The 56,660-nt window shown below is 72.7% G+C and carries 49 protein-coding genes and 1 tRNA gene (2 of these 50 only partly in view); 29 read left to right on the top strand and 21 right to left on the bottom strand.

Translation table 11 applies throughout. The annotated features are described in order from the left end of the window. Window positions 1–1,332: the 3' portion of a pyruvate, phosphate dikinase gene (ppdK, locus tag ABZ815_RS04635; RefSeq protein WP_357693942.1), read on the top strand. It extends 1,305 nt beyond the left edge of the window; 1,332 of the gene's 2,637 nt are visible here — the last part of the coding sequence; its start codon lies off the left edge, out of view; it ends in the stop codon at window positions 1,330–1,332. A gap of 291 nt (window positions 1,333–1,623) precedes the next feature. After that, a complete protein-coding gene (locus ABZ815_RS04630) occupies window positions 1,624–2,094 on the top strand; it encodes a GNAT family N-acetyltransferase (RefSeq protein ID WP_357693939.1) in 471 nt (156 codons plus the stop codon). On the opposite strand, the gene ABZ815_RS04625 is transcribed toward ABZ815_RS04630, so the two are convergent. Continuing rightward, window positions 2,091–3,581: a M48 family metallopeptidase gene (locus ABZ815_RS04625; protein WP_357693937.1), complete on the bottom strand. Its 1,491-nt coding sequence runs from the start codon at window positions 3,579–3,581 to the stop codon at window positions 2,091–2,093. The genes ABZ815_RS04630 and ABZ815_RS04625 overlap by 4 nt on opposite strands. A gap of 80 nt (window positions 3,582–3,661) precedes the next feature. Between ABZ815_RS04625 and ABZ815_RS04620 the strand changes: the two genes are divergently transcribed. After that, window positions 3,662–4,882: a deoxyguanosinetriphosphate triphosphohydrolase gene (locus tag ABZ815_RS04620; protein ID WP_357693935.1), complete on the top strand. Its 1,221-nt coding sequence runs from the start codon at window positions 3,662–3,664 to the stop codon at window positions 4,880–4,882. Window positions 4,883–4,931: 49 nt separating this feature from the next. Here the strand turns inward: ABZ815_RS04620 and ABZ815_RS04615 are convergent, their stop codons facing one another. Continuing rightward, window positions 4,932–5,792, bottom strand: coding sequence for a M23 family metallopeptidase (locus tag ABZ815_RS04615; RefSeq protein ID WP_357693933.1), 861 nt, complete (start codon window positions 5,790–5,792; stop codon window positions 4,932–4,934). A gap of 237 nt (window positions 5,793–6,029) precedes the next feature. On the opposite strand from ABZ815_RS04615, the gene dnaG reads away from it, so the two are divergent. After that, window positions 6,030–7,871 (top strand): DNA primase, encoded by a 1,842-nt coding sequence (dnaG, locus tag ABZ815_RS04610; protein ID WP_357693931.1) that lies wholly within the window; start codon window positions 6,030–6,032, stop codon window positions 7,869–7,871. Window positions 7,872–8,192: 321 nt separating this feature from the next. Further along, window positions 8,193–9,329 (top strand): RNA polymerase sigma factor RpoD, encoded by a 1,137-nt coding sequence (gene rpoD / locus ABZ815_RS04605; protein WP_357694643.1) that lies wholly within the window; start codon window positions 8,193–8,195, stop codon window positions 9,327–9,329. 63 nt (window positions 9,330–9,392) lie between these two features. On the opposite strand, the gene ABZ815_RS04600 is transcribed toward rpoD, so the two are convergent. The 7 genes from ABZ815_RS04600 to ABZ815_RS04570 are packed head-to-tail and all read right to left on the bottom strand — an operon-like array spanning window position 9,393 to window position 17,683. Beyond that, window positions 9,393–10,199 carry a transporter substrate-binding domain-containing protein gene (locus ABZ815_RS04600; RefSeq protein WP_357693930.1) on the bottom strand — a complete coding sequence of 269 codons (807 nt, stop codon included), beginning with the start codon at window positions 10,197–10,199 and terminating at the stop codon, window positions 9,393–9,395. Next, entirely contained in the window at window positions 10,196–11,572 is a 1,377-nt protein-coding gene (locus tag ABZ815_RS04595) for a hypothetical protein (protein WP_357693927.1), read from the bottom strand. Before ABZ815_RS04595 ends, ABZ815_RS04600 begins: the two co-directional genes overlap by 4 nt. Continuing rightward, the gene (locus ABZ815_RS04590; protein WP_357693925.1) at window positions 11,569–12,207 is read right to left on the bottom strand and encodes an FHA domain-containing protein; all 639 of its coding nucleotides are present in this window, start codon (window positions 12,205–12,207) and stop codon (window positions 11,569–11,571) included. The genes ABZ815_RS04595 and ABZ815_RS04590 overlap by 4 nt, the downstream gene beginning before the upstream one ends. Beyond that, entirely contained in the window at window positions 12,207–13,493 is a 1,287-nt protein-coding gene (locus ABZ815_RS04585) for a VWA domain-containing protein (RefSeq protein WP_357693923.1), read from the bottom strand. Before ABZ815_RS04585 ends, ABZ815_RS04590 begins: the two co-directional genes overlap by 1 nt. Further along, on the bottom strand, window positions 13,486–14,307 hold the full coding sequence (locus ABZ815_RS04580) for a protein phosphatase 2C domain-containing protein (protein WP_357693920.1): 822 nt from the start codon (window positions 14,305–14,307) through the stop codon (window positions 13,486–13,488). Before ABZ815_RS04580 ends, ABZ815_RS04585 begins: the two co-directional genes overlap by 8 nt. Before the next feature lie 32 nt (window positions 14,308–14,339). Then, window positions 14,340–16,520 (bottom strand): tetratricopeptide repeat protein, encoded by a 2,181-nt coding sequence (locus tag ABZ815_RS04575; RefSeq protein WP_357693918.1) that lies wholly within the window; start codon window positions 16,518–16,520, stop codon window positions 14,340–14,342. Beyond that, complete coding sequence (locus ABZ815_RS04570) at window positions 16,517–17,683, bottom strand: hypothetical protein (protein WP_357693915.1); 1,167 nt, start codon at window positions 17,681–17,683, stop codon at window positions 16,517–16,519. Before ABZ815_RS04570 ends, ABZ815_RS04575 begins: the two co-directional genes overlap by 4 nt. A 178-nt stretch (window positions 17,684–17,861) precedes the next feature. Here ABZ815_RS04570 and ABZ815_RS04565 point away from each other — a divergent pair, with 178 nt between their 5' ends. From ABZ815_RS04565 to ABZ815_RS04555, 3 genes are read left to right on the top strand one after another with little or no spacing between them, the layout of a single operon-like run. Next, the gene (locus ABZ815_RS04565; RefSeq protein WP_357693913.1) at window positions 17,862–18,020 is read left to right on the top strand and encodes a hypothetical protein; all 159 of its coding nucleotides are present in this window, start codon (window positions 17,862–17,864) and stop codon (window positions 18,018–18,020) included. A 32-nt stretch (window positions 18,021–18,052) separates the two neighbouring features. Continuing rightward, a complete protein-coding gene (locus ABZ815_RS04560) occupies window positions 18,053–19,327 on the top strand; it encodes a hypothetical protein (protein WP_357693910.1) in 1,275 nt (424 codons plus the stop codon). Beyond that, entirely contained in the window at window positions 19,324–19,797 is a 474-nt protein-coding gene (locus ABZ815_RS04555; protein WP_357693908.1) for a hypothetical protein, read from the top strand. The genes ABZ815_RS04560 and ABZ815_RS04555 overlap by 4 nt, the downstream gene beginning before the upstream one ends. Before the next feature lie 43 nt (window positions 19,798–19,840). Here ABZ815_RS04555 and ABZ815_RS04550 read toward each other — a convergent pair whose 3' ends face one another. Continuing rightward, window positions 19,841–20,158 (bottom strand): YtxH domain-containing protein, encoded by a 318-nt coding sequence (locus tag ABZ815_RS04550; protein ID WP_357693906.1) that lies wholly within the window; start codon window positions 20,156–20,158, stop codon window positions 19,841–19,843. A gap of 126 nt (window positions 20,159–20,284) precedes the next feature. Here ABZ815_RS04550 and ABZ815_RS04545 point away from each other — a divergent pair. Next, window positions 20,285–20,359, top strand: a tRNA-Asn gene (locus ABZ815_RS04545). A 117-nt stretch (window positions 20,360–20,476) separates the two neighbouring features. Here ABZ815_RS04545 and ABZ815_RS04540 read toward each other — a convergent pair. Further along, on the bottom strand, window positions 20,477–20,653 hold the full coding sequence (locus ABZ815_RS04540; protein WP_357693903.1) for a hypothetical protein: 177 nt from the start codon (window positions 20,651–20,653) through the stop codon (window positions 20,477–20,479). A gap of 306 nt (window positions 20,654–20,959) precedes the next feature. Between ABZ815_RS04540 and ABZ815_RS04535 the strand changes: the two genes are divergently transcribed. The 4 genes from ABZ815_RS04535 to ABZ815_RS04520 all read left to right on the top strand — a co-directional run bounded on the left by ABZ815_RS04535 (window position 20,960) and on the right by ABZ815_RS04520 (window position 25,970). Continuing rightward, window positions 20,960–22,057 carry a nitric oxide synthase oxygenase gene (locus tag ABZ815_RS04535; protein WP_357693901.1) on the top strand — a complete coding sequence of 366 codons (1,098 nt, stop codon included), beginning with the start codon at window positions 20,960–20,962 and terminating at the stop codon, window positions 22,055–22,057. 41 nt (window positions 22,058–22,098) lie between these two features. Continuing rightward, on the top strand, window positions 22,099–22,872 hold the full coding sequence (locus tag ABZ815_RS04530) for an enoyl-CoA hydratase-related protein (RefSeq protein WP_357693899.1): 774 nt from the start codon (window positions 22,099–22,101) through the stop codon (window positions 22,870–22,872). A 141-nt stretch (window positions 22,873–23,013) separates the two neighbouring features. Next, window positions 23,014–24,051, top strand: coding sequence for an NAD(P)-dependent alcohol dehydrogenase (locus ABZ815_RS04525; protein WP_357693897.1), 1,038 nt, complete (start codon window positions 23,014–23,016; stop codon window positions 24,049–24,051). An 89-nt stretch (window positions 24,052–24,140) separates the two neighbouring features. Next, the gene (locus tag ABZ815_RS04520; protein ID WP_357693894.1) at window positions 24,141–25,970 is read left to right on the top strand and encodes a glycoside hydrolase family 15 protein; all 1,830 of its coding nucleotides are present in this window, start codon (window positions 24,141–24,143) and stop codon (window positions 25,968–25,970) included. Window positions 25,971–25,975: 5 nt separating this feature from the next. Here ABZ815_RS04520 and galK read toward each other — a convergent pair whose 3' ends face one another. Beyond that, window positions 25,976–27,088 carry a galactokinase gene (gene galK, locus ABZ815_RS04515; protein WP_357693892.1) on the bottom strand — a complete coding sequence of 371 codons (1,113 nt, stop codon included), beginning with the start codon at window positions 27,086–27,088 and terminating at the stop codon, window positions 25,976–25,978. Between the two features lie 43 nt (window positions 27,089–27,131). On the opposite strand from galK, the gene ABZ815_RS04510 reads away from it, so the two are divergent. Continuing rightward, window positions 27,132–27,968 carry a 1-aminocyclopropane-1-carboxylate deaminase/D-cysteine desulfhydrase gene (locus ABZ815_RS04510; protein ID WP_357693889.1) on the top strand — a complete coding sequence of 279 codons (837 nt, stop codon included), beginning with the start codon at window positions 27,132–27,134 and terminating at the stop codon, window positions 27,966–27,968. On the opposite strand, the gene ABZ815_RS04505 is transcribed toward ABZ815_RS04510, so the two are convergent. The 3 genes from ABZ815_RS04505 to ABZ815_RS04495 form a co-directional block, all read right to left on the bottom strand. Then, a complete protein-coding gene (locus ABZ815_RS04505) occupies window positions 27,902–28,573 on the bottom strand; it encodes a DUF6766 family protein (protein ID WP_357693887.1) in 672 nt (223 codons plus the stop codon). The two genes, ABZ815_RS04510 and ABZ815_RS04505, sit on opposite strands and share 67 nt — an antisense overlap. Window positions 28,574–28,652: 79 nt before the next feature. Next, a complete protein-coding gene (locus ABZ815_RS04500; protein WP_357693885.1) occupies window positions 28,653–29,033 on the bottom strand; it encodes a hypothetical protein in 381 nt (126 codons plus the stop codon). A 50-nt stretch (window positions 29,034–29,083) separates the two neighbouring features. Next, a complete protein-coding gene (locus ABZ815_RS04495; RefSeq protein WP_357693883.1) occupies window positions 29,084–29,629 on the bottom strand; it encodes a hypothetical protein in 546 nt (181 codons plus the stop codon). 114 nt (window positions 29,630–29,743) lie between these two features. On the opposite strand from ABZ815_RS04495, the gene ABZ815_RS04490 reads away from it, so the two are divergent. The 4 genes from ABZ815_RS04490 (at window position 29,744) to ABZ815_RS04475 (ending at window position 34,091) form a co-directional block, all read left to right on the top strand. Beyond that, a complete protein-coding gene (locus ABZ815_RS04490) occupies window positions 29,744–30,475 on the top strand; it encodes a helix-turn-helix domain-containing protein (RefSeq protein ID WP_357693881.1) in 732 nt (243 codons plus the stop codon). Then, window positions 30,472–32,949 carry a PEP/pyruvate-binding domain-containing protein gene (locus ABZ815_RS04485; protein ID WP_357693879.1) on the top strand — a complete coding sequence of 826 codons (2,478 nt, stop codon included), beginning with the start codon at window positions 30,472–30,474 and terminating at the stop codon, window positions 32,947–32,949. The genes ABZ815_RS04490 and ABZ815_RS04485 overlap by 4 nt, the downstream gene beginning before the upstream one ends. Window positions 32,950–33,049: 100 nt before the next feature. Further along, complete coding sequence (locus ABZ815_RS04480) at window positions 33,050–33,199, top strand: hypothetical protein (RefSeq protein ID WP_357693877.1); 150 nt, start codon at window positions 33,050–33,052, stop codon at window positions 33,197–33,199. Further along, window positions 33,186–34,091: a phosphotransferase gene (locus ABZ815_RS04475; protein WP_357693875.1), complete on the top strand. Its 906-nt coding sequence runs from the start codon at window positions 33,186–33,188 to the stop codon at window positions 34,089–34,091. The genes ABZ815_RS04480 and ABZ815_RS04475 overlap by 14 nt, the downstream gene beginning before the upstream one ends. Window positions 34,092–34,117: 26 nt before the next feature. Here the strand turns inward: ABZ815_RS04475 and ABZ815_RS04470 are convergent, their stop codons facing one another. Both ABZ815_RS04470 and ABZ815_RS04465 read right to left on the bottom strand, forming a co-directional pair. Further along, on the bottom strand, window positions 34,118–36,100 hold the full coding sequence (locus ABZ815_RS04470; protein ID WP_357693873.1) for an amino acid transporter: 1,983 nt from the start codon (window positions 36,098–36,100) through the stop codon (window positions 34,118–34,120). Window positions 36,101–36,186: 86 nt separating this feature from the next. Next, the gene (locus ABZ815_RS04465) at window positions 36,187–36,843 is read right to left on the bottom strand and encodes a helix-turn-helix domain-containing protein (protein WP_357693871.1); all 657 of its coding nucleotides are present in this window, start codon (window positions 36,841–36,843) and stop codon (window positions 36,187–36,189) included. Between the two features lie 59 nt (window positions 36,844–36,902). Between ABZ815_RS04465 and ABZ815_RS04460 the strand changes: the two genes are divergently transcribed. Then, window positions 36,903–37,871 (top strand): NAD(P)-dependent alcohol dehydrogenase, encoded by a 969-nt coding sequence (locus ABZ815_RS04460; RefSeq protein WP_357693869.1) that lies wholly within the window; start codon window positions 36,903–36,905, stop codon window positions 37,869–37,871. 60 nt (window positions 37,872–37,931) lie between these two features. Here the strand turns inward: ABZ815_RS04460 and ABZ815_RS04455 are convergent, their stop codons facing one another. Beyond that, window positions 37,932–38,936, bottom strand: a complete 1,005-nt coding sequence (locus ABZ815_RS04455; protein WP_357693867.1) for a PP2C family protein-serine/threonine phosphatase — start codon at window positions 38,934–38,936, stop codon at window positions 37,932–37,934. A gap of 138 nt (window positions 38,937–39,074) precedes the next feature. On the opposite strand from ABZ815_RS04455, the gene ABZ815_RS04450 reads away from it, so the two are divergent. The 5 genes from ABZ815_RS04450 (at window position 39,075) to ABZ815_RS04430 (ending at window position 46,101) form a co-directional block, all read left to right on the top strand. Continuing rightward, window positions 39,075–41,192, top strand: a complete 2,118-nt coding sequence (locus ABZ815_RS04450) for an ATPase (RefSeq protein WP_357693865.1) — start codon at window positions 39,075–39,077, stop codon at window positions 41,190–41,192. A 131-nt stretch (window positions 41,193–41,323) separates the two neighbouring features. Then, window positions 41,324–42,538 (top strand): cytochrome P450, encoded by a 1,215-nt coding sequence (locus ABZ815_RS04445; protein WP_357693863.1) that lies wholly within the window; start codon window positions 41,324–41,326, stop codon window positions 42,536–42,538. A 267-nt stretch (window positions 42,539–42,805) separates the two neighbouring features. Next, on the top strand, window positions 42,806–43,750 hold the full coding sequence (locus tag ABZ815_RS04440; RefSeq protein WP_357693861.1) for an alcohol dehydrogenase catalytic domain-containing protein: 945 nt from the start codon (window positions 42,806–42,808) through the stop codon (window positions 43,748–43,750). Window positions 43,751–43,753: 3 nt separating this feature from the next. Further along, window positions 43,754–45,046 carry an alpha-galactosidase gene (melA, locus tag ABZ815_RS04435; RefSeq protein WP_357693860.1) on the top strand — a complete coding sequence of 431 codons (1,293 nt, stop codon included), beginning with the start codon at window positions 43,754–43,756 and terminating at the stop codon, window positions 45,044–45,046. Window positions 45,047–45,048: 2 nt separating this feature from the next. Further along, a complete protein-coding gene (locus ABZ815_RS04430) occupies window positions 45,049–46,101 on the top strand; it encodes an amidohydrolase family protein (RefSeq protein WP_357693858.1) in 1,053 nt (350 codons plus the stop codon). Window positions 46,102–46,161: 60 nt separating this feature from the next. On the opposite strand, the gene ABZ815_RS04425 is transcribed toward ABZ815_RS04430, so the two are convergent. Next, a complete protein-coding gene (locus ABZ815_RS04425; protein WP_357693856.1) occupies window positions 46,162–47,046 on the bottom strand; it encodes a sigma-70 family RNA polymerase sigma factor in 885 nt (294 codons plus the stop codon). Window positions 47,047–47,248: 202 nt separating this feature from the next. Between ABZ815_RS04425 and ABZ815_RS04420 the strand changes: the two genes are divergently transcribed. Then, window positions 47,249–48,556: an FAD-binding oxidoreductase gene (locus ABZ815_RS04420; RefSeq protein WP_357693854.1), complete on the top strand. Its 1,308-nt coding sequence runs from the start codon at window positions 47,249–47,251 to the stop codon at window positions 48,554–48,556. Here the strand turns inward: ABZ815_RS04420 and ABZ815_RS04415 are convergent, their stop codons facing one another. Continuing rightward, the gene (locus tag ABZ815_RS04415) at window positions 48,557–49,828 is read right to left on the bottom strand and encodes a C39 family peptidase (protein ID WP_357693852.1); all 1,272 of its coding nucleotides are present in this window, start codon (window positions 49,826–49,828) and stop codon (window positions 48,557–48,559) included. A gap of 254 nt (window positions 49,829–50,082) precedes the next feature. On the opposite strand from ABZ815_RS04415, the gene ABZ815_RS04410 reads away from it, so the two are divergent. Both ABZ815_RS04410 and ABZ815_RS04405 read left to right on the top strand, forming a co-directional pair. After that, window positions 50,083–51,069, top strand: coding sequence for a polysaccharide deacetylase family protein (locus ABZ815_RS04410; RefSeq protein WP_357693850.1), 987 nt, complete (start codon window positions 50,083–50,085; stop codon window positions 51,067–51,069). 72 nt (window positions 51,070–51,141) lie between these two features. Further along, complete coding sequence (locus ABZ815_RS04405; RefSeq protein WP_357693848.1) at window positions 51,142–51,603, top strand: GNAT family N-acetyltransferase; 462 nt, start codon at window positions 51,142–51,144, stop codon at window positions 51,601–51,603. Window positions 51,604–51,628: 25 nt separating this feature from the next. Here ABZ815_RS04405 and ABZ815_RS04400 read toward each other — a convergent pair whose 3' ends face one another. After that, window positions 51,629–52,075, bottom strand: coding sequence for an Lrp/AsnC family transcriptional regulator (locus ABZ815_RS04400; protein WP_357693846.1), 447 nt, complete (start codon window positions 52,073–52,075; stop codon window positions 51,629–51,631). A gap of 93 nt (window positions 52,076–52,168) precedes the next feature. Here ABZ815_RS04400 and ABZ815_RS04395 point away from each other — a divergent pair, with 93 nt between their 5' ends. Both ABZ815_RS04395 and ABZ815_RS04390 read left to right on the top strand, forming a co-directional pair. Then, a complete protein-coding gene (locus ABZ815_RS04395; RefSeq protein WP_357693844.1) occupies window positions 52,169–55,654 on the top strand; it encodes an indolepyruvate ferredoxin oxidoreductase family protein in 3,486 nt (1,161 codons plus the stop codon). Beyond that, window positions 55,651–56,660, top strand: partial view of an acyl-CoA dehydrogenase family protein gene (locus tag ABZ815_RS04390; protein ID WP_357693842.1) — the 5' portion only. The gene runs 124 nt beyond the window's last position; the window shows 1,010 of its 1,134 coding nt (coding positions 1–1,010); the start codon lies at window positions 55,651–55,653; its stop codon lies beyond the right edge, outside the window. Before ABZ815_RS04395 ends, ABZ815_RS04390 begins: the two co-directional genes overlap by 4 nt.

Below are 56,660 nucleotides of genomic sequence, written 5' to 3'. Positions count from 1 at the left end.
GCCAAGGGCATCCTGACCAGCCGCGGTGGCAAGACCTCGCACGCGGCCGTGGTCGCCCGCGGCATGGGCAAGACGTGCGTGTGCGGCGCCGAGGAGCTGGACGTCTCCACCGGCGAGCGCAGGTTCACCGCGCCCGGCGGCGAGGTCGTCTCCGAGGGGGACGTGATCTCCATCGACGGCACCACCGGCGAGGTCTACCTCGGCGAGGTCCCGGTCGTGGACTCGGCGGTGGTCGAGTACTTCGAGGGCGCGCAGCCGGACGACGACCTGGTCAGGGCCGTGGACCGGATCATGGCCCACGCCGACTCCGTCCGGCGGCTGCGGGTGCGCGCCAACGCCGACACCCCCGAGGACGCCGCGCGGGCCCGCCGCTTCGGCGCCCAGGGCATCGGCCTGTGCCGCACCGAGCACATGTTCCTCGGCGAGCGCCGCCGGCTCGTGGAGGACCTCGTCCTGGCCGACGGCGACGAGGAGCGGCAGGCCGCGCTCGACGCCCTCGAACCCCTCCAGAAGGCCGACTTCATCGGCATCTTCAAGGCCATGGGCGGCGACCCCGTCACCATCCGGCTCATCGACCCGCCCCTGCACGAGTTCCTGCCCGACCTCGTGGACCTGGCGGTCAAGGTGGCCACCTCGCCCGACGTGACCGACAAGGACCGCAGGCTGCTGGCCGCCGTCAAGCGGCTGCACGAGCAGAACCCGATGCTGGGCCTGCGCGGTGTGCGCCTCGGCCTGGTGATCCCCGGGCTGTTCGCCATGCAGGTGCGGGCGATCGCCCAGGCCGCGGCCGAGGTCCCGGGCGCGCGTCCGGAGATCATGATCCCGCTGGTGGCGGCCGTCCAGGAGCTGGAGTCCGTACGCGAGGAGGCGGCCGGGATCCTCGCGGAGACCGGCGTCGAGGCGCTGATCGGCACGATGATCGAGGTGCCGAGGGCGGCGCTGACGGCGGGCCAGATCGCCGAGGCCGCCGAGTTCTTCTCCTTCGGCACGAACGACCTGACCCAGATGACCTGGGGCTTCAGCCGCGACGACGTGGAGGCCGCGTTCTTCTCGCGCTACCTGGAGCTCGGCATCTTCGGCGTCAGCCCGTTCGAGACCCTCGACCGCGACGGCGTCGGCCGGCTGGTCAGGATCGCCGTCGAGGAGGGCCGCGCCGCCCGTCCCGACCTGCACGTGGGCATCTGCGGCGAGCACGGCGGCGACCCCGACTCGGTGCACTTCTGCCACGAGGTCGGCCTCGACTACGTCTCCTGCTCCCCGTTCCGCATCCCGGTGGCCCGGCTGGAGGCCGGTCGCGCCGCCCTGGCCGACACCGACTCCGACACCCGCTGACCCGCCCGGCGGCCGGGCCCGGCCCCGGCCGCCTCCCGCGCGCTACCCGCGCCGCCGGTTGGCCAGCACCACGGCGGTGAACACCACGAGCCCGATCAGGAGGAAGAAGAGCACGAAGCCGATGATGATCTCCGGGACGCCTAGGTTCACGACGGGTTCCCTCCCTGCCGGCGCTCCCTGGAGGAGCGCTCCTCGGGACGGATCCTAGGAACGGCCGGTTGAGGATCTGTTGACTTCTTGTCGACAGACCCGGAGATCACCTCAAAACCGGTCATTGCGATACTTTCCGCCATGGAAAATCTCGTGGACTGGGAGCTGCGCACCGCCGGGCCGGACGAGGTCGAGGCGATCGCGGAACTGCGGGCGACGGTGATGCGCCCCGACCTGGAGCGGCTGGGCCGCTACGACGAGCACCGGGTGCGTCAGCGGTTCCGGGACTCCTTCTCTCCCGGCCACACCTCCGTCATCCTGGCCGGCGGCGCCTTCGCGGGCTGCGTCACCCTGCGCCCCGCCGAGGACGGCCGCTGGCTGGAGCACTTCTACCTCGACCCCGCCCTCCAGGGACGCGGGCTCGGCTCGGCCGTCCTGCGGACGCTGCTGGACCGCGCGGACGCCGAGGGCGCGCCCGTACGCCTGATCGTGCTGCGGGGCAGCGCCGCCCAGCGGCTCTACGAACGGCACGGCTTCACCGTCGAGGGCGAGGACCAGGTGGACGTCCTCATGGTCCGACGGCCGGCCGCGAGCCTTCCCACGCCCGGCTAGCGGGGCAGGGCCTCCTCCAGGGGCACGTAGTCGTGCCGCATCCCGTGGTCGCCCAGCCACTTCCGCAGCCCGGCCACCGCCTCCGGATCGCCGGCGACCCTGGCCGCGTACTCGGCCAGGGCCACCTCCTCGCCGTCGTCGTACAGCAGCCGGGCGGGGCCCGACCAGGACAGCGTCCACCTGGCCTCGCCGAGCTGGATCAGCACCGCCTCCAGCGCCTGCCCCAGCACCCCGGCGAGCAGCGTCTCGGACGGCTTCCAGCCCAGCTCGCGCAGCTGCCCGGCCAGCTCGGCCCCCCGGCCCCTGGCGATCGCCTCGAAGGCCGCGTCGAGGTAGGGGCGCGTGGCCCCCATTACCCGCTGCCCCGCCACCGCCAGGTCGCGCAGGGCCTCGGCGTTGCGCCCGGCGTACATGCCCTGGGCCACCAGCTCGTCCCACGGCACCGGACGGAGCCCGGCCAGCGCCTCCGGCGTCCACATCGACCGCTCCACCGCCTCGGCCGCCACGTCGGGGTCGCGCAGCAGCGTCAGCGCCGGACGCGGATCGGGGACGTGCTCCGGCTCCGGCAGGTTCGCGATGGCGGCCAGGCGGTCGGCCAGGCTGGGATGGGAGTCGTACGGCGAGACGTCCTCGGGCCGCTCGCCGAGTCGGGCGATCTCGGCCTGCCGGCCGGGGTCGTTCATCAGCGCGTGGAAGCCGCCGAACACCGAGGCGGGCCGGGAGCCGCCCACACCGGTCAGCGACAGGTAGTCGCCGACGTACAGGTCCCAGCCCAGGGCGGTGTCGTGGATCTTGCGGAGCGCGCCCGACATGGCCTGTCGCCCGCCGATCGCCACCGCGAACTCGTCGGCCTCCAGCTCCTGCCGGCGCGACACGGCCTGGGAGACCCGCAGGTAGAGCTTGGCGTACCCGGCGAAGAGCCGTTGGATGAGCGGATGGTTGCCGAGCCCCTGCACGGTCGCGATCAGCGAGACCCGCCCCCGGTAGACCGGCGCGCCCAGCCGCGTGTGGGCCCCGCTGTAGTGCCCCAGCTCGTGCCCGAGCACGGCGCGCAGCTCGTCGACGGTGAGGGTCTGCAGCAGCGGCAGGCCGATGAACATCCGCCGCCGCGTCGCGCGCAAACCCAGGAACCGGGTGTCCTCCGAGACCGCCGCGTTCACCTCGGGGACCAGCCGGATCTCGTCGGGCGGCGCGGTGCGCACCCGCCGGGACAGGTCCTCCACCACCTGCCAGAGCGCGGGCTCGTGCTCGCGCCCCACCTGCACGCCCGGCTGCTCGCCCCCCTGGCGGCGGCCGACCATGAACAGCGCCCGCACCAGCGCGCCCGCCGCCAGCGTGAGCACGATCGCGGCCTTCAGCGCCGTGGCGTGGAAGTCCACCAGCAGCAGGACGTCGAAGAACACGGCGGCCGCCAGGATGATGCCGACCAGCACGTAGAAGCCGGCGAGCAGACTGAAGGCCAGCACCGCTCGGAACGCTGTCGTCATGGGGGAGGGCTCCCGGGGAAGGGGTTCTCGCGAGGCTTGACACTAGCGGAGACGGGAAACTGGATAAAATCACTGCAGAAATGTCGTACTACGACGAGCACGACCAGGAACGATGGGTCCCGGAACCACCCGGCAACCCCGGACGAGGCGCGTTCGAACGCGACCGCGCCCGCGTCCTGCACAGCGCCGCGCTGCGCAGGCTGGCGGCCAAGACGCAGGTCGTGGGCCCCGGCGAGACGCTCGGCGGCGGCCAGCACATCCCGCGCACCCGGCTGACGCACTCGCTCGAATGCGCCCAGGTCGGCAGGGAGATGGGCGCCACGCTCGGCGTCGACCCCGACCTGGTCGAGACCGCGTGCCTGGCCCACGACCTCGGCCATCCGCCGTTCGGGCACAACGGGGAGGTGGCGCTCAACGCGCTGGCCACCTCGTGCGGCGGCTTCGAGGGCAACGCCCAGAGCCTGCGCCTGCTCACCAGGCTGGAGGCCAAGGTCCTCACCGAAGACGGCCGCAGCGCCGGGCTCAACCTCACCAGGGCCGCCCTCGACGCCGCCGTCAAATACCCCTGGACGTGCGAGAAGTCCCCGAAGTTCGGCGTCTACCACGACGACCTGCCGGTCTTCGAGTGGATCAGGGACGGCGCCCCGGAAGGCCGGGTGAGCTTCGAGGCCCAGATCATGGACTGGGCCGACGACGTGGCCTACTCCGTCCACGACCTGGAGGACGCGCTCCACTCCGGCCACGTCACGCCCGAGGCGCTCCAGTCGCCCGTCGAGCGCGGCGCGGTGGCCCGCATCACCCGCACCTGGTACGCGCCCGGCGCCGACCTCAACGAGCTGGAGGAGGTCTTCGCCAAGCTGATCGCCGACCCGCTGTGGCCGCGCCGCTTCGAGGCGACGCTCGCCGACCTGGCCGGCCTCAAGGCGCTCACCAGCGGCCTGATCGGCCGGTTCTGCCGCTCGGCCCAGACGGCCACCAAGGAGGTCCACGGCGCCCGCCACCGCGCCGACCTCGTCGTGCCGCGCGCCACGCTGATGGAGTGCGCCCTGCTCAAGGGCGTCACCGCCCACTACGTGATGACCACCGAGGGCCACCACGCCAACCAGGCCAGGCAGCGGGAGCTGATCACCGAGCTGGCCTCGCTGATCACGCTCGGCGCCCCCGGCACGCTCGAACCCGCCTTCCGGCCCGCCTTCCTGGAGGCCCCCGACGACGCGGCCCGGGTGCGGGTCGTGATCGACCAGATCGCCTCCCTCACCGACACCTCGGCCGTGGCCTGGCACCGCCGCCTGTCGACGTGACGGCACCCCGCCGTGCCGGGGATCCAGGAGCTGATCAGGCCGGGCGTCGTCACTGACCGAAGGGGGTCGACGTCGGCTCCGTCGTGACCGGATCGTCGTCCTTGGTGTCGTCGGTCCGCGGCTTCCTGGGCTTCTTGCTGGCCTGGGGCACCTTCTTGGACTTGCACTGGACCGCGCAGCGCGGCGTCTCGCCGAGCCTGCCGCGCAGCCCCAGCGTCTCCTTGCGCGGGGAGAGCGTGCGGTTGCCGGACCGCCAGGCGTCCAGGTAGTCCCACGGCTCGACCATGCCCCGGCGGACCCACCAGTAGGCCGGGCCGGTCTTCCAGGAGATCGCGAAGTAGAGGTTGGAGCCGGTGTCGCGGGCGTTGCCGGACCTGCCCACCCGGCCGAGCAGCTGCCCGGCCTTGACGCGCACCCCTGGCCGGACGCCGGCGGCGACGGAGTCGAGGTGACCGCCGAGGTAGCGCACGCCGTCGTCGCCGATGATCGTGACGAACCTGCCCTCGCGGTCGGCGCCCTTGTCGGTGGAGGGCGTCCACCGGTTCTTGACGTTGACCTCGTCCACGACGCCGCCCACGGGAGCGACGAACGAGCAGCCCTGCGCGGCCCAGATCGTCGTCTTGGGCAGCACGAGCAGGGCGCGCTGGTAGGTGCTGGCGCAGCCCTTGACCGGGAACGCGTAGGTGAACTTCGACAGCTTGGGCGGCGGCACCTTGACCGGGTCGTCGCCCTTGGGCGGCTGCTCGGCGCCCTGGTCGGACGGGCCGGGTGAGGGGATGGTGGCGGTGACCGCCGGCGTGGGGGTGGGCGTGCTCGTGGCCGGGGCCGTGGAGGGCGACTGGGCGCTGACGCCCGCCACCCCGGTCGCCTGGGCGCAGGCGCCGGTGAGCAGCACGGCGGCGACAGCCACCCACCGTGCGATATGCCCGGAACGCATAGTTTTCCTCACCCGTGTCACCGTTTCCACCGACAACCCTCACCTTTGTAGCCGACCACGGGACTCCGCATCACCAGTTTCCCGCTTTAGCAACCCAGAGGTGACGCGCGTCTTCCCCGGCCGTCCACCGCCCGTGCCTCGCCGTTCACCGGCCGCGGCACAGCCCGCGGGGGGGCGGAACCGTCGGTCGGGCGGAATAGACTCACCGGCGTGGCTGGCCGGATCCGTGATGTCGACATCGCGCTCGTACGTGAGCGTTCACCCATCGCCGACGTGATCGGCGAACACATCCAGTTGCGCAACGCCGGAGGGGGCAACCTCAAGGGCCTGTGCCCCTTCCACGACGAGAAGAGCCCGTCCTTCAACGTCACCCCCGAGCGCGGAATGTACTTCTGCTTCGGCTGCGGCGAAGGCGGCGACGTGATCACGTTCGTCGAGAAGATCGAGCACCTGCCGTTCGGCGAGGCGGTCGAGCGGCTGGCCCAGCGGGCCGGCATCCAGCTCCAGTACGAGCAGGGCGGCTACGTCCCCAAGCGCGACCACGGCGAGCGGGCCCGGCTGATCGAGGCCCACCGGGTGGCCGCCGAGTTCTACGCCGAGAAGCTGTTCGGGCCCGACGCGGCCCCGGGGCGCCGGTTCCTGTCCGAGCGCGGGTTCGAGCGCGCCGACGCCGAGACGTTCGGCGTCGGCTACGCCCCGGCCGAGTGGGAGGCGCTGGCGCGTCACCTGATGGGGCGCGGGTTCAGCGCCGACGAGCTGGTCAAGGGCGGCCTGGCCAAGGAGGGCAGGCGCGGGCCGATCGACCGGTTCAGGGGGCGGCTGATCTGGCCGATCAGGGACGCCACGGGTGACGTGATCGGATTCGGCGCCCGCAAGTTGCTCGATTCCGACGATGGTCCGAAATATCTGAATACGCCTGACTCGCCGCTTTACAAGAAGAGCCAGGTCCTTTATGGCATTGATCTCGCCAAACGAGAGATCAGCAAGCGCGCCCAGGCGGTGATCGTCGAGGGATACACCGACGTGATGGCCTGCCATCTGGCCGGCGTGCCGACCGCGGTGGCCACCTGCGGCACGTCGTTCGGCGAGGAGCACATCAAGATCCTGCGCCGGTTCCTGCTCGACCAGGCCGAGTTCCGGGGCGAGGTCATCTTCACCTTCGACGGCGACGCGGCCGGCCAGAAGGCGGCGCTGCGGGCCTTCGCCGACGAGCAGAAGTTCGTCACGCAGACCTACGTCGCGGTGCAGAGCGACGGGCTCGACCCGTGCGACCTGCGGATCAAGCAGGGCGACGCGGCGGTGCGCGACCTCATCGCCAGCCGCGAGCCGCTGTTCCAGTTCGCCATCAGGAGCACCATCTCCCGCTACGACCTGCGCAGCAACGAGGGCAAGATCGCCGCCCTCGACGCGGCGGCGCCCATCGTGGCCGGGATCAAGGACGTCGGCCTGCGCAAGCGCTACGCCATCGACCTCGACCGCTGGCTCGGGTTCATGGACGAGCGGTTCGTCATGCAGCGCATCGGCGAGGTCGCCAACACCCAGCAGGGCCGTCCCCAGCGCGCCCCCAAGGCGGCCCCCGTCGATCCGAGCGTGCGGGTGGAGGGCGAGCTGCTCAAGCTGGCCGTCCAGCGGCCCGCGCTGCTCGGGCCGCGCTTCGACGCCCTCGACCCGCAGGCGTTCACCGCCCCCGACCACGTCGCGCTGCACAAGGTCATCCAGGCCGCCGGAGGCGCCGGCTCGGCCGGTCACGGCGGCCGTGAGTGGGTCGACCGGCTGCTGGAGCACGCCCACGACGAGGGCGCCAGGGGGCTCGTGACGAGGTTCGCGGTGGAGCCCATCCAGGCCGACGCGCACGCCGAGGAGCGTTACGCGGGGGCCATGCTGGCGGCCATCGAGGCGATCGCGGTCGACCGGGCCATCGCCCAGGTCAAGTCCCGCATGCAGCGCCTCAACCCGGTGGAGGAGCAGCAGGAGTACAACAAGCTGTTCGGCGAGCTGGTCGCGCTGGAGCAGCAGCGCCGGGTGCTGCGCGACCGCGCCGCCGGAAGCTGACCGCGGGGGCCTTTGATAACAGTTCGGCAGCGGGGGCAGGCGGTGAACCAGAGTGGTTGACCGGGGAATTCCGGCCGGCCCGCGCTGCCGTGAAGGCGCATCTCGGGCATTGCGGGCAGCGAAAGAGATACGTCCGGCCGTCATGCCTCGCCGGACGTCTGATTCCAGACCGCGTAATTGACTTTTCTTTCCTGATCAAACTCCGGCCAAACCTTTACTCGATCTCAATTCGGTAATGCTGATCGTCTTACCTTCCGCAACAAAAATGGGTCTGCCATTTGATGGAACCAATACTGCAGACTGTCTCCCGTGGGTGCATCGGTGCTGCCAAGCGGGCCGCCATCGGTAGATCAGGTGGCGGACCTCGTCGCGAAGGGAAGGGAGCGCGGAAGCGTAACCGTCGATGACGTCGCCGCCGCGCTTGACCGATCCGAGCTGCCGTCCGACGCGCTGGAACGCGTCGTGCGGATGCTCGCAGAGAACGGCGTGGAGGTCCTTGAGCCCCAGGGCGACGAGGAATCCACCCGCGCCGATGAGGAGGACGTAGGCAAGCGGGCGCCGACCAGCGATCTCGTCCGCATCTACCTGCGCGAGATCGGTCGCGTCCCCCTGCTGACCGCCGAGGAGGAGGTGGAGCTCGCCAAGTCGATCGAAGCCGGCCTGTTCGCCGAGGACAAGCTGGCCACCGGGGTCTCGCGCCTGGCCTTCCCGGAGTTCAGGGAGCTCGTCTGGCAGGGCACCAGGGCCAAACAGCGGCTCATCGAGGCCAACCTCAGGCTCGTGGTGTCGATCGCCAAGCGCTACGTCGGGCGCGGCATGCTCTTCCTCGACCTGATCCAGGAGGGCAACCTCGGGCTCATCCGGGCGGTCGAGAAGTTCGACTACACGAAGGGCTACAAGTTCTCCACCTACGCCACCTGGTGGATCAGACAGGCGATCACCCGGGCGATCGCCGACCAGGCGCGCACCATCCGCATTCCGGTGCACATGGTGGAGACCATCAACAAGCTCGTCAGAGTGCAGCGTCAGCTCCACCAGGATCTCGGCCGCGAGCCCATCCCCGAGGAGATCGCCAAGGAGATGGACCTCCCGGTCGACCGCGTGGTGGAGATCCAGCGCATCGCCCAGGAGCCGGTGTCCCTGCAGTCGCCGATCGGCGAGGAGGACTCCGACCTCGGTGACTTCATCGAGGACGCCGACGCCGTCGTGCCCATGGAGGCCGCCGCCTTCATCATGCTGCAGGACCAGCTCGACGACATCCTGGCCACGCTGTCCGACCGCGAGCAGCGCATCATCCAGCTCCGCTTCGGCCTGGCCGACGGGCATCCGCGCACGCTGGAGGAGGTGGGCAGGGAGTTCGGCGTGACGCGGGAGCGCATCCGGCAGATCGAGTCGAAGACCCTGGCCAAGCTCCGCCACCCGACGCGCGCGCAGATGCTCAAGGACTACCTGGACTGACCCTTCGACCCGCGACGGGCCCGGCGAGCGCGCCGGGCCCGTCCGCATGCCGGAGCCGGTTCTTCAGGAGCAGCCCTCGAACTGCGGTACGGCGATGTTGTCCAGGTGCAGTCCCGCCTTGCCGAACCACTTGTGCAGCAGCTTGCCCGCGGTCCCGTCCTGGTACATGTCGGTGATCGCCCGGTTCACCGCCTCGCAGCCGGGCACGTCGTCCTTGTGCAGGCCCACCCCGGTGCGCTGCTCGTTGAACTGGGCGTTGGCCAGCCGCAGCCCCGAGCCGTCCTGGTTGGCCAGGCCGGCCAGGATCACGTCGTTGGTGGTCACGGCGTCCACCTGCCTGCTCTTCAGGGCGCTCAGGCACGACGCGTAGTCCTTGAACGGCACCAGCTCGGCCGCCACGCTGCGCTCCTTCACGACCCGCTCGGCCGCGTTCGAGCCCTCCACGGCGCAGATCCGGCGGCCCTTCAGCTCCCGGACGTTGTCCACCCTGTCGTCCGGCCGCGTCAGGATGTCCTGGTAGGAGACGTGGTACGGCCCCGCGAACAGCACCTTCGCCTTACGGTCCATGCTGATCGTGTACGTCGCCAGCACCAGGTCGGCCCGCCCCTGGACCAGCACCTTCTCCCGATCGCCCGCCAGCACGGGGATCAGCTTGAAGTCCTTGCCCAGCCGCTTGGCCACGTAGCGCGCGACGTCGACGTCGAAGCCCTCGAAGGTGCCGTCCGGCTTGCGGAAGCCCACCGACGGCAGGTCGGGGCGGACCGCGATGACGAGGGAGTCCTTGTCGAGGATCGACTCCCGGTCGCCGGTCCCGCAGGCCGCGGTGACCACCGCGACCAGGGCCAGCGCCGCTACCAGTGCCCGCTTCAACGGTACTCCTTGAGTCTCGGCCACACCCCGGCGATCATCAGCAGCCCGATCCCGGCGATCGCGAACGGCAGCAGCCGCCACAGGTTGTCCAGCGCGTTCTCGCCGGCGTCGATGGCCCGGTCGAAGGTGTGCTCGTGCCGGTCGGCCAGCGCCACCAGGGACCGGTCGTAGGCGTCGAACGCGGCGGTGACCGGCCCGAGCTTGGCGGTCACGGCCTCGGCCGTCCGGCCGGCCAGCGCCAGCTCCCGGAAGGAGGTGTCGGCCTGCTGGAAGGCCTTGTACGCGTCCAGCACGCGCCCGCCCTCCACGCCGGTGAGCTCGGGCCCCAGCATGCCCAGGGCGTCCCCGGAGTCGCCGGCCACCTTCGCGTGGTACTGCGTGAGGTTGCCCGACTCGTAGTAGACGACCGACTGCGACTTGTCCAGGAACGTGTGCTCATAGGTGTCGGCGCGCTCCTTGTCCAGCAGGTACCGGCTCTGGTCGCCCTGCATGCTGTTGCTGATCGCGCGGGCCTTGGCCAGCGTCAGCACCGAGTCGAAGCCCTGTGCCTTGGCCGTGCGCAGGTCCTCCTGGTCCTGGCCGAGCACGTTCGCGCCGAGGATCAGCGAGACCGCCGTGGCCAGCGTGGCGACCAGCAGCGCCGGGCCGAACACCCGGCGGAAGCGCCGGGCCAGGAAGACCTGGAGCCAGATCAGGCAGCCCAGCGCGAGCAGCCCGGCCAGCAGCACCGCGGTCCGCAGCAGCGGGACCCAGGCGTTCTTCTCGTCGTAGGTGCTGCGGACGATCGTGCCGCTCTCCAGGGTCAGGTTGTAGGCCTGCGGCAGCAGCACCAGCCGCATCAGGTCGGTGGCCTGCCGGTAGGTGCCCACCACGTTCTCCGGCGGCGCGCCGGGCGCGTGCCGGGCCTGCTCGTTCAGCAGGAGCGCCTGCCCGGCGAGCCGTTCGTAGCGGCCGAGCCCGTCGAGCACCGACTGCACGGTCCGCCGATCGGCCGCGTTGTCGCCGGCCAGCTCGAACGCCTTCAGCAGCGCCTGGTTGGCCTCCGAACGCCGCCGCTCGTACCGGTCGACGGCGACGCGGCGCTGCTGGCCGTACTGGTCGCCCATGACCAGCGCGTTGGCGACCTGGGCGTCCATGTCGCTGAGCGCCAGGTAGAGCCCGGCGGTGGCGACGACCTGCGGTCCGGCGTCGCGGCCGATGACCTGCAGTCCGTCGCCGGCGGTCAGGCTGCCGACCCCGAGCGCCGCGAACAGCAGCGCCAGCGCCGCCACCGTCACGCCGGAGATCACGCGGATGCGGCCGGGCACGTTGCGGTGCGGCGGGGGCGCGGCTCCCGCCTGGACCAGGGGACCGGGGTTCTGCACCAGGGTCACGGGGTCCCCTCCCTGATGGTGATGACGGTCCAGGCGCCCAGGTGGATCCGGTCGCCCGGCCCGACCCTGACGGGCGTGTTGATCTCGACCGTCCTGCCGTTGACCTGGGTGCCGTTGGCCGAGCCGGGATCGACCAGCGTCCACGTGCCGTCGGGCCGGCCCAGCAGCACGGCGTGCAGGTGCGACACGCCCGGGTCCTCGGGCGGGCCGGTCAGGTCGATCTCCGGCGCCAGGTTCCTGGCCCTGCTGCGCCGCCCGATGCGCACCTGCTCGCCGACCAGCCCGAACGAGCGCTCGGGACAGTACGGCGGGAAGGCCATACGCGCCGCGTCGGGGCCGCCCTCGGCGACCACCTTCTCGTAGTAGGTGCGGTCGGCGGCCGCGACGGCCTCCCATCGCGCCCCTCGCACGGGGATCGGGACGCCGCCCCCGCCGCCGGTGAAGTCGTGGCCGCACACCTCGCAGAACTGCCCGGCGCGCGGCGTCTGGCAGACCGGGCAGGCGTCGTCACCGCCGCCGGGGGCCGCCGCCGTCGCCTGGGGCTGGGACGGGGCGGCGGTCCCGCCCATCTGCGCGCCGCAGACGTCGCAGTAGTCGTCGGAGCCGGAGGCGTGCCCCTGGGGACAGGTCGCCATCAGCCCTCGTCCTTACGCAGCCGGCTGGTGCGGACGGAACCGGTGTCCAGCTCGATCTCGTCCGCCTTGTCCACGTTCCGGCGCAACCGGGCCGTGCCGGTGGCGGGATCGACCTCCACGACCTTCTCCAGCAGCCGGGCGGTGTCCTCGCGGCCCGACTCGGCGGCCAGTTCCCTGGCCTTGGCCAGGCGCGCGGTCGCGGCCTCAACGTCGCCGGCGGCGCGGGCGCTCAGGCCGTCCTGGATGAGCTCGTGCAGCTCGGCCTGGCCGGTGTAGTGGGCGACCTTCCGGTTGATCTGTGTGGACTGCGCCAGGTCGTCGGTCCACTGGGCCAGCACGTTGCCGCTGGCCACGACGTCCTGGGTGTCGGGGCGCACCAGCTTGACCCAGCCCGCTCTGATCTCCTGGCCGATCTGGCCCGGCGGCACCTCCACGCACAGGTGGTACTCGCGTTCCTCCTGGCCCCACGAGCCGGTCGGGTAGTCGCCGGTCAGCGGGTTGACGTCGGTGCGCTTGCCGGTCAGGTCGAGCAGCGTGGGGGAGACCTGCTTGACGAACTTCAGCTTGGCCGTCTGCGGCACCCACACCCGCAGCGACAGGTCCGCCACGGTCTTGCTCATCGACGTCTGCGTCACCCGGCGGAAGAACTCGGCCAGATCACTCTGGTTCCGTACGAACTCGAACGAGCCGAGCATCGCCTCGGCGACCTTCCGCAGCTCGGCGGGCACCCAGTCGTCGCCCACGCCCAGGCTGTCGCAGACGAACTTGCCGCTCCACCCCTGCAGCACGGCCCCGAACACCTCGGGACGCTCGTTGTTCTGCCCGTCGGTCATCAGCAGCGCGTGCCTGATCGCGTTCGGGTACGCGCTCAGCAGGTGCCCGGCCAGCTTGAGCCACTCGCCGATGGCCGTGCCGCCGTGCGCGAGCAGCCGGCTGATCGCGCGCTCGGCCTCGGCCCGGGTGGCGGGTGTGGATCTGACGAGGTTGGCGTTGCCGCCGGGGTAGACGACCTTGGCCTTCTCCGTCCCGGCGATCACCGCGAAGTACACGCCGTCGCGCAGCGCGTGCACGGCCGCCGCCGCGGCCTGCCGGGCCTCACGGATCTTGCCGCCGCTCATCGAGCCGGAGGTGTCGACGATGATCACCTCGGCCGCCTCCGTGGGCGCGGCCTGGGCGAAGCCGCCGCCGGAGGAGGCCACGGTGAGGACCGCGTGCACCTCGCGGGCGTCGGTGGACAGGTACTTGTTCTGGTCGATGTTCAGCGTGAACGTGGGCTGGTCACCCATGCGTTTCTCCTAGGGGGATGAGAACGATCGTCACGTTGTCCTGGCCGCCGGAGGCCAGTGCGTGGCGCAGCATCTCGCGGGCCATGTCGAGGGGGGTTCCCGTGTGCGGGAACCGGTAGCCGTCCAGGTAGCGCCACAGCCCGTCGCTGCACACCAGCAGCAGGCCGGGCGCCCCCGGGGCGAGCGTGCGCACATGCAGCGACACCTCGCCGGAATCCGCGCCGAGCCACGCGGTGATCTCGCCGGTCGGGACCACGTCGTCCTCGGTCAGCAGCACGCCCTGCCCGGGGTCCGCGCCGGGCAGCCAGTACGCCCGCGTGTCCCCGGCCCAGCTCAGCGTGATCCCGCCGGGGCCGGCGACCGCGGCGACGTAGGTGCAGGCGGGCGCGTCGTCCACGGACGTGGCCAGCGCGGCCACGGCCTTGCCGGCCAGCTCGAACGCCTCCTGCGCGGACGTCCCCCTGGCCAGGGCGGCGCCCGCGGTCTCCACCGCCGCGGCCGAGGCCTGGTCGGCCCGCGGCGAGCTGCCGACGCCGTCGCACACGACCGTCACCACGGCGTCGCCGGTGGTCAGCAGCGCCACGGCGTCCTCGTTGCGGGCCCGCCGCAGCCCCCGGTCGGTCACGGCGGCGGCCCCGCCGTCGAGCACGGTCTCGGCGTGGTCCCGGCCGGTGGGCTGGCGCACGCCGCAGCGTTCGCAGTAGCCCTCCGGGTCCACCGCGGCCGCGCCGCAGGAGGTGCAGACGGGGGCGCCGAGCGCGTGCCCGCACCGCTCGCAGTAGACGTCCCCCTGGACGACGGGGGAGGCGCACATCGGGCAACTCTGGGCGTTCGGTACGGGTTCCATCACAGCCACGTCCTCGGTCGTACGGCGTTCGCCTCGTCGATGAGCGCGTGGCGTTCGTGGCGGGAGCCGGCCGCCACCGCGAGCTTCCTGAAGATCGACTCCAGCCGCCTGCGCAGCCCCGGTTCGGTGAAGTCCGCCTCGGCCAGCTTCGTCCCGGGCGGCGCGGGGTTGTTCTCCAGCCAGGCCAGCGCGCAGCGCAGCAACTCGGTGGTGAGCAGGTCGCGGCGGCGCGGGTCGAGGTCGACCAGGTTGGCCAGCCGCCCGGCCGCGCCGACCAGGTCGGCCGCCGACAGCGTGCTCAGGTCGGTCCGGCGGAACACCGAGGCGGCCAGCGCCACCTGCGCCGCCACCCGGTAGCTGGAGGTGGGCGGCACCTCGTCCAGGACGTTGACGCGGCCCGTCCTGGCCAGCCCGAACGCGGCGCTGACGTAGGAGTGGTCGGTCCGCCAGACGGCGTTGTACCAGTGGGCCGACTGCCTGCCCGCGCATTCCAGCGCGAACGCCAGCGCCAGCTTGGGCGCGAGCTCGCCGGGCAGCGCCGACACGCACGCGTCGAACATCGTCACCGCGGTGTCCGTCTGGCGGGTGGCCATCGCGAGCACGCCGCGGTACCAGGTCGTCCGCCAGTCGCCGGGGAGCTGACGTTCCAGCTCGGCCAGCGCCGCCGGCGTCTCGGCCGCGCCCGCCTCGGCCAGCAGCCGGGTGCGCATGAGCCGGGTCTCGGGCGTCGGCGGCATCGCCGAGAGCTGGTCGAACAGCTCCTTGCCGTCGAACCCGAGCAGGCCCGCCAGCGGGCCCGCCGCCGGGTCGAGCGGATCGACGTGCGGCACCGGCAGCTCGACCGCGACCGCGGCCGGGTCGAGCGGGCCGAACACCTCCTGGCGCGAGTCCGACAGCGCCGTCCACACGGCCGAGCGTTCGGGTCCGAACAGGGTCGAGGGCGCCGGGAAGGGCACGCCCTCCTCGGCCGCGCTGATCTCCCGCAGCACCCCGACGAGCTGCTCCTCCATCTCCCAGGCGCTCTGGAACCGGTCGGCGGGGTTGGGCGCGGTGGCCTTGCGCAGCAGCCGGGCGAACGACTCGTGCCCGCAGTCCTGCGGCAGCGGGCTGGCCACGCCGCCCTTGGCCGGGCTCCAGGACGGGATCGCCAGCACCGCCAGCGTCCTGGCCACGGTGTAGAGGTCGGAGGACACCGACGAGGGATGGGTGTCCAGCTCGGGCGCGTGGTAGCCGACCGTCGCCCAGGACGTGCCGGGCGGGGAGCCGATCGGCTGGACGGCCCCCAGGTCGATCAGCCTGAGGCGCCGGCCGACCCTGATCACGTTGGCCGGCTTGAGGTCGCAGTAGACCAGGCCGTTCTCGTGCAGGTAGCCGAAGGCGTGCAGGATCTCCCGGCCGTAGATCAGGGCCTCGCGCAGCGGCAGCGGGCCCTTGCGGCGCAGCTCGTGCAGGGACTGGCCGCCGACGTACTCCATGACGATGTAGCCGAGGCCGCCGGAGAGCTGGAAGTTGAGGATCTTGACGATGTTCGGGTGGTCGACCGTGGTGAGGAACTTGCGCTCGGCCTCGGCCGCCGCCAGCGCCTCGGCGTCGTTGGTGTTGAGCAGGCCCTTGAGGACGACCCAGCGGCCGTCCAGGTTCTCGTCGGCGGCCAGGTAGATCCAGCCGAGACCGCCGTGGGCCAGGCAGCCGAGCACCCGGTACTGCCCGGCCACCATGTCGTCCTTGCCCAGCTTCGGGGTGAACGAGTACGGCGTGCGGCAGTGCGGGCAGAACCCCTCCGTCAACCCCGGACGGCCCTGCCGGGACCGGCCCACCGGCTCCCCGCAGGCCGGGTTGGCGCAGAACCGCTTCTCCTCCGGCACCTGCGGATCGGCCATCACGGCCGTCGCCGGATCCCGGTACGGGACGGACGGCAGGTCGGCGATGCCGCCCAGCACGCCGGCCCGCGACCTGCCGCTGCTGCTCACCGGCGAGGTCAGCGACCGGCTCACCGGCTGGGTGTTCACCGGGCCCGAGAGCGGCCCCGAGAGCGGCCCCGAGATGGGCCCCGAGATGGGCCCTGACACCTGCTGGGGGACGGACACGGGCGCCGGTGGCGCGGCCGCCGCGTTGCCGCACAGGTCGCAGTAGCCGTCCTCGATGGTGCCGGTGCAGCCCGGCTGCGCGCAGCGGGTCATGGCTTACCTCCGTGTATCGCGCGCTGGTAGGTCTCGACCGCGGCGGCAGCCTCGGTCAGGTCGCAGGGAGCGGTCCACAGCAGGGATCGTGCCCGCTCGAAGCACGCGGTGGCGGCGGGGTCCTCGGCCATGCCCTTGCGTACCGCCATGGCCTGGCAGGCGCCGAGCCGGCCGCGTAACTCGTCGCGCCTGCCGACCAGCCCGTACAGGGCCTTGGCGGTGGCCCGCGCCCGGTCGGCCGCCTTCGCCGCCTCGCTCTCCACGGCCGCCAGCCGCCTGGCACGTACCACCCAGGTGTCGGCCGAGGCGTCGAGCGCGTCCAGTTCGCCGGTCAGCTCCTCGACGCGGCTGCGCGGCCGGGCCTGCGGCGGCAGGGCGATCTTGACCACCACCGCGCCGTGGGCCAGCCTGGCCTCGCTCTCGGCCGCGCGTACCCGGTCGAGGGCCGCGACCAGGTCCTCGCGGCGCCTGGCGTACTCGCGCTTGACCACGATCGCCTGGTCGACCTCTGCGCGGGCCTCGGCCAGCGCGCGGGCGACCCCGCCGAGGTCGGGGCCGACGCCCGCGCCGAGCGGGTCGGCGAGCAGGGCCGCGCGCATCCGCCGCAGTTGCGACTCCTGCGCGTCCAGGCCGGCGCTCTCGCCCAGCTCGCGTTCCAGGTCGCGGAGCTCGCGCAGCGCGCGGTCGGCGTCGTCCAGCCGGGGCAGGACGGCGTTCCAGACGGCGTCGATGTCGTTGAGCGCCGAGGTGACCTCGCGGAACGCGCCGTCCATGCGGGCCACGGTCTCGTCGAGGGTCAGCCGCTCGTCGGCCTCGGGCAGCAGCGAACGCTGCTCGACGGGCTTGGCCGCGGCCCGCAGCACCACGGACGGCCCCGAGAGCAGCCGGGTGAGCTCGTCGAGCTGCTCCGCGCCCGGCTTCGCCCGTACGGCCCTGACCTGCTCGGCCTCGCGCAGCACGGCCCGGTAGGCGTCGTTCAGCAGCCACAGCCGGGCCAGCGCGGCCTGGACGGCGGTCCAGCGCTGCCGCGTCGTCCCGTCCAGCGCCGCGCCCTTGAGCAACTGGTAGGTGGTGTGAGATTCGAGGTCGAGCAGGTCGCCGGAGATCCGGTCGCGTTCGTCGGCCCGAGCGCGCAGCGCGTACTCGGCGCCTTCCCTGCTCATGGGCGGTCCCAGACTCATCACGCTCCCCGTGAAGAGGGCCCCCGATGCCCCGGTGGTTCTACCGGATCAACGGGAGGCTTGACCGGTTGGTTCCAATGGGTAGGGGTGACCCTGACTTGTCCCTGATTCAACCCTCGGTCACCTGCAAACGGCTTAAAGGATCTCCTACCGTGGAGACATGGCACGCATCCTTCTGATCATCGCCGCGATCATCGTCGCACTGCTTCTCGTCGGCCCGCTCGTGGGTTTCGTCTTCACGCTTCTCAAGTGGGCTCTCATCATCGGCGCCGTCGTCCTCGGTGTCACGTTCGTCGCGAAGTGGGCCCAAAGGCCGTAGCTTCCGCCCGCTTCCCAAGGCATAGTGAGTGAATGGAGGCGCGGCCGGCGGTTGACGATGCCGCGCTCGGGCGCGAGGCGCTGGCCGTGCTCGAGGCGAACTGGACGGGCAGCGGCACCGTGCCCGCGCCCGGCCTGTACCCGCACCAGTGGAGCTGGGACTCCGCGTTCGTCGTCATCGGCCTGGCCAGGCACCGTCCGGAGCGCGCCCGGGAGGAGCTGCTCAGCCTGCTGAGCGGCCAGTGGGCGACCGGCATGGTGCCCCACATCGTCTTCCACACGCGCGAGGCGTACTTCCCCGGGCCGTCCGTCTGGCGTTCGCAGGAGCACGAGTCCGCGCCGAGGGTCGGCACCTCCGGGCTCACCTCACCGCCGTTGCAGGCGCTGGCGCTGCGGTGGCTCTACCGGCACACCGGCGACGTGGGGTTCGTCCGGCGGACCTTCCCGCTGCTCGTCGCCCAGCACCACTACCTCGCCTCGGCCCGCGACCTCGGCGGCGCGGGGCTGGCGGCCATCGTCCACCCCTGGGAGTCGGGCATGGACGACAGCCCGGTCTGGGACCAGCCGCTCGCCGCGCTGCCCGTCATCGGCTACGGCTACCGCAACGTGGAACTGGCCGACCGCCACCCCGACAGCGACCACGACCGTTACGTCTGGCTGGCCATGCGCTACCGCGACGCCGGCTACCGCGCCGAGTACCTGCGCGACGAGCACCCGTTCGCGGTCGAGGACCCGATGTTCAACGGCATCTGGCTCGCCTCCTGCCAGGCGCTGGCCGAGCTGGCGCCGCTGGCCGGCGCCGATCCCGCGCCCCACGCCGAACAGGCCGAACGCATCAGGCAGGCCATGCTCGACCGGCTCTGGGACGGCTGCTTCTACCCCCGCGACCTGCGCTCCGACCGGCTGATCAAGGTCTGCACGGTGGGCGCGTTCGGGCCGCTGCTCGATCCCGGGCTGCCCAGCGACCAGCTGCACGCCTGCGTCGAGGTGCTGGAGTCGGCCCGGTTCATGGGCGCGACCGGCTACCCGGTGCCGAGCTGCGAGATCCGCGCCGCCCAGTTCGACCGCACCCGCTACTGGCGCGGGCCGTCCTGGGTGAACACCAACTGGCTGTTACGCCGGGCCGCCGCCGTCCACTCGCTCGACCAGCTCGGGCGGCAGCTCGCCAACGGCACCCTGCGGCTCGTCCGGCAGGCCGGGTTCCGCGAGTGTTTCGATCCCTTCGACGGCAGCGGGCGCGGGTGCAGGGACTTCTCGTGGAGCGCGGCGCTCACCCTCGACCTGCTCGCCGATACCGTGGAGGTATGAGCATTTTTCGCCGCCTGCCCGCCGACGTGCGCCGATCGCTGGACGTCCGGCCGGGGGAGCGGGTGCTGACGTTCACCGAGACGGGTGACGGTCACCTGGTGGCCACCAACCTGGCCCTGTTCCTGTCGGACGGGACGCGGGTGCCGTACGAGGAGATCGACAAGGCGTCGTGGGACGACGAGGGGCTGCGGGTCGTCACCGTCGGCGGCGCCCGGTACTTCGAGCGGGTCGCCGAGCCGCGGATGGTGCCGGAGACCGTGCGCGAGCGGGTGAACTCCACCATCGTGGTCAACAAGCGCGTCAGCCTGCCGGGGCGCGGCGGCGTACGGCTGGTGGCCAGGCGTCCGCCGGGCGGCGAGGTGCTGGGCTGGACCCTGGTCTTCGACGAGGGGCTCGATCCGGCGGACCCGGGGCTGCGCGCGCAGGCCGAACAGGCCCTGGAAGGCGTCCGGCGCAGCATGGGCGTGTGAGGGGTCACACGTCCGTGCCGCGCCGGATCTCGGGGTCTCGGCCTCAGTAGGGGATGCCGGTCTCGCGGGACTTCCGTTCCGCGAGATCCTCCTCCTCGGGCCAGCCGCTGCCGGACCTGTGATGGCCGTCGGAGCCGAGGAACGGGATCTTCTCCTGAAGAGTTCCGCCCACCTTCTCCCTGGCCGCTCCGGCCAGCTTCGACGCCTGCGCGCCGACCACGCCCGCGGCCTCCTGGACCCTCGGGCTGTCGGCCACCCGCTGGGCCGCCCGCTTGATCTGTTCGTACCGCTCGCGGCCCGCCCGGCTGCCGAGCACGTAACCGACCGCCAGACCGACCGCAAATGTCATCCGATAACGCATGTTGCACCTCCGCTGTCTCCCGGCCTACCCCAGTTGCGATGCGACACGCACTCCCGGAGTGCGCTAATCTATTCCTGCGCACGAAGGAAGGGCCCAACAAGCCCGACCAGCAGGGCGAACGTTCGATCCCGCGTAGCTCAACGGCAGAGCAGCCGGCTGTTAACCGGCAGGTTATAGGTTCGAGTCCTATCGCGGGAGCCAGTGGTCAGGCCCTCTACCTGGAGACAGGTGGAGGGCCTGAGTCGTTTCCGGGGTGTCGTCCCACGGTCTCGGACGACGCGTTCCCCTCACTCAAGGCCCAGGTCCTCGACCGCGGTCCTACGGGGCGAGGTAGTACTCAGGGGCACCGCCCGTGGCCTGGACGACGATGGGCTCCGCGCCTTCCCATCCCGTGTTCTTGAGGTGGTACCGGACGCGGTAGTCGTGGAGACCGGCGACGTCGTAGTCGGTGACGTCGAGCGTCAGGCGTACGGTGCGGGTCTCGTCGTTGCTCATGAACGGGGAGCGTAGACGTCGCCACCGACAAGATCGTGCGAGGCGGCGCGTGGAGTGTACGGGTTGTAGTTGGTGGGTTACGGGATTTTGGGGTTTGGGGGACAAGGGGAGGGTTGGGGCGGAAGATGGGGGAGCCGGTCGGGTATGGCCGGCAGCCGCGGGAAGTCGTCGAAGGTGGCGTGGAGAGGGCGCCGCCGCAGGACGTGCCGCCGACCCGGAATCGGCGGGGCGCTCCGCTGACGGAGAAGTGTTGGTTGCCGCGTGCGTACCTGGATCAGATCCCTGCGTCCCTTCGATGTGCAAGCCGTGCACGCGCTGTTCGAGCGCACCACGGACGTCCGCGAGGCGGAGCGCTTCATCAGGCTCTTCCACGCCGAGAACCCCTCCGCCGGCGGCCTGGCCGCCCGGCTGCGCGACGTCGCCAGAGACGTCGCCCGCCACGGCACGTACGCCCACACCTTCGAGGAGCTGGAGTTCGGCGCGCGGGTCGCCTGGCGCAACAGCGGCCGGTGCATCGGACGCCTGTACTGGCGCTCGCTGAAGCTGCGCGACCGGCGGGAGGTGGCGACCGCGGAGGGCGTGGCGGTGGAGTGCGTGGCGCACCTGCGGGAGGCGACGGGGGAGGGGCGCATCAGGCCCACCATCACCGTCTTCGCCCCGGACACCCCGGCCATGCCGGGCCCGCGGGTGCTCAACGACCAGCTCGTCCGCTACGCCGGGCACCGTCTGGACGGCGGCGGCGTCCTGGGCGACCCGCGTAACGCCGGGCTCACCGATCTGGCCAAGGAGCTCGGGTGGCGCGGCGGGCCGGGCCGGTTCGACGTGCTGCCGCTGATCGTGCGGGCCGGGCTCGGCGACCCGCTGCTGTGCAACCTGCCCGGCGACGCCGTGCTGGAGGTGCCGCTGCTGCACCCCGAGTACGCGTGGTTCGCGGAGCTGAGGCTGCGCTGGCACGCCGTGCCGGTCATCTCGGACATGTGCCTGGAGATCGGCGGCGTCTGCTACCCGTGCGCGCCGTTCAACGGCTGGTACATGGGGACCGAGATCGGGGCGCGCAACCTGGCCGACGCCGACCGGTACGACCTGCTCCCCGAAGTGGCCAAGCACCTCGGCCTGGACACCTCCACCGAGCGCTCGCTGTGGCGCGACCACGCGCTGGTCGAGCTCAACGTGGCGGTGCTGCACTCGTTCGAGACGGCCGGGGTGACGATCACCGACCACCACACCGAGTCCCGGCGCTTCCTGACCCACCTGGAACGCGAGGAACGCGCCGGACGCCGCTGCCCGGCCGACTGGTCGTGGATCGTCCCGCCGCTGTCGGGCGGCGCGACCCCGGTCTTCCACCGGTACTACGACACCTGCGAGCTGACCCCCGCCTACGTGCACCGCCACCCCACCCGGTGACGCGCTTGCCAGCCCGGCCCAGAACATGGTTCGGTTAGCGCATGGCGGAACTCGTGCTCTCATCGTCGGACCGGGGCGTGCTCACGCTGACCTTCAACCGTCCCGACACGCTCAACGCCTGGACGGACGCCATGGGCCGGCGCTACTTCGACCTGCTGGCCGAGGCCGAGAAGGACCCCGGCGTCCGGGCCGTCGTGGTGACCGGCGCGGGCAAGGGCTTCTGCGCCGGAGCCGACTTCAGGACGCTCGCCGCCATCCAGACCGGCTCCTACGACGAGACCCCCGACCCGCGGCCCAACACCTTCCCCACGACCATCGGCAAGCCGATCATCGCCGCGGTCAACGGGGCCTGCGCCGGGCTCGGCATGGTGCACGCGCTCGTCTGCGACCTGGTCTTCACGGCCGAGGAGGCCAAGTGGACGACGGCGTTCCCGCGCCGCGGCCTGGTCGCCGAGTACGGCCTGTCCTGGGTGCTGCCGAGGGTCATGGGCCAGCAGCGGGCCATGGACGTCCTGCTGTCGGGCCGGGTGTTCAGCGGGCGGGAGGCGTACGAGCTGGGTCTGGCCAACCGGGCGGTGCCCGGGGAGTCGCTGTTGGAGCAGGCCCAGGAGTACGCGAGGGAGCTGGCCGTGCACAGCTCGCCGGCGTCCATGGCGGTGATCAAGCGGCAGGTGTGGCACGACTGGGACACCACGCTGGAGGAGTCGGCCAGGAAGGCCGTCCACGAGATGCTGGCCTCCTTCGGGCGGCCCGACTTCGCCGAGGGCGTCGCCAGTTTCCTGGAGCGGCGCCCGCCCAACTTCCCGGCGCTGTGAAACCGCAGGCCGGAGGGGGTCCGGCCGGCGCGCGCCGAGGTTAGACGACGAGCCCCGCCGGGTAGGCAGGGCGTGTCCGGGAGCTTCACGGCGAAGCGGGGGCGCGGGGCAGGTTCGGGGGGCGCGGTGCAGGCATTCGTCATGAGGGAGATCGGCCGGGTCGGCTTCATGGACAAACCCGTGCCGCGGCCGGGCCCGCGCGACGCCGTCGTCCGCACCACCACCGCACTCATCTGCACCTCCGACTCCCACACCGTCCAGGGCGGCATCGGCCCGCGCACCGACCTGACGCTCGGGCACGAGGCCGTCGGCGTGGTGCACGAGGTGGGCGGCGAGGTGCGCGACTTCCGGCCGGGCGACCGCGTCCTGGTGGGGGCCATCACGCCCGACTGGGGCGATCTCGCCTGCCAGAACGGCCACCCGTCGCAGTCCGGCGGCCCGCTCGGCGGGTTCAAGTTCGCCAACTCCAAGGACGGCGTCTTCGCCGAGTTCTTCCACGTCAACGAGGCCGACGCCAACATGGCCAAGATCCCCGGCGGCGTGCCGGACGAGACGGCCGTCTACTGCGCCGACATGCTCTCGACCGGGTTCATGGGCGCCGAGAACGGCGACATCCCCATCGGGGGGACGGTCGCCGTGCTGGCCCAGGGCCCGGTGGGGCTCATGGCCACCGCCGGCGCCCGGCTGCGCGGCGCGGGCCTGGTCATCGGGGTCGAATCGGTGCCCCGCCGCAAGCGGCTCGCCCGCGACTACGGCGCCGACGAGATCGTCGACTTCACCACCGAGGACGTCGTCGAGCGCGTCCTCGGACTGACCGGGGGCCAGGGCGTGGACACCGCCATCGAGGCGCTCGGCGCGGACGCCACCTTCCAGACCGCGATCAAGATCACCAAGCCGGGCGGGACGGTGTCCAACACCGGCTACTACGGCCAGGGCGAGTTCGTCCGCATCCCGCGCGTCGAGTGGGGCGTCGGCATGGCGGAGAAGAAGATCACGACCGGCCTGTGCCCGGGCGGACGGCTGCGCATGGAACGCCTGCTGCGCATCCTGGAGGGCGACCGGCTCGATCCCACGCCCCTGACCACCCACACGTTCGGCTTCGAGGAGATGGAACGCGCCTTCGAGGTCTCGGACAAGAAGCTCGACGACGTGGTGAAGGTGATGATCGCCTTCCAGTGACGGCAAGGGCACCAGAGAGCGCCGAGAAGCACTGAGGAGCGCCGAGAAGCACTGAGGAGCGCCGAGAAGCACTGAGGAGAACGCCGGCCATGCTCGACCTCGACCCACCCTTCCGCCCGGTGCGCCGCCGGGACGGCTACCCGGCGCTGGAGGACCTGGGCCTCATCGGCGACGGCACCACGGCGGCGCTGGTCGGTCTCGACGGCTCGATCCCGTGGTTGTGCCTGCCCGACTTCGACAGCGATCCCCTGCTGTGCGGCCTGCTGGACCACGAGCGCGGCGGCCACTTCACGCTGACGGCCGACGACCTGCGCGAGGCCAGGCAGTACTACGAGCCGGACACCGCCGTGCTGGTCACCGAGCTGCGCGGCCCGTCCGGCGTGGTGCGGATCACCGACGCGCTGGTCCTGCGCGCCGGCGCCGACCTCAGCGACGACGCGGGCGGCGGCAGGGGCGAGCTGGTCCGGTCCGCGGTCGTCCTGGCGGGGAGCGTACGCCTGCGGGCGGAGCTGGAGCCGCGCGGCGGCGGGCAGGCCCGGATGCTCGGCAGCGGCCTGGAGGTGCGCGCGTCCCGGCGGCCCGACCTGCGGCTGCATCTGCGCTCCGACCGGCCGCTGACCGGGCTGCGCACCGTGCACGACCTCCAGGAGGGCGACCGCCTCGACCTGGTGCTGTCGTGGGGGCGCATCCACCGCCACCACCGGTTCGACCCCGAGGCGATGTTGCGGCAGACCGCCGACGCCTGGCGGCGCTGGATGGGCGCGTGCGGCTACCGGGGCCCGCAGGAGGCGCTGGTCCGGCGTTCGGTGATCACGCTGAAGCTGTGCGACGACTGGGTCAACGGCTCGCTGGTGGCGGCGCCGACGTCCTCGCTGCCCGCGCCCGTCGGCGGGGTGCGCAACTGGGACTACCGCTACACGTGGATCCGCGACGCCGCCTACGCCGTCTTCGCGCTGCGCCGCGTCGGCTTCGAGGAGGAGGCCGACGGCTTCCTCGGCTGGGTCCTCGACGCCTTCGAGCAGAGCGGCGATCCGCTGATCATGTACACGCTGCGCGGCGACCCCGTACCCGAGGAGGTCGTCGACCCCGATCTGGAGGGCTACCGGCGCTCGGCGCCGGTGCGGTGGGGCAACGGCGCGGCCGACCAACGCCAGCACGACGTCTACGGCGAGGTGCTGGACTGCGCCGACCAGTGGCTGCTGCCCGGCCGCGACCTCCAGCCCGCGCTGTGGTCGGGGCTGTCGGAGCTGGCCGAGGCCGCCGCGCGCACCTGGCAGGAGCCCGACCAGGGCATCTGGGAGGTACGCAGCCAGGGCCGGGTCTTCACCTACTCGGCGGGCATGTGCCAGGTGGCGCTGGACCGGGCCGCGGCCATCGGCGAGCGGCTGGGCCTGGCCGGTCCGATCGCCAGGTGGCGGTCCACGGCCGAGGAGCTGCGCCGGCTCATCCTGGAACAGGCGTGGAACGAGGACGCGCAGTGCCTGGGCGAGCACCTCGACGGCGGCAGCGGCCTGGACGCCAGCCTGCTCGCGCTGCCGCTGCGCAAGGTCGTGCCGGCCAACCATCCGCGGATGGCGGCGACCACCGCGGCCGTCGCCGAACGCCTGTCCGCCGGGGACGGCCTGCTCTACCGCTACCTGCACGAGCAGTCGCCGGACGGCCTGCCCGGCGACGAGGGCGCCTTCCTGCTGTGCAGCTTCTGGCTGGTGGACAACCTGATCCTCCAGGGCCACCGGGCCCGCGCCGAGGAGCTGTACGCCTCCCTGTGCGCCCGCGCCAGCCCGCTCGGCCTGCTCCCGGAGCAGATCGACCCGGCCACGGGCGCGTTCGCGGGCAACTTCCCGCAGGCGTTCAGCCACATCGGGGTGATCGCCAGCGGGGTCAACCTGGCCCGGGCGGGGGCGGCCCGGACGCCCTGACCGGCTCAGGCCAGGCGGTGGGCGCCCTTGGCCGCGGTGGCCGACAGGAAGCGCGGGGCCTGGAAGCCGCGCTCGGCGTAGGCGGCCGTGACCGACGCGCGCACGTCGTCGAGGCGGGCGTCGGGGACCAGGGCGATGGCCGAGCCGCCGAAGCCGCCGCCCGTCATCCTGGCGCCGCGGGCCCCGCCGCGGAAGGCGGCCTCCACGGCGACGTCGAGCTCCGGCGAGGAGACCTCGTACTGGTCGCGCAGCGACAGGTGGGAGGCGTTGAGCAGGGCGCCGATCTCGGTGACCTTGCCCGCGCGCAGCAGGCCGATCAGGGCCTCGACGCGGTGGTTCTCGGTGACGACGTGCATGACGCGCTTGCGCTCGGCGCCCTGGAGCCGGTCGAGGGCCGCGGCCAGGTCGGTGACGTCGCGCAGGGACGGCACGCCCAGCTTCCGGGCGGCGGACTCGCACTCGGCGCGGCGCTTGGCGTACTCGCCGCCGGCGTGCTCGTGGTGGACCTGGGTGTCGATGATGAGGATGCTCAGGCCCTCGGCGGCCAGGTCGAGGGGGATGTTCCTGGAGCCGAGCGAGCGGCAGTCGAGGAACAGCGCGTGGCCCTCCTGGCACAGCGCGGAGGCGGCCTGGTCCATGATGCCGCACGGCATGCCGACGAAGTCGTTCTCGGCCCGCTGGCTGAGCAGGGCGATCTCCATCGGCGTCAGGCCGAGCCCGTGGACGTCGTTCAGCGCGGAGGCGACGGCCACCTCCAGGGCGGCGCTGGAGCTGAGCCCCGCGCCCTGGGGCACGTCGCCGTCGATCGCGATGTCGGCGCCCGCGACCCGGTCGCCGAGCATGGCCAGCACGCCCACGGCGTAGCGGGCCCAGCCGGTCGCCTCCTCCCTGGCCGACAGCTCGACCGGGCCGCCGGAGGACTGGAGGGACAGCAGGCGGATGGTCTGGTCGGCGCGCGGGGTGACGGCGGCGCTCACGCCCCACGGCACCGCGAAGGGCAGGACGAAACCGTCGTTGTAGTCGGTGTGCTCGCCGATCAGGTTGACCCGGCCGGGCGCGCGCCAGACCGTGCGGGGATCGGCACCGAAGGCGGCACGAAAAGCTTCAGCAACGCGCATAATCCAACACTCCTCAACAAAGGCCCGACCGTAGACTAGCGCCATGGAGGAGCTCCTGGATCCAGCGCTCGGCGAGGTCCGGGTGTTCCTGATGCACGACGACAACAAGCGGCGCAAGCTCAAGTACAACCTGGGCCATCGGCGGCTGCTCACCTTCGGCGGGGCGTACTCCCATCACATCAGGGCCGTGGCCCGGGCCGGGAGGCTGCACGGGATCGAGACGATCGGGGTGATCAGGGGCGAGGAGCACCTGCCGCTCAACCCCACGCTCGCCTTCGCCGTCTCCTGCGGGATGACGCTCACCTACCTCGACCGCGCCTCCTACCGGCTCAAGCACACGCCCGAGGTGCAGGCGCGGCTGCGGGAGCGCTGGGGGGACGTCACGATCCTGCCGGAGGGCGGCAGCAACGCGGCGGCCGTGCGCGGCTGCGCCGAGCTCCCGCCGGAGATCGGCGTCGACTACGACGTGGTCTGCTGCCCGGTCGGCACCGGCGGCACCCTCGCCGGCATCGCGGCCGGGCTGCCCGAGGGCAGGCGGGCGCTGGGCTTCGCGGTGCTCAAGGGGGCCGGCTTCCTGACGGACGAGGTGGCCCGGCTCCAGCGCGAGGCGTACGGCCGTACCTGGACGAACTGGTCGGTCAACCTCGACTACCACTTCGGCGGCTACGCCCGCTCGACCCCCGTCCTCGACCGGTTCGCCGCCGAGCACCGGGTCGAGGGCGTCTACGTGGCCAAGATGCTCTACGGCGTGCTCGACCTGGCCCGGCAGGGGGCCTTCGCGCCGGGCACCCGCGTCGTCGCCGTGCTGACCGGTCAGCCCTCGACGTCCGTGGCGGCGTGCGGGGCGCCGACCGGCTTCGACTCGGGCGAGCCGCGCTGACGCAGGTAGACCGACAGCACCACCATCGACAACACGGCCAGCAGCTCCGACTGCCAGTTCTGCAGGCTGCGGTTCCAGAACTCGGCGGAGGTCACGTACTGGCCCCACGAGACGGGGTCGCGCAGGTCGCCGAGCCGTCCGGCGTTGTAGGCCGCCTGGCCCGCCACCGACTGGGCCAGCCACGACAGCACGAAGATGACGCCCATCACCAGGCCGAGCGAGTTGCTGAACAGCCACAGCCGGGCTCCGCGGGCCTTGGCCCAGGCGGGGGAGTAGCTGGTGGCGTGCGCGCCGATCTGCTGCTGCTCGTCCGACTCGGCCCCGGCGTCCTCCACCTTCTTGGACTCGGGGGAGCCCTTCTGCACGAGCCAGACGGTCAGCATGATGTACAGGAAGAACTGCAGGTACTCCGACTGCCAGTTCTCGGCCACGTCCACGGCGAAGTCGGAGGAGGTGACGTACTCGGCGAACGACACCGGGTCGGCGCCCTGGACCAGTTGCAGGTCGTTGAACTGGAGCATGCCGGCCACCGCCTGGCCGCCGAGCGCCAGCAGGAACATGACCAGGAAGGCCAGCGACAGGGAGTTCTCCTTCAGCCACCTCACAACCGCGCCCACCCGATGGCGAAGAACCAGGCCAGCCCCGCCGCGATGACGAGCAGGGTCAGCGTGAACATCACCCGCATCAGCCCTCCACCTCGCATTCGTAGGGCAGGTCGCGCACGGGCCGGCAGCCCGCGGCCTTCACCCGCCAGCCGTCGGCGAAGCGGTGGAGGAACACCGTGTCGCCGGCCAGCCGCACCTGGGCCTCGTTCCCCCACACGTTCACCTCGGTGACCCGGCCGCCGGGGCCCAGCTTGACGTCGCCCAGCGCCTGCGCGCAGGTCTGGCCGGGGTCGGGCAGCTTGTCGGCGGTGGTACGGGCCAGCAGCCCGCACGCGGCGTCCTCCTGGTGGGCCGCCACGGCCGCGTGGAACCGTTCGGCGGCCCGCGCGGGGGACGTCGTGTCCACGGCGCAGCCGACGGCCGCCAGGAGGAGCGCCGGAACGACGAACGGGAATCTCATGAGCCACCCGCTACCCCCAGGGGCTCAGGGCATGCTGCCGGGCGCGCCGGCTAGCCGAGCTGGTCGAGCACCGGGGTGACCAGGGCGTTGAGCTCGCGGGCCAGGACGACCACGGCCCGGTGGGCCCGCTGCTCGACCTCGTCGTGCGGGCCCTCGGGCTCCGGCGGGAGGTCGTCGAGCGGCACGGGCGCCTCGACGAGCAGTGTGGCGCGCAGGAACGGGATGCGCGCCAGGTCCTGCTGGCTCGGCTCGACGTACTGGCCGAAGGTCTCCTGCCAGCCCAGCCAGCCGCGGTCGCGCCACCAGGCCCGCGACCTGGTCAGCTCCTCGGGGAGCGGCGAGGCGATCTGGACGCGGGCGTAGAGGGTGCCGTCCCAGGTGTTGCGGTGGCAGGTGGCCTCCAGGACGCGGCGGTCCCAGCGCACGTAGCCGGGGGTGAGCGAGGGCGAGGTGGCCAGCCGCCAGGCCGCGCAGGCGAACCTGACCGGCGCGATGTCACCCCACTCGAACTCGTCGAGGTTCTTGCGCACGTGTACGGCGTAGCGCCCGTCACGGTCCCTGTCGAACTCCTGGTCGATCCAGAACGCCTTGCCCATGCCCCCTACGCTACGGCCCGGCGGGGCCGCCCGGCGGGGTACGGGAGATCTGGGTCTTGTCGGTAATTACGTGACCATATAAGCTCATCTGGTCAAACAATGGGAGGGCGAAGAATGGCCAGAGCGGGCAGGCCGCCGCAGGACCCCGCGCGGCACGCCGAGCGGGCCCACCGCATCCTCGACGCCGCCGCCGAGCTGATCCTGCGCTGGGGCTACGACAAGACCACCGTCGACGACGTGGCCAGGCGCGCCGGCGTCGCCAAGGGCACGATCTACCTGCACTGGAAGACGCGCGACGAGCTGTTCGCCGCGCTGCTGCGGCGCGAGCGGGTGCTCATGCTGGACCGGGTGCGCGAGGCCGCGCCCGCCACCCTCGGCGGGCTGTTCGGGAGGCTGGCCTCGGCGCTGCTGCACCGGCCGCTGCTGCACGCGGTCCTGCTCGACGACTCCGAGGTGCTCGGCAAGCTCACCCGGCTCAAGCGGCAGCGCCCGTCGATCGGCGGACTCGAACTCGGCGGCCCCTTCGACGCCTACCTGCGCGAGCTGGTCAAGCTGGGCGCCGTGCGCGAGGAGCCGGCCGAGCAGGTCATGGTGATCGGCTCGATCTTCTACGGCTTCATGTTCCTGCCCGGCGCGCGCCCGGAGTCCGAGCGGCTGCCCGACGACCGGGTCGCCGAGCTGCTGGCCGAGACCGTCGAACGCGCGGTGGGCACCGGACGCGCGCTGCCGCCCGCCGACGCCGCGGCCGTCGCGCGGGCCACGCTCGACCTCCTCGACGCCCTCGCCGACGTCGCCCGGCGCAAACTGGCGACATCCATGAGCCCTGCTAAGGAGCGCGTGCAGTGAAGGAAGTCATCCCCCTCGACGACGAAGCCGCCGCCGACCTCGACACCGCGGGCGGCAAGGGCGCCTCGCTGGCCCGGCTGGTCAGGGCGGGGCTGCCGGTGCCCGGCGGGTTCGTCGTCACGACCGGGGCGTACCGGTCGTTCGTGTCGGCGTTCGGCGACGAGATCGCCTCCTCCGGCGACCCCGGCGCGCTGTTCGCCGCGCACGAGATCCCGGCCGGCCTGGCCGCGCAGATCGAGGCCGCGCACGCCGTGCTCGGCGACGACGTCGCGGTGGCCGTGCGCTCGTCGGCCACCGCCGAGGACCTGCCCGAGCTGTCGTTCGCCGGGCAGCAGGACACCTTTCTCAACATCCGGGGCGACGGGCTGCTGGAGGCGGTCCGCCGCTGCTGGGCCTCGCTGTGGAACCCGCGCGCCGTCGCCTACCGCGAGCGCAACGGCGTCCCGCACGACGACGTGGCCCTGGCCGTGGTCGTCCAGGAGCTGGTGGACGCCGACGCGGCCGGGATCATGTTCACCGCCGACCCGGTCACCGGCGCGCGCGACGAGATCGTGGTCAACGCCTCCTGGGGGCTCGGTGAGGCCGTCGTCGGCGGGCAGGTCACGCCGGACACGATCACCCTGTCGGGCGGCCGGGTCACCGGGTCGCGGGTCGCCGACAAGACCGTCATGACCGTGCGCACCGCGAGCGGCACCCGTGAGGAGCCCGTGCCCGAGGAACTGCGCCGCCGACCCGTGCTCGACCCGCCGCAGGCGGTGGAGCTGGCCGCGCTCGGCGAGCGCGTCCAGGCCCTGTACGGCCTGCCCATGGACGTCGAGTGGGCCAGGCGCGACGGCACGTTCGCGATCCTCCAGGCCCGCCCGATCACCGGCCTGAAACCGCAGGTCGAGGAGTGGAACGACAGCCTCAAGGGCGACTACCTGTGGACCGCGGGCAACCTGGGCGAGGCCATCCCCGACGTGATGACCCCGGCGACCTGGTCCTTCGTCCGGCTGTTCATCCACGAGGCCATGTCGGCCTCGGCGCTGCCCGGCTTCGACCTGGTGGGCAACATCGGCGGCCGGTTCTACATGAACCTCAGCGTCGTCCACTCCATCGCCGCAGCCCTGGGCATGCGGAGCAGGCTGGGCGCGGTCGAGCAGGTCTTCGGCAAGCTGCCGCCCGGCCTGGAGATGCCCCTGGTGGGCCTGTCCCGCTGGGAGATCATCAGGCGCGTCCTGCCGATGGCCGTGAACCTCCAGCGGCGGGTGCGCCGGAACCTCAAGGAGATGCCGGCCTTCCTCGCCGCCTCCCGGCGGCGCTGCGAGGAACTGCGCGAACGCGTCGCCGCCACCTCCTCCGGCCCCGAACTGGCCGACCTGTGGACGGCCGAGATCAAGCCTCACGTGGTCACCTCCAGCCGCATGCTGGAGGCCGCCGGCCGCCAGGGCGGCGCCACGCTCGTCTGGACCCGCGACCGGCTGCGCAGGCTGATGGGCGAGGTGGACGCCGAGGCCATGCTCACCGGCGTGAACGCCGACGGCGAGCTGGCCAGCCTCGGGCCCGTCCTGGGCCTGGGCAGGCTGGCCAGGGGCGAGATCAGCAGGGAGGAGTTCGCGCTGGCCTACGGGCACCGCGGGCCGCACGAGTTCGAGGTCTCCCGGCCCCGGCCCGGCGAGGACCCGGCCTGGATAGACGCCCAGCTCACCGGCCTGCGCGACCTGCGGGCCGGCACCGAGGCGCTGCTCGCCCGCCAGGAGAAGGCCAGGCAGGAGGCGTGGGCGAGGTTCGCCGCCCGCCACCCGGGCAAGGAGGCCAAGATGCGCGCCCGGGTACGGCGGTGGAACGCGGTCGTCCGCGACCGGGAGAACGCCCGCTCGGAGAACATGCGGGCCTTCTGGGTGCTGCGGGCGTTCGTGGTGCGCGCCGGCGAGCTGACCGGTCACGGCGACGACCTGTTCCACCTCTACCTGGAGGAGATCCTCGACGTGCTGCGCGGCGACCCCTCTGCCTTGGAACGGGTGCCGGTACGGCGGGCGACCCACGACCTGTACGCCGCGCTGCCGCCGTACCCGACGGTGATCGTCGGCCGGTTCGACCCCGTCCGGTGGGCCGCCGACCCCGGCCGCCGGGCCGACGTGTACGACGCCCGCGGCTTCGACGTCCCGGTCAGCGACACCGTGACCGGGTTCCCCGGCGCGCCCGGCGTGGTCGAGGGCGTGGCCAGGGTCATCGCCGGCCCGGAGGACGGCGACCGGCTCAAGCCCGGCGAGATCCTGGTGACGACCCTGACGAACGTCGGCTGGACCCCCATGTTCCCGCGCGCCGCCGCCGTCGTGACCGACATGGGCGCGCCGCTGTCGCACGCCTCGATCGTCGCCCGCGAGCTGGGCATCCCGGCCGTGGTCGGCACCGGCAACGCCACCATGCGGCTGCGCGACGGCGACCGCGTCCGCGTGGACGGCGAGCGCGGCACGGTCGAGTTGCTGCGCTGAAAGGGTTGCCGCGGTGAAAGGGTTGCCGCGGTGAAAAGGTCGCCGCGGTGAAAAGACTGCGCCAAGTCGGCCGCCCGCCGGCGGCCGGTGTGTTCTCTGGATGACCATGATCGAACAGTGGATCCTCGACGACGAGCGCGAGCTCGAAGCACGCTGCGCCCGCTTCCGCCTCGCCCTGCTGGGCCCCGACCGCGACGGCCCGCAGCCCGACCTCCAGAAGGAGCCCCGGCACCCGGATGACACCACCTGACCAGCCGTACACGTGGGACGACGTGCCCGGCGCCCTCGTCCGGGAGGTCGAGCGGCGGCTCGGCCGGGCGGCGGCGGGCTTCCAGGAGCGGCACGGCGGCTTCACCGGCGGCGTGCGCGGCGTGCTCACCCTGACCGGCGGCGGCCGGGTGTTCGTCAAGGCCGTGCCCGCCGCCTCCGGGCACGCGGCCGACTACCGGGCGGAGGCGGTGGTCGCCGCCGCCCTGCCGCCGGGCGTGCCCGCGCCCCGGTTCCTGTTCTCGTGCGAGGAGGCGGGCTGGGTCCTGCTCTGCTCGCGGGTCGCACCCGGCAGGGTCCCGCACGAACCCTGGCACGACGACGAGCTGGCCGCCGCGCTCGGCCTGCTCACGGCGTGCGCCCGCGAGCTGACCCCGTCCCCGCTGGGCGGCCTGCCCACACTGGCCGGGCGCATGTCGGGCCGCTGCGAGCTGTGGAACACCCTCGACCCCGCCCGCGCCGGAGCCTGGGAACGCGCCCACCTGCCCCGCCTGGCTGAGGTCGAACGCCGCTGGGCCGGCCTGGTCGCCGGGGACACGCTGCTGCACTTCGACCCGCGCTACGACAACATCCTCATCGACGGCGACGGGACCGCCCGCCTGGTGGACTGGGGCCGCGCCTGCACCGGCCCGGCCTGGGCCGACCTGGTCTGCCTGCTGCTGCAGTCGGACCTCGGACCGCGCGACCCCGAGCGCGTGCTCACCGCGCACCCGCTCGGCCGCCGGGCGCCCGCCGGCCAGGTGGACGCCCTCCTCGTCGCCCTGCTCGGCTACTGGACGCGCGCGGCCACCCTGCCCGCGCCGCCGCCGCTGCGCGACCGGCGCGAACGCTCCCGCCGCGCCACCCTCGCCTGGCTGCGCGCCCGCTGGGCCTGACCGGGCCGCTGTCGGTCAGCCGCCGGTCAGCCACCGACGTGGATGCCGGGCCGCCGCTGCGGGTCGGTCTCGATCTTGCGGATGATCTCGCGGACGACCGGGGCGGTGTCGCCGCGCCCCAGGATGAGGTAGCGCAGCAGGTGGACCATCGGCGAGCCCTCGGCCCACTCGAAGTAGCAGTGGGGGCGCACCCCGGTGGCGTCGCGCAGCGCGAGCAGGACGGCCGCGATGGCGTTGGGCGCCGCCGGGCTCTCCGCGCGCAGCACGCGGTGGCCGTCGACCTCGACGCCGCGCACCCGCAGCACGTCGCTGAAGCTGGAGGGGTCGATGACGTCGATCTCCAGGAACAGCACGTCGGCCCGGCCTGGCACCGGGTTCATCGAACGCTGCTCGCTCTCCTTGGCCAGGTACTCGGCCGCGTCGCCGGGGCCGCGCCGGTTGGCGATGATGTTGAGCGCGCCGTCGTAGTCGAGTGAGTCGGTGACGAACCGGCGCGCCACCTCGTCGAACTCGATCCGGTCGGCCCGCAGCTCGGTCGTGCGCGACACCCGCGAGATCAGCGAGATCGCGACGATGCCGAGGATGAAGAACGCCGAGATGGTGATGCCGTCGGGCTTCTCCCTGATGTTCTCCACCAGCGCGTAGAGCAGCACCAGCGTCAGCACGGTGAACCCGATGGCGGCCGGGGTCTGGCGGCGCCGGACGGCCGAGATGGTCACCGCGACCGCGCCGGAGACCATCATGGCCAGGATGCCGGTGGCGTACGCGCCGGCCTGCGCGTCGACGTCGGCGTTGAAGACCAGGGTGAGCAGGACGCAGATGGCCGTGTAGACCAGCACGACGGGCCGCACGGCCCTGCCCCACTCGGGCGCCATGCCGTACGAGGGCAGGTAGCGCGGCACGATGTTGATCAGGCCCGCCATGGCCGAGGCGCCGGCGAACCAGAGGATGAGGATGGTGCTGATGTCGTAGACCGTGCCGAAGCCCTCGCCGAGGCGCTCGTGCGCCAGGTACGCCAGCGCCCTGCCGTTGGCCTGCCCGCCGGGCGCGAACTGGTCGGCCGGGATGAGCACGGTGGTGACGAAGCTGGTGGCGATCAGGTAGACGCTCATGATGAGCGCGGCCACGGTCAGCAGCTTGCGGGTGTTGGCGATGCGCGAGCGCAGCCGCTGCTCGGGGTCGTCGCCCTGGGCCGCCACGAGGGGCATCATGCTGACGCCCGTCTCGAACCCGGACAGGCCCAGCACCAGCAGCGGGAAGGCCAGCACGGCCGGGCCGAGCAGCCCGGTGAAGCCGCCGCGCCCGGTCAGCAGCGCGTCCGTCCAGCGGGACAGCGACTCGGGCTCGGCCGCCACGTCGGCGAACCCGACGGCGACGACGACCGCGTTGAGCAGCAGGAACAGCGCCACCAGCGGGATCGCGACGCCGACCGCCTCGGTGAAGCCCATCAGGAACACCCCGCCGAGCACCAGCAGCAGCACCACGGTGATGATCACCGCGTGCCCGTGCAGGAAGCTCGGGAAGTACGGGTTCTCCAGCACGTGCACCGAGGCGTCGGCGGCCGACAGCGTGATCGTGATGATCCACGACGTGGCCACGAACCCCAGCAGGACCAGCACGAACAGCTTGCCCCGCCAGAACGGCAGCAGGCGTTCGAGCATGGCGACCGACCCCTGCCCGTTCGGGCTCTCCTTGGCCACCCGCCGGTACATCGGCAGCATGCCCAGCAGCGTCAGCCCCACGATGAGGAGGGTGGCCAGCGGCGACAGCGCGCCGGCGGCCAGCGCGGCGATGCCGGGCAGGTAGGCGAGGGTGGAGAAGTAGTCGACGCCGGTCAGGCACATGACCTTCCACCAGGGCTGCGGCTCGCCGTGCCCCTCGGCGGACTCCGGACCGACGGGCTGGACCTGGTGCCGCAGCAGCCACCGCGCCAGACCGCTCGAAGGCGGCCCGGTACGGGCCGCGCTCTCGACCGACTCGGGTACGGCCAGCCCACCGGTACCGCTCACCGGAACTTCCTCTCAAGGGACACCGCCAAACGAACGTCCCCACACTAGGGGGTCGGCCTCCGCGAGCGCGCGCCGCGGTCCCCGCCCTAGGAGCTGTTCACCGTTCGGATCAGGTGGCCGAGCGTGAGCGGCGGTGCCGGCGGCAGCGGTTCGGCGTGCCCGGCGCCGAAGGACTGCAGCAGGTACGCCACCAACCGCCGCGACGCCGCCTCCACCCCTTCCCCCGCACCGGCGATGAGGCCGCAGTTGGCCCTGAACAGCAGCACCAGGTCCGCGACGTCGAAGTCGGCCCGCAGCCGGCCCGTGGCCTTGGCCCGCCGTACCATCTCGGCGAGGCCCCGCTCGGCCCGCAACCGCGTGCGCTCGTAGTCGATCGCGTCCGGGAACGCGGTGAGGAAGGCCTCGGTGAACCCCCGGTCGGCGACCTGCATCGCGCACACCTTCTCGATCGCCCCGCGGAACCCCCGCCACGGATCCGGGTCGGCCAGAGCGTCGTCCACGGCCGACGCGCACGCCGCCAGCTCGTCCGCGAACACCTCCGTGATCAGGGACTCGCGGGACGGGAACCGCCGGTAGAGGGTGGCCACCCCGACCCCGGCACGCCGGGCGATGGCCACCATCGGCGCGTCCAGACCGCGCGCGGAGAACGTCTCCCGCGCCGCGCCGAGGATGCGCGCCCGGTTGTGCCGCGCGTCCGCCCGCAGGTCCCTGGCCGACGCCAACTGAGAGGGATGATCAGCCATATTTCTCACATTAGCGTAAGTGGAGGGGGCCGTCCGGTTAGCGAGCTAGCGTCGTCCGTATGGAGACGAATCAGATGCGCGCGGCCCTGTTCGACCGGTACGGGCCGCCGGAGGAGTTGTACGTGGGCACGGTGCCGAAGCCGGTCCCCGCCCCCGGACAGGTGCTGGTGCGGGTGCACGCCGTCAGCGTGAACGGCGGCGAGGTGCACGGCCGGACCGGCCGGCTGCGCCTGGTGACCGGGCTGATGCAGCGGGGCTTCCCGAAACGGGTCGGGATCGACCTCACCGGCGAGATCGTCGCCCTCGGCCCCGGGGTGACCGGCCCGAAGGCAGGAGACCGGGTGTGGGGCGCGCTGGGACGCACGTTCGGGAGCGCCGCCGAGTACGTGGCGATCCGCCCCCGCCGTCTGTCCCCGGCCCCGGCGGGACTCGACCTGGTGACGGCCGCGGCGCTCCCGGTGGGCACGACGGCCATCACGGCGCTGCGCGACCTGGCCGCGCTCAGGCCGGGCGAACGCCTGCTCGTCCGGGGTGGCAGCGGCGGCGTGGGCGTCGTCGCGGTACAGCTCGGCCGGGCGCTCGGCGCCCACGTCACCGCACTCGCCGGGGCGCGCGGCCTCGACCTCGTCCGCGACCTCGGCGCGCACGAGGCGTACGACTACGCCGCCGTCGCCCCGGCGGACCTGGGCAGGTTCGACGTGATCCTGGACACCGCCGGCACCGAGCACGCCGCCTTCCGCCGCCTGCTGACGCCGTCCGGCCGGATGGTGGCGATCGCCTTCGACCAGCGCAGGATCGCGGCGTCCCTGGCGTACATCGCCGCTTCGGCCGTTCACGGGCGGCGGCGGGTGCGCTTCTTCAGCGGCAACCCCACCACCCGGCTCTTCACCGACCTCACCCGGTACGTGGACAGCGGCGCCATCCGCCCGGTCGTGGACACGGTCTTCCCCTTCGACGACATCGCCCAGGCACACCGGACCCTGGAGAAGGGCGGCGTACGCGGCAAGGTCGTCGTACGGATCGCCTGAGAACGGTACGACACGCCGAACGTCCACCACGGCACCGCCGTCGCAGACGGCTAGAAGCGGCTAGAAGCCGTCGTCGCGGGAGTCCGCCGGGAGGGCGGTGACGCCCGGACCACCCGGCACGGGCCCGGGCACCCGCTCGGCCGGGTCAGGCGCGGGGCCCGCCGCCCGCTCGGCCGGGTCCGGCGCGGGCATCGGCTGCGCCAGCACCAGCGTCAGGTCGTCGCGCAGGTCGCCGGCGTGCTCGTCGAGCAGGTCGAGCAGGTTGGGCAGCGCGTGGTCCAGGCCCGGCGCGGCCAGGGCGTGCCGGACCTGCCGGTCGAGCGGGAAGTGCACGCCGTCGGCGTCCCTGGCCTCGCTCAGGCCGTCGGTGTAGAGCAGCAGCCGCTGGGAGGGGCCGAGACCGGCGCGCCGCATCCGCGGCTCGGGGCCCAGGCCCAGCGGCGGCGAGGGCTCGGGCGGCTCCAGGGTCTCCAGGCGGTGGCCGATGCGCAGGGGCGCCGGATGGCCGCAGTTGACCAGCCGCACCTCGCCGGGCACGAACTCGGCCAGCAGGACGGTCACGAAGTCCTCCTCGCCCAGGTGCGGCGCGAGGTCGGCGTCGAGCGCCGCGGCCAGCGCCACCAGGTCGGGCACGACGGGCGCGTGCCGGCGGAAGGCGGCCAGCACGACGGCGCTGAGCCGGACGGCCTCCATGCCCTTGCCCTTGACGTCGCCGACGATCAGCCGCACGCCCGTGGGCGTGACCAGCGCGTCGTGCAGGTCGCCACCGATCAGCGCCTGGTCGGTGGCCGAACGGGTGTGGACGGCCAGGCTCATGCCGCCCAGCCGGGGCGGCAGCGGCCGGACGATCGCCTGCTGGGCGAGCTCGGCGATCTGGCGGACCCGGGCGAGCTCGCGCTCCTGGCCGCGCTGCATCCGGAAGCTCACGTACATCCACCCGGCCGCGGCGGCGAGGACGAGCAGACCCGTCAGAGGGTCGAAACCGCCGCCCCGGAAGGTGACGAACAGCGCGACAACCACTTCGACCAGCAGGAACAGCAGGAACCAGCCTCGCTGTGAACGCATGGTATGTCTCCGGTTATCGGCTTCTTCTTTCCGGACGCGGCGAACAGGGTGAGTAGCTACTTTCTCACTTTTAGTCACGCAGTGCATCAGGTTCCGGCAAGCTGCTTTCACAACTTCATCCGATAGGTGGCGATCACGATGGCAGGTAAGTGGCAGGCAGGCAACCTTCCAGCGGAACTCACGAGCCTGATCGGCCGCGGCGACGAGCTGGAGCAGGTGCGGAGGGCGTGCCGGCGTTCGCGGCTGGTGACGCTGACCGGGGTGGGCGGCGTGGGCAAGACCCGCCTGGCCCTGCGTGCCGCCGCCGACCTGCGGGCCGACTTCGCCGGCGGCTCCTGGCTGGTCGAGCTGTCGCCCCTGGACGACGGCACCCTGCTGCCGCACGCCATCGCCGAGGCACTCCGGGTCACCGACCAGACCACCAGGCCCATGGCCGAGGTGCTGGCCGAGCACCTGTTCGGCCGCGAGCTGCTGCTCGTGCTCGACACCTGCGAGCACCTGGTCGGGGCCTGCGCGGCGACCGTCGAGGCGCTGCTCGCCGCGGTGCCGGGGCTGCACGTCCTGGCCACCAGCCGCCGTCCGCTGGAGATGGACCCCGAGCTGGTGATCGTGGTCGAGCCGCTGCCGGTGCCGGCGGCGGGCGCCACCGCGCTGCTCGGCCAGGACGCCGTGACCCTGCTCGTCGAGCGCGCCGCGGAGACGATGCCGACCTTCGAGGTCACCGACACCAACCGGGACGACGTCGTCCGGCTGTGCCGCAGGCTCGAAGGCATCCCGCTGGCGATCGAGCTGGCCGCCGCCCGGCTGCGCGACCTGCCCCTGGGCCACCTGGCCGACCGGCTGGAGGACCGCTTCGCCACGCTGGAGGACGACCTCGCGCTCGTCCAGGAGGCCGACCCGCCCTGGCATCAGGCGCTGCGCACCGCCGTCGGGTGGAGCCACGAGCTGTGCGAGCCGGCCGAGCGTCTGCTGTGGGCGCGGGTGTCGGTGTTCTCCGGGGACTTCGACGCCGAGGCGGCCCGCCGGGTGTGCGCCGACGAGCGCCTTCCCGAGGGCGACATCGGGCTGCTGCTCGACGCCCTGGCCGACGAGTCGATCCTGACCTGGCTGCCGACCGGCTCGGGGGAGCGCTACCGCATGCTCGACACGCTGCGCGAGTACGGCGCCGGCTGGCTGCGCGGCCTGGGCGAGGAGGAGGAGCTGCGCCGCCGGCACCGCGCCCACTACCAGGACCTGGCGGTACGCGGCGCGGCCGGCTGGCTCGGCTCCGCGCAGCCGTCGTGGTACGACCGGATGGTCGGCGAGCACGACAACCTGCGCGCCGCGCTGGAGACCGCGCTCGGCGAGCGGGACGGCGCCGCCGCCCTCGACCTGGCCGGCACGCTGGCCTTCTTCTGGTACGGCTGCGGCTACGCCAAGGAGGGTCGCCACTACCTCGGCCAGGCCCTGGCCCTCGATCCGGCGCCTCACCAGGCTCCCGGCGGGGTGCGCGCCCGCGCCCTGTGGGCCGACGGCCTGCTCGCCGCCACCCAGGGGGACGCCGCCGCCGTCGAGGCGCGGGCCGAGGAGTGCGAGGCCGCCGCGGACCCCGACGACGCCTTCGCCGCGCTGTGCGTCAAGGCGCTGCGCTCGTCGGCCGGCGTGATCCGGGGCGACCTGGAGCAGGCCATGACGGAGTCGGAGCCGGCGTACGCGATGCGCTGGAGCGACGAGGACCTGACGATCGCGGGGCTGCTGGCGTTGATGTGCCGGGCGGTCGCGCACACCGTGGGCGGCCGGATCGAGGAGGCGATCGCGGTGCTGGAGGACCTGCGGGCCCTGTGCGACCGCTGCGGCGAGCAGGCCATGCGCTCCCACGGCGACCTGCTGCGCGGCCAGGCCGAGCTGGCCCGCGGACGGGTGGGGGCGGCCGTCGCCTACGGGCAGGCCGCGCTGCGCACCAAGCGGCGGCTGCACGACGACTTCGGGATCGGGCTGACCGTCGACCTGCTGGCGCTCGGCGCGGGCGCGGCGGGCCGGGCGGAGCGCGCGGCCCGGCTGCTCGGGCTGGCGCAGCGGATCTGGAGCACCCACGGGCAGGCGCAGGCCAGCGTTCCGGCCTGGGTGGCGGCCCGGCAGGAGTGCGAGCGGCAGGCGCGCGAGGCCCTGGGCGACGACGCGTACGAGTCGGCGTTCCGCGCCGGGTACGACGGGGAGGTCGACGCCGGGATCGGGTACGCGCTCGAACCCGAGGAGGAGGGGCTGCCGAACGTGTGAGACCGCCGGCCTCGGGGCTCCGACGTGGCGGAGGAGGCAGATGTTGCCCGCCTGACGGTGACAGCCTCACCTCTTGGCTGTATCGGCGTTACCACGGAGAGTAGGGAGACATCCGTACATGGGAGGCTGCATTGGACATCCGTCCCCTTTCGTTCCCGGTTCCCGGCGAGCGGACGTCCGAGACGATCCGCCGCCTGCGGGACGAGCACGGCCCCGTCCTGCCCGTCCTGCTGCCCGGGGAGGTGAACGGCTGGCTGGTGACCTCCTACGAGGCGACGGACGAGGTGCTGGCCAACGACGACACGCTCTACAGCAAGAACGCCAAGAACTTCACCGGGCTGCATGACGGCACGGTTCCCGCCGACTGGCCGCTGCGCCAGGTCATCCAGGGCGACCACCTGCTGACCAAGGACGGCGCCGACCACCGGCGGCTGCGCAGCCTCGTCAACCGGGCCTTCACACCGGCCCGGGTGGCCGCGCTCGTGCCGCGCGTCCAGGAGATGACCGACGAGCTGCTCGACCGCCTGGCCGAGCGGGACGGCGAGGTCGATCTCGTGCACGCCTTCAGCGAGCCGCTGCCCGTCGCGGTGATCTGCGAGCTGTTCGGCGTCCCCGGGGAGGAACGGGCGCAGATCCGCGAGTGGACCGGGGTGATGTTGTCGCACGCCGCCACCCCTGACGAGGTGAACGCGGCGGCCGGGTCGCTGCTCGGCTACCTGGGGGCCTTCATCGCGCGCCGCCGCGGTGAGCCGGGCGACGACCTGACCACCGGCCTCATCCGCGCCAACGAGGACGACGGCGACCGGCTGTCCGACAACGAGCTGCTGTGGATCCTGTGGGTCGTGCTCGTCGCCGGTCACGAGACGACCGTGCACCTGATCGCCAAGGCGGTCGTGGCCCTGTGCGCCGACCCCGTCCAGCTCGACCGCGCCCGTACGGAGGACGCGTGGGAGCAGGTGGTCGAGGAGGCGCTGCGCAGCCGCAACTCGGTCGTCGGCCTGGTGTTCCGCTACGCGCTCAAGGACGTCACGGTCGCCGGGACGACCATCCGGGCGGGCGAGCCCATCGTCGTCGGGCTCACCGGCGCGGGCACCGACCCGGCCCGCTACGGCCCGGACGCCGGCAGCTTCGACCTGGGCAGGGCCAAGGACGGGCACCTGGGCTTCGGCCGGGGCCCGCACTTCTGCTTGGGGGCGCCGCTGGCCCGGCTGGAGGCCAGGATCGCGCTGTCGTCGTTGTTCACCAGGTTCCCCGGGCTGCGGCTGGCCGTCCCGCCGGAGGAGATCGCCTACACGGCGTCGATCATCACCGAGGGGCCGCTGGCGGTTCCCGTACTGTTGCGCTGATTCTGCCTGTCAAACCGGCTTTCCATGATCCGGAATAGGGTCTGATCGGCCGGGCTCATGGGCATCGTCCGAGGACATCGCCCTGGCCCGGCCGCTTCTGTCGTTCTCGCCGAGGTGTGGCCCTCCTGGGTGAGTTCGTCCCTGCCTCTTGACACGTTCTCCACCCCAATGGTCTTCTAGCGCAAGTTCGGAATGACATTCCTTATAGCGGAACGCAACAGGACGGATCTCAATGGAACACACGCATTCGACCGCCGGCCCGCTCTCGTGAGGGCTCTCGTCTTCACCGCGCCCGGCGTCGTGGAGCCGCAGGACGTGCCCGAGCCCGTGGCCGGGCCGGACGAGGTGCTGGTGCACGTGATCGCCTCCGGCATCTGCGGCAGCGAGCTGCACGGGGTGAGGACCCCCGGGTTCCGGGTGCCGCCGCTGGTCATGGGGCACGAGTTCGCCGGGCGCACCGACGACGGGCGGCCGGTGACGGTCAACCCGATCCTGTCGTGCGGCGCCTGCGACGTGTGCCTGATCGGCCGGCCCAACGTGTGCAGGAAGCGGCAGATCATCGGCGTGCACCGGCCGGGCGCCTTCGCCGAGCGCGTCGCGGTGCCGGCCGCCGCCGTGGTGCCGCTGCCCGACGGGCTCGGGTGGAGCGCGGCGGGCGTGGTGGAGCCGGCCGCGAACGCCGTGCACGCCTGGGGGCTGGCCGGACGGCCGGCCGGGGCGCGCGTGGGCGTGATCGGGGCCGGGGCCATCGGGGTGACCTGCCTGCTGGCCGCCCTGTCCGGCGGCGCGGCCAGTGTGGAGGTGGCCGACCGCTCGCCCGAGCGGCTGGCCGTGGCCGCCGGGCTCGGCGGCGTGGCGGCCGGCGCCGAGCTGACCGGCGAGTACGACGTCGTCTTCGACGCGGTCGGCGCCGCCTCGACCCACGAGCAGTCCCTGTCCCGGCTGCGCCCCGGCGGCGTGGCCGTCTGGCTGGGCCTGGCCGACCACGTGGCCGGCTACGACGCCGCCGACCTGGTACGCGGCGAGAAGCGCGTGCTGGGTTCGTTCGCCTACGACGCGGCCGACTTCGCCGCGGCCGTGGACCTGGTCGCCGGCTGGGACCTGAGCTGGGTCCGGACCTTCCCCCTCGAAGAGGGCGCCGAGGTCTTCACCCGGCTGATGAACGGCCAGGCCACCCCTGTCAAAGCTCTGCTGACCCCGGAATCGAGGTAACCCATGGCCCGCATCGTCCTGGTGGGCGCCGGCAGCATCACGTTCGCCAAGAACCTGCTCTCAGACATCCTGACATTTCCAGAACTGTCCGAGTCCACGATCGTGCTCCACGACATCGACCAGGCCCGGCTCGACACCGCCGAGGCGATGGCCCGCTGGATGGTGACCGAGCTGGGCATCGGCGCCAGGATCGAGGCGTACGCCGACCGCAGGGCCGCCGTCGAGGGCGCCGACTACGTGATCAACGAGATCGCCGTGGGCGGCCTGGAGGCGGTCAGGCGCGACCTGGAGATCCCCGCCGCGTACGGCGTGCGCCAGACGATCGGCGACACCCTGGGCATCGGCGGCATCTTCCGCGCCCTGCGCACGATCCCCGTCATGGTCGGCATCGGCGACGACCTGGCCGAGCTGGCCCCCGACTCGATGCTGTTCACCTACACCAACCCGATGTCGATGATCCCGTGGTCGGTCTACGCCGGCACCCCGTTCAAGAACGTCGTCGGCGTCTGCCACGCCGCCCGCGACACCCAGAGGACGCTGGCCGCCATGGTCGGCGTACCGGAGGAGGAGATCTCCTTCCTCACCGCGGGCGTCAACCACCAGGCGTTCGTGCTGCGCTTCGAGCACAACGGCGAGAACCTCTACCGGCGGCTCGACGAGCTGATCGACCAGGACCCCGAGCTGCGGCGGCGGGTGCGCGTGGAGGTCTACCGCAACTTCGGCTACTTCCCGACCGAGTCCTCCGAGCACGGCTCGGAGTACCTGTCGTGGTTCCTGCCGCACGCCGAGGAGGTCGAGCGGTACCGCATCCCGATCAACGTCTACCTGGAGTGGCTGGCCGACGGGTACGAGGAGTACGAGCAGTACAAGGGCTCGCTGGCGGCCGGCCACGGCGTGCCGATCGAGCGCGGCGAGGAGCTGGCCTCGCTGGCCATCCACTCGATGGAGACCGGCACCCGCAGGATGATCCACGGCAACGTGCGCAACGGCGGCCTGATCTCCAACCTGCAGCCCGAGGCCACCGTCGAGGTGCCCTGCCACGTCGACCGGTCCGGCGTGCAGCCGGTGCTCGTCGGCGAGCTGCCCGCCCAGGTCGCCGCGCTCAACCGGGCCTTCCTCAGCGTCGGCGAGCTGACCGTCAAGGCGGCCCTGGAGGGGCGGCGCGACCACGTCTACCAGGCCGCGCTGCTCGACCCCAACACCGCGGCCACCCTCCCGGTCCGCAAGGTCCGCGAGCTGGTGGACGCCCTCATCGAGGCCCACGGCGAGCTGCTGCCCGAAGGCATCAGGAAGTGACCATGTGCGATGCCGGCCTGCCGTTGTCCCGCTACCGGCCGGTGTCCCAGCTGCGGGTGGCCGTCCACGAGGTGGACCGTGCCCGGCTGCCCGTCGTGGACGTCCACATCCACCTAGGACGCTGGCTGACCGAGGACGGCGGCTGGATGGTCGAGGACGTCCCCGCCCTGATCGGCATGATGGACGAGCTGAACCTGCGCGGCATGGTCAACCTCGACGGCCGCTGGGGCCGGGAGCTGGCCGAGAACATCGAACGCTACGACGCCGCCCATCCGGGCCGTTTCGCCACGTTCTGCCACGTCGACTGGTCCGAGACCGCCGTACCGGGGTTCGGCGAGCGGCTGGCCGCGCAGCTGCGCCGCTCGGTGGCCGAGGGCGCGGCCGGGCTGAAGGTGTGGAAGGACGTCGGCCTGCGGGTGCGCGACCACAAGGGCGAGCTGGTCATGCTCGACGACCCCCGGCTGGACCCGCTGTGGGCCGCCGTGGGGGAGGCCGGCGTCCCGATCGCCCTGCACACCGCCGACCCGGTCGCCTTCTTCGAGCCCATGGACGAGCGCAACGAACGCCTCGAACTGCTGGCCGCCCGGCCCGACTGGAACTTCTCCGGGCCCGGGTTCCCCTCGTTCGAGCGGCTCATGGAGGCCATGGAGTCGATGGTCGCCCGCCATCCGGCCACGACCGTGATCGGGGTGCACGCCGGGTGCTGGCCGGAGAACCTCGGGTTCGCCGGGCGGATGCTGGACGCGTACCCGAACTTCCACATCGACATCGCGGCGCGCGTCGCCGAGCTGGGGCGTCAGCCGCGCGCCACGCGGGCGCTGATGCTCCGCCACCCCGGACGGGTGCTGTTCGGCACCGACGAGATCCCGCCGCACCGGGACGTCTACCGCATCCACTTCCGGTTCATGGAGACCGACGACGAGGCGTTCGCCCACTCCCTCGACGACCCGCCGCTGATGGGCCGGTGGACGATCTCCGGGCTCGACCTGCCCGACGACGTCCTGGAGCAGGTGTACGCGCGCAACGCGCTGCGGCTGGTGCCGAGGCTGGCATGACGGCGGTCCCGGCGGCCAACACCCAGGTGAACGTGCTCTTCAGTGACCGGCCCGGCCGCCTCAGGCCGCCGGGGGCGGTGCCTCCTCGTCGAGTGCGACGTCCAGGGCGGCCAGGCGGGCGGGGTCGGAGACGATGTCGATCTCGGTGATGCGCTCGCCGTCCGTCGTGACCCGCAGCACCAGGAACAGCCTGCCGCCGCGCAGGACGCCGATGCCCGGCGTGCCGTCGATGAGCACGAGGTCGGCGAAACGCGCGCCGCCGGCGTCGGTGAGCGTGCCCTGCGCCACCGGACGGGCCCCGCGCCGCTCGCCGCCCGAGCCCGGCAGGTCCGACCGGTGCAGCACGTCGGGGTCGAGCACCGCGAGCAGGGCGTTCAGGTCGCCGGCGCGGGCCGCGGCGAGGAAGGCGGCCACGAGCCTGCGCTGCCTGGCGTGGTCGGGGGCGGGCAGCACGGGCGTGCCGTGCACCCGCTGCCGCGCCCGGCTGGCCAGCTTCTTGGCCGTGGCGGGCGTGCGCGCGACGATCTCCGCGATCTCCCCGAACGGCACCGCGAACAGGTCGTGCAGCACGAACGCGACCCGCTCGGCCGGGCTCAGCGTGTCCAGGACCACGAGCAGGGCGAGCCCGACCGAGTCGGCCAGCACCGCCGCGTCGGCCGGATCGCCGTCATGGACGCTCACCTGGTCGAACCGCTCCGCCTCGACGAGGTGCTCGTCCCTGCGCCCGCGGGCGCGCAACATGTCGAGGCAGACCCGGCCGACGATCGTGGTCAGCCAGCCGGGCACGTTCGCGACCCCGTCCGTGCCGGCGCGGGCGGCGCGCAGCCAGGTCTCCTGCACGGCGTCGTCGGCCTCGTCGGCCGAGCCGAGCATGCGGTGCGCCACCGCCCGCAGATGGCTCCTGGTCAGGTCGAAGTGCTCGGCCAGGTGGGCTTGCGCGTTCATCGGTCACCTTTCGTCGCGCCGGGTCGTCATACAGGCGGCTGGGCGACGACGGGGGGCGACCATGGCGGAATCCTAAGGCCCGTCCGGGGGTGGTGAAGGCCCGCGGGCATGTCCTGGGGACGATCGTGCTTCTTCTGATCGGCGGTCACCTTTTCCGGGCCCCCGTCGTCAAGGTGGTGAGTCTTCATGAAGGAGTGACCGAATGACGTACGACAACCTGCGCACCGTGGTCGACGGGCGGGTGTGGCTGCCTGGCGACGAGGGCTTCGAGGAGGCCGCCAGGGCGTGGAACCTGACGGTGGCCCAGCCGGTGGCCGCCGTGGTCGAGGCGGCCGACGCCGGCGACGTGGCCGCCCTGGTCCGCCATGCGCGCCAGGAGGGGCTGACCGTCTCCCCGCAGCCGCGCGGGCACGGCGCGAGCGGCGCCTGCGAAGGCGTGATCCTGCTGCGCACCAACCGGCTGGACGAGTTGGAGATCCACCCGGGCGAGCGGCGCGCCCGCGCCGGCGCGGGCGTGAACTGGGGCGCCGTGCAGGCCGAGGCGGGCAGGCACGGCCTGACCGGGCTCGCCGGCAGCAACCCCACCGTGACGGTCACCGGCTACACCCTCGGCGGCGGCCTGGGCTGGTTCGCCCGCAGGTACGGCTGGGCGGCCGACAGCGTGCGCGCCTTCGACGTCGTGGACGCCGAGGGCAGGCCCGCGCGGGTGACCGAGGAGAGCGACCCCGACCTGTTCTGGGCGCTGCGGGGTGGCGGCGGCGACTTCGCGCTGGTCACCGCCGTCGAGTTCGACCTGTACGCCGAACGCGCCCTGTACGGCGGCCGTCTCATGTGGCCCGGCCAGAAGGAGGCCGAGGTGTTCGCGGCCTTCCGGGAGCTGACCGCCGACGCGCCGCCCGAGTTGTCGCTGTGGCTGAACCGGGTGCAGTTCCCCAAGGCGCCCCCGATGGTGACCGTGGACCTGGCCCACCTGGGCGAGGCGGCCGAGGCCGAGGACCTGCTGGGCCGCCTGGCCAAGATCGACGGCGTGCTGGCCGACACGCGGGCCGCCATGGCCACGGCCGACCTCGGCACGATCACCGCCGAGCCGACCGACCCGGCGCCCGCGCTGTCCCGTACGGAGCTGCTGACCGGGCTGGACGACGACACCGTGGAGATCCTGACGGCCGAGCCGGTCGAGCCGCTGATCAGCATGCAGATCAGGCACCTGGGCGGCGCGCTGACCCGGCCGGGAGGCGGCGCCGGGGGAGCGCTGGCCGAGCCGTACCTGCTCTACCTGCTCGGGCCCGGCGCCACCCCCCAGCTCACCCAGGCCGTACGGGCCAAGCAGGACGCGATCGCCGCCGCCCTGGGGGACCGGGTCAGCGGGCGCAAGCCGTACACGTTCCTGGCGCCGGGCGAGCGGGCGGCGCAGGCGTTCCCCGAGCCCGCGCTCGCCCGGCTGCGCGAGATCAAGCGCTCGCGCGACCCGCACGGCGTGTTCCGCGCCAACTACCCGGTCCTGGACTGATCACCAGTTCGCGGGCAGCCCCGGCGTCGTGGCGGGCAGGGCGTGGCCGGGCGGCCGGATGACGTAGGCGACGCCGCCGCTGCTCGAACTGCGCAGCCACACGTTCTCGAAGGCGGCGCGGGGATAGACGTGGCGGACGGCGTCGTTGCCGGACGAGGCCGGGTCGTTGGCGATCACGTCGCCCGTCGCGGTGAAGCCGACGACCACCATGAGGTGGCCGTCGGTGCCGTACCCGGCGCCGGGCAGCTCGCCCCTCTTGAACGACTGCGAGGTGATCACGGGGATGCCCGCCTTGATCAGCCGTTCCAGCTCGGTCAGGGTGCGCAGGCGGGTGACGAAGCCGTCCAGGCCGTACCGGCCGGCGTAGGCGGTGTTGAACGGCCAGTTGCCCGCGCCCTGGTAGGCGTGGTCGTAGGTGTAGCGGGCCGCGTGGTCCACCTCGGGGTTCGGGTCGGACGGGTCCACCCAGGAGGTGTCCTGCGCGCTCGGCCACTTGTCCCAGTAGCCGAGCACCATCGTGGTCGAGGTCGGGCTGCACCACGCCTCGCCGCCGCCGTCCCATTCGGGGTAGTGGCCGGCGTGCACGTTCTGGGAGCGGCGCGGCACGTTCAGCTCGACGCCCCACGCGCCGCCGCCAGGGCTGACCGGGACGGTCTTGCGGTCCGGCACGTTCGAGGCCATCGCGCCGAGCGTGCGCACCCGGGGCGTCACGGTCGAGCCCGGCGTCCGGTACAGGGTCAGGCGCAGCTGGTACGCCGACAGCTGCCGCCCGGCCGCCGCCACCAGCGTGTCCACGGCGACGGACGCGTCCGCGTCGCCCTGGCCGGCCACGGAGGTGCGCAGGATGTCGCCCTCGGCGTAGGACCAGCGGCCCAGGACGTACCACTTGGTCAGGCCGGCGGTGTTCCTGGCCCTGGCCTCGACCTGCACCCAGCTGCCCTGGGGCACGTCGGCGGTCCAGGAGGCGATCAGCTCGGTGGCGGGGAAGCCGACCGTGCGCTCGGGGCCGGTCCAGCGGGCGTACTCCCAGCTCTTGGTGCCCAGGGCGTCGGTGTAGGAGGTGGTGCCGGCGGCCGCGGCGAACGACAGCCCGTCCCCGGGGGACGTGCCCTCGTCGGCGCCCGCGGCGAAGTCGGCCCGCTGGTAGACGACGTCGGGGACGAGCGGCCCCGGCTTCTGCTCGGCGGCGGCGGCGGTGGCGACGGCGGCGGCGGGAGGTTGGAGGGTGGTGGCCAGCAGGAGTCCGGACAGGAACACAGTCAGCACGCGCATGAACCCACCTTGCTCGGAAGGCTTCGGATGGGGCCGACAGTAGGCACATCGGGCGGGCAAAGCATCGGGAAATCTACGTATGGGTCATGAAGCTTTCCGCCCGGCGAAACTTTCTCGGCCGGTTCGCGCAGCTCTTCTCGCTGGTCATCGGAGGGCGTGGGCGAAAGTTTCTGTGATGGATTGACATGTTTCGGGATGGTCATCACACTCGCCATCGAGCTTCCCCCTCCGCCCGGCCGCTTTGGAGGCAGACCATGATCCGGAAGTTGCTCGTCCTGGGCGCCGCGTGCACGCTCGCCGCGGGCCTCGTGCTGACCTGGACCACCACCCCCTCGAAAGCCGCCGACTGCAGCGGCGGCTACGTCGGCCTCACCTACGACGACGGCCCCAACCCCGCCACCACCTCCAACCTGCTCAACGCGCTGACCTCCAACGGCCTGCGGGCCACGATGTTCAACGTCGGTCAGAACGCCCAGAACAACCAGGCCCTGGTCCGGGCCCAGCAGAACGCGGGCATGTGGATCGGCAACCACAGCTGGACCCACCCGCACCTGACCCAGCTGGGCGCCGCCCAGATCCAGTCCGAGCTGCAACGCACCCAGCAGGCGATCCAGCAGGCCACGGACGCCGCGCCGAAGCTGTTCCGGCCGCCGTACGGGGAGACCAACGCCACCCTCCGGTCGGTCGAGCAGCAACTCGGCCTGACCGAGGTCATCTGGGACGTCGACTCCCAGGACTGGAACGGCGCGAGCACCGCCCAGATCGTCCAGGCGGCGGGCCGGTTGCAGAACGGCCAGGTCATCCTCATGCACGACAACTACGCGACGACGATCGCCGCCGTCCCGCAGATCGCCGCGAACCTGCGTGCCCGCAACATGTGCGCGGGCATGATCTCGCCGGCGACCGGCCGGGCCGTCGCGCCCGACGGGACCGGCCCGACCACGCCGCCCTCGTCCCCGCCGCCCGGCGGCGGCACCTGCACGGCGACCGTCTCTGCGGGCCAGCAGTGGAGCGACCGGTTCAACCTGTCGGTCACGGTCTCCGGCACGAACTCCTGGATCGTCACCGTGACCGTGCGCAGCCCGCAGAAGATCATCGCCACCTGGAACGGCACCCCGACCTGGGACGGCACGGGCAACGTCATGACGATGCGGCCGAACGGCAGCGGGAACACCTTCGGGTTCACCGTCCAGCACAACGGCAACTGGACCTGGCCCTCGGTGTCCTGCCGGGTGGGGTGAGGGCGGTCCCGGTATGGAATGCTCTCCGCCATGCTGATAAGGAACGGGACAATTGACGACATTTCCCCGATCGTGGCGTTGCACGTGGAGAGCTGGCGTACGGCCTACGCGGGCATCATGCCCGACGCCTTCCTGAACGGCCCCCTGGACGACGACCGGCTGGCCCTCTGGCGGGAACGGCTGGACGCGCCGGTGCCGGGGGCGGGCCTGTTCGTCGGCCATGACGACGACGGGGAACTGCTCGGGTTCGTCTACCTGCTCCCGGCCCCGGACGGCCGCGTCCTGCTCGACAACCTGCACGTGCGGCCGGGGAGCACGGGCTCGGGCGCCGGGTCGCGGCTGCTGGGCCGCGGCCTGGCCTGGGTGGCGGACGAGCACCCCGGCCGGGAGGTCTACCTGGAGGTGCTGAGCGCGAACACGCGGGCCGTCGCCTTCTACGAACGACACGGCGCACGCCGCACCGACGAGCGGATGTGCCGTTTCGAGCAGGGGTTCGAGCTGCCCGAGTACGAGTACGCCTGGCGGGTGAACTGACCGGCCCGTGCCTCGCCGGGTAGGGTCAGGTGAGGGCGTCGCGGGTCCAGGAGCCCAGGACCAGCAGGGACTTGGTGCCCGTGACGTTGCCGGCTCTGCGCAGCCGGTCGATGACCAGCTGGAGGTGTCCCAGGTCCCGTACCCGTACGTGGATGAGGGCGTCGGGGTCGCCGGCGATGGTGAAGACGGCCTGCACCTCCGGCACGTCGGTCGCCGTGCGGACGATCTCGGCCACCGGCGTGGTGCCCGGGTACCGCAGCTCGGTGAACGCCTCGATGCCCCATCCGAGCTTGGCGTAGTCGATCTGGACGGTGAACCCCGTGATCACCCCGATCTCCCTGAGCCGGTCGACCCGCCGCTTGACCGCCGCCACCGACAGACCGACCTGCTCGGCCATCTCGGAGAAGGTCCGCCTGCCGTCCTCGCGCAGCAGCCGGAGCACGTGGTGGTCGATGTCGTCGATGTCCGGCATGTGAGAATCCTCCCTGGTGACGCAAAGATCTTCTGTGTCAGAATCGCCCAGCTCACATTATTTGCGTCTTCTTCGTGGTTTCGCGTCTGATACTTGCGCACAGTAGCTCTCCGTTGCTGTGCTGGGGAACCCCACATACGCATTGCCCGCCAGGAGGTTCGCGTGAGCGTGAACAGCGCGACCGTGTCGCTCGACGACAAGTACGCCGCGCCCGACGGCCGGGTGCTGATCTCCGGCATCCAGGCCCTCGTCCGGCTGACCCTCGAACAGCGGCGCCTGGACCGGGAACGCGGCCTGGACACCAGGGCCTTCGTCTCCGGCTACCAGGGCTCCCCGCTGGGCGGCGTCGATCTGGAGATGGCCCGCGCCGCCCGGTTCCTGGACGAGGCCGGCGTCGTCTTCCGTCCGGGCCTCAACGAGGAGCTGGCCGCGACGGCCGTGGCCGGCACGCAGCTCCTCGGCCAGGTCCCCGGCCGCAGCCACGACGGCGTCACCGCCTTCTGGTACGGCAAGAACCCCGGCCTCGACCGCGCCGCCGACGCCATCAGGCATGGCAACATGGCCGGCACCGCCGCGCTCGGCGGCGCGGTGGCCTGGATCGGCGACGACCCCGGCTGCAAGTCCTCCACGGTGCCCAGCTCGTGCGAGCCGATGTGCCAGAGCCTGTCGATGCCGCTGCTCGCGCCCGGCTCGGTCGCCGAGATCATCGAGTTCGGCCTGCACGCGGTCGCCCTCTCCCGCGCCACCGGCCTCTGGACGGGCCTGAAGATCGTCGCCGACATCGCCGACGCCTCGGCCACCGTCGACCTGGGCGCGCTGCGTGACGGCATCCCCTTCCCCGACCACGCCGACCGCGGCAAGTCGCCGATCCTGGTCGGCCCGTCCGCCCTGGACGCCGAGTACGACCTGCTCACCCGCAGGCTGGAGCTGGCCCGCGACTACGCGCGCGTGAACGGGCTCAACCGCGTCATGCGCGACGCGCCCCGCGCCACGCTGGGCATCCTGGCCTCCGGCACCACGTACGCGGTGGTCCTGCGCGCCCTGGCCGACCTCGGCCTGGACGAGAGCGCCACCGAGGACCTCGGCCTGCGCCTGATCCGGCTCGGCATGCCGTTCCCGCTGGCCGCGGCCGACCTGGCCGCCATGACCTCCGACCTCGACCGGGTGCTGGTGGTCGAGGACAAGGTGCCGTTCCTCGAAGGGCACCTCAAGCAGGCCCTGTACGGCGGCGAGCGCGCGCCGGTCGTGTCGGGCCGGGACCTGCTGACCGCCCGCGGCACCCTGGGCGCCGAGGACGTCGCCAAGGCGCTGGTGAGCTGCCTCGGCCCCGACCGGCTCCCGCGCGGGAGCGTCCGCCTGACGCCGCCCCCGTCCGCCGCGCGCCGCCTGCTGCCGGTGGTCGCGGCGCGCACGCCGTACTTCTGCTCGGGCTGCCCGCACAACTCCTCCACCCGCACCGCCGACGACACGCTGGTCGGCGTCGGCATCGGCTGCCACGCCATGATCGCCCTCGACGGGCACGGCCGCGGCACCCAGATCGGCATCACCCAGATGGGCGGCGAGGGCGCCCAGTGGATCGGGCTCGCGCCGTTCACCCGGGACCGGCATTTCGTGCAGAACCTCGGCGACGGCACCTTCCACCACTCCGGCTCCCTGGCGGTGCGGGCCGCGGTGGCGGCCGGGGTGACGATGACGTACAAACTGCTCTACAACGACGCCGTCGCCATGACCGGCGGCCAGCGCGCCGAAGGGCGGCTCGACGTGCCCGCGCTGACGCGGTCGCTGGTCGAGGAGGGCGTGCGCCGGATCGTGATCACCACGCCCGAGCCGGAGACGTACCGCGGGGTGCGGCTCGGGCCGATCGTGTCGGTGCGGCACCGCGACGACCTCGCCGACGTCGAGCGGGAGCTGGCCGCGCTCGACGGCGTGACCGTCCTGCTGCACGACGACAAGTGCGCGGCCGAGGAACGGCGGCTGCGCAAGCGCGGCAAGCTGCCCACCCCGACGGCGAAGGTCGTGGTCAACGAGCGCGTCTGCGAGGGCTGCGGCGACTGCGGCGACGTCTCCACGTGCCTGTCCGTCCAGCCCGTCGAGACCGAGTACGGCCGCAAGACCCGCATCCACCAGCCGTCGTGCAACTCCGACCTGAGCTGCCTCAAGGGCGACTGCCCGTCGTTCCTGCTGGTCGAGCCGGGCACCAGGGCGCCGCGCGAACTGCCGCCGCTGCCCGTGCCGCTGCCCGATCCGGTCGTCAGGCTCGACGGCGACGCCGAGACGCTGATCCGGATGCCCGGAATCGGCGGCACCGGGGTCGTCACGGTCTCGCAGATCCTCCAGATGGCCGCCCACCTCGACGGCCTGCACGCCGCCGGCATCGAGCAGACCGGCCTCGCGCAGAAGGGCGGCCCGGTCGTCAGCGACGTGCGCATCGCCAAGCGGCCGGTGGACGGCTCGGTGCGGGCCTCGCGCGGCACGGCCGACGTGCTGCTCGGGTTCGACCTGCTCGGGGCCGCCGCCGACGCCAACCTCGCCGTCGCCGCGCCCGGCCGTACGGTCGCCGTGGTGAACACCTCGGTCGTGCCCACCGCCGCCATGGTCACCGGACGGGTCGCCCTGCCCGGCTCCTCCGCCGACGCCGTGGTCAGGCTGGAGTCGGCCACGGAGGGTGGGGACAACCTCTACCTCGACGCCCACGAGCTGGCCGAAGCGCTGTTCGGCGACCACATGCCGGCCAACATGCTGCTGGTCGGGGCGGCGTACCAGCACGGCTGCCTGCCCGTCTCGGCCGCGTCGGTCGAGGCGGCGATCAGGCTCAACAAGGCCGCCGTCGAGCAGAACCTCGCGGCCTTCCGCTGGGGCCGGGCCGCCGTCGCCGACCGCGAGGCGGTACGCCGGGCCGCGCTCGCCGAACCCGCCGAGCGGCCCGCGCCCGGCCTGGAGGAGACGCTGGCCCTGCGGGTGACGGACCTGACCGGCTACCAGAACGCGACCTACGCCCGTACGTACGAGACCGAGGTCAGGCGCGTGATCGCCGAGGCGGCCGGGCGTGCGGGGGAGGAGGCCGGCGCGCGCGTCGGGCTCGCCTACGCCCGCTCCCTGCACAAGCTCATGGCCTACAAGGACGAGTACGAGGTCGCCCGCCTGCACCTCGACCCCGACGAGCAGGCCAGGCGCGAACGCGAGTACGGCGCCGACGCGGTCGTGTCCGTGCTGCTGCACCCGCCGCTGCTGCGCGCGATGGGCATGAAGCGCAAGATCCGGCTGCGCCGCAGCGCGCCGACGCTGTTCCGCGGCCTGCGTGCCGCACGCGTGCTGCGCGGGACCGCCTTCGACGTGTTCGGCCAGGCCGAGGTCCGCCGGGTCGAACGGGAACTGATCACCGAATATCGTGATCTCATGCGCGCCGCCCTCGCCCGGCTGACCCCCGGCACGATCGACGCCGTCGCCGAGATCGCCGGCCTTCCCGAGTCGATCCGCGGGTACGAGGACATCAAGCTCGCCCGCGTCGCCGAGTTCCGTGAGCGGGCGGCGACCGCCCTGGCCCGCCTCGCCGAAGCCGCACCCAAGGAGTCGTCGTGACCGTTGACCGCCTGCTCCCCGACCAGGACGCCAAGGACCTGATCGAGCTGACCCGGGACATCGCCGACAAGGAGCTCGCGCGCCGGGTCGACGAGCACGAGCGCGCGGAGACGTACCCCGAGGGGCTGTTCGCCACGCTCGGCGCCGCCGGGCTGCTCGGCCTGCCCTACCCCGAGGAGTTCGGCGGCGGCGGGCAGCCGTACGAGGTGTACCTCCAGGTGATCGAGGAACTGGCGGCACGCTGGGCGGCGGTCGCGGTGGCGACGAGCGTGCACACGCTGGCCTGCTTCCCCGTGGCCGCGTACGGCACCGCCGAGCAGCGCGAACGCTGGCTCCCCGACATGCTGGCCGGACGGATCGTCGGCGGCTACAGCCTGTCGGAGCCGCAGGCGGGCTCGGACGCCGGCGCGCTCACCTGCCGCGCCGAGCGCACCGAGAGCGGCGACTACCGCATCACCGGCAACAAGGCGTGGATCACCCACGGCGGCATCGCCGACTTCTACGCCCTGTTCGCCCGTACCGGCGAGCGCATCTCCTGCTTCGTCGCGCCCGGCGCGGCCGAGGGCCTGACGTTCGGCCGTCCCGAGGAGAAGATGGGCCTGCACGCCGTGCCCACCACCAGCGCCCACTGGGACGGCGCCGTCATCGACGGCGACCGGCTGATCGGCGAGGAGGGCCAGGGCCTGCAGATCGCCTTCAGCGCCCTCGACTCCGGCCGGCTCGGCATCGCCGCCTGCGCCGTCGGCCTCGCCCAGGCCGCCCTGGACGAGGCCGTCGCCTACGCCAAGGAACGACAGACGTTCGGCAAGCGCATCATCGACCACCAGGGCCTCGGCTTCCTGCTCGCCGACATGGCGGCGGGCGTGGACAGCGCACGGGCCACGTACCTGGACGCGGCCCGCCGCCGCGACGCCGGCCTCGACTACAGCAGGCAGGCCAGCGTGGCCAAACTGGTCGCCACGGACACCGCCATGAAGGTCACGACGGACGCGGTCCAGGTCTTCGG

It is taken from the genome of Nonomuraea sp. NPDC047529 (assembly GCF_040642995.1).
Taxonomy (GTDB): domain Bacteria; phylum Actinomycetota; class Actinomycetes; order Streptosporangiales; family Streptosporangiaceae; genus Nonomuraea.
Note: the sequence above shows the minus strand (reverse complement) of the source record. Positions and strands in the feature narration are given on the sequence as shown.

Bases quoted from the DNA above. Each gene is read 5' to 3' on its own strand.
- galK (WP_357693892.1), bottom strand. From the start codon at position 27,088: ATGCGCGTTGCTGAAGCTTTTCGTGCCGCCTTCGGTGCCGATCCCCGC.
- ABZ815_RS04455 (WP_357693867.1), bottom strand. From the start codon at position 38,936: ATGCGTTCACAGCGAGGCTGGTTCCTGCTGTTCCTGCTGGTCGAAGTG.
- melA (WP_357693860.1), top strand. From the start codon at position 43,754: ATGGCCCGCATCGTCCTGGTGGGCGCCGGCAGCATCACGTTCGCCAAG.
- ABZ815_RS04490 (WP_357693881.1), top strand. From the start codon at position 29,744: ATGGCCAGAGCGGGCAGGCCGCCGCAGGACCCCGCGCGGCACGCCGAG.
- ABZ815_RS04465 (WP_357693871.1), bottom strand. From the start codon at position 36,843: ATGGCTGATCATCCCTCTCAGTTGGCGTCGGCCAGGGACCTGCGGGCG.
- ABZ815_RS04480 (WP_357693877.1), top strand. From the start codon at position 33,050: ATGACCATGATCGAACAGTGGATCCTCGACGACGAGCGCGAGCTCGAA.
- ABZ815_RS04415 (WP_357693852.1), bottom strand. From the start codon at position 49,828: ATGCGCGTGCTGACTGTGTTCCTGTCCGGACTCCTGCTGGCCACCACC.
- ABZ815_RS04425 (WP_357693856.1), bottom strand. From the start codon at position 47,046: ATGAACGCGCAAGCCCACCTGGCCGAGCACTTCGACCTGACCAGGAGC.
- ABZ815_RS04520 (WP_357693894.1), top strand. From the start codon at position 24,141: ATGCTCGACCTCGACCCACCCTTCCGCCCGGTGCGCCGCCGGGACGGC.
- ABZ815_RS04475 (WP_357693875.1), top strand. From the start codon at position 33,186: ATGACACCACCTGACCAGCCGTACACGTGGGACGACGTGCCCGGCGCC.
- ABZ815_RS04575 (WP_357693918.1), bottom strand. From the start codon at position 16,520: ATGACCCGCTGCGCGCAGCCGGGCTGCACCGGCACCATCGAGGACGGC.
- ABZ815_RS04540 (WP_357693903.1), bottom strand. From the start codon at position 20,653: ATGAGCAACGACGAGACCCGCACCGTACGCCTGACGCTCGACGTCACC.
- ABZ815_RS04410 (WP_357693850.1), top strand. From the start codon at position 50,083: ATGATCCGGAAGTTGCTCGTCCTGGGCGCCGCGTGCACGCTCGCCGCG.
- ABZ815_RS04550 (WP_357693906.1), bottom strand. From the start codon at position 20,158: ATGCGTTATCGGATGACATTTGCGGTCGGTCTGGCGGTCGGTTACGTG.
- ABZ815_RS04580 (WP_357693920.1), bottom strand. From the start codon at position 14,307: ATGTGCGCCTCCCCCGTCGTCCAGGGGGACGTCTACTGCGAGCGGTGC.
- ABZ815_RS04460 (WP_357693869.1), top strand. From the start codon at position 36,903: ATGGAGACGAATCAGATGCGCGCGGCCCTGTTCGACCGGTACGGGCCG.
- ABZ815_RS04625 (WP_357693937.1), bottom strand. From the start codon at position 3,581: ATGACGACAGCGTTCCGAGCGGTGCTGGCCTTCAGTCTGCTCGCCGGC.
- ABZ815_RS04420 (WP_357693854.1), top strand. From the start codon at position 47,249: ATGACGTACGACAACCTGCGCACCGTGGTCGACGGGCGGGTGTGGCTG.
- ABZ815_RS04620 (WP_357693935.1), top strand. From the start codon at position 3,662: ATGTCGTACTACGACGAGCACGACCAGGAACGATGGGTCCCGGAACCA.
- ABZ815_RS04525 (WP_357693897.1), top strand. From the start codon at position 23,014: ATGAGGGAGATCGGCCGGGTCGGCTTCATGGACAAACCCGTGCCGCGG.
- ABZ815_RS04495 (WP_357693883.1), bottom strand. From the start codon at position 29,629: ATGGGCAAGGCGTTCTGGATCGACCAGGAGTTCGACAGGGACCGTGAC.
- ABZ815_RS04555 (WP_357693908.1), top strand. From the start codon at position 19,324: ATGAGCATTTTTCGCCGCCTGCCCGCCGACGTGCGCCGATCGCTGGAC.
- ABZ815_RS04450 (WP_357693865.1), top strand. From the start codon at position 39,075: ATGGCAGGTAAGTGGCAGGCAGGCAACCTTCCAGCGGAACTCACGAGC.
- ABZ815_RS04590 (WP_357693925.1), bottom strand. From the start codon at position 12,207: ATGGCGACCTGTCCCCAGGGGCACGCCTCCGGCTCCGACGACTACTGC.
- ABZ815_RS04560 (WP_357693910.1), top strand. From the start codon at position 18,053: ATGGAGGCGCGGCCGGCGGTTGACGATGCCGCGCTCGGGCGCGAGGCG.
- ABZ815_RS04585 (WP_357693923.1), bottom strand. From the start codon at position 13,493: ATGGGTGACCAGCCCACGTTCACGCTGAACATCGACCAGAACAAGTAC.
- ABZ815_RS04630 (WP_357693939.1), top strand. From the start codon at position 1,624: ATGGAAAATCTCGTGGACTGGGAGCTGCGCACCGCCGGGCCGGACGAG.
- ABZ815_RS04500 (WP_357693885.1), bottom strand. From the start codon at position 29,033: ATGAGATTCCCGTTCGTCGTTCCGGCGCTCCTCCTGGCGGCCGTCGGC.
- ABZ815_RS04400 (WP_357693846.1), bottom strand. From the start codon at position 52,075: ATGCCGGACATCGACGACATCGACCACCACGTGCTCCGGCTGCTGCGC.
- ABZ815_RS04565 (WP_357693913.1), top strand. From the start codon at position 17,862: ATGGCACGCATCCTTCTGATCATCGCCGCGATCATCGTCGCACTGCTT.
- ABZ815_RS04570 (WP_357693915.1), bottom strand. From the start codon at position 17,683: ATGAGCAGGGAAGGCGCCGAGTACGCGCTGCGCGCTCGGGCCGACGAA.
- ABZ815_RS04430 (WP_357693858.1), top strand. From the start codon at position 45,049: ATGTGCGATGCCGGCCTGCCGTTGTCCCGCTACCGGCCGGTGTCCCAG.
- ABZ815_RS04530 (WP_357693899.1), top strand. From the start codon at position 22,099: ATGGCGGAACTCGTGCTCTCATCGTCGGACCGGGGCGTGCTCACGCTG.
- ABZ815_RS04510 (WP_357693889.1), top strand. From the start codon at position 27,132: ATGGAGGAGCTCCTGGATCCAGCGCTCGGCGAGGTCCGGGTGTTCCTG.